The 57,671-nt window shown below is 58.0% G+C and carries 45 protein-coding genes and 2 pseudogenes (2 of these 47 only partly in view); 28 read left to right on the top strand and 19 right to left on the bottom strand.

Annotated features, from left to right (window positions below):
- On the bottom strand, positions 1–3,530 hold the 5' portion of the coding sequence (nifJ, locus tag AQ981_RS02880; protein WP_058910230.1) for a pyruvate:ferredoxin (flavodoxin) oxidoreductase. Its footprint begins 1 nt before the window's first position; the window shows 3,530 of its 3,531 coding nt (coding positions 1–3,530); its start codon is at positions 3,528–3,530; the stop codon is cut by the window's left edge — 2 of its three bases fall inside, at positions 1–2.
- Between the two features lie 442 nt (positions 3,531–3,972).
- Between nifJ and AQ981_RS02875 the strand changes: the two genes are divergently transcribed.
- Complete coding sequence (locus AQ981_RS02875) at positions 3,973–4,239, top strand: putative hemolysin (protein ID WP_058910229.1); 267 nt, start codon at positions 3,973–3,975, stop codon at positions 4,237–4,239.
- On the opposite strand, the gene hslJ is transcribed toward AQ981_RS02875, so the two are convergent.
- The gene (hslJ, locus tag AQ981_RS02870; RefSeq protein WP_058910228.1) at positions 4,233–4,661 is read right to left on the bottom strand and encodes a heat shock protein HslJ; all 429 of its coding nucleotides are present in this window, start codon (positions 4,659–4,661) and stop codon (positions 4,233–4,235) included. The genes AQ981_RS02875 and hslJ overlap by 7 nt on opposite strands.
- An 89-nt stretch (positions 4,662–4,750) precedes the next feature.
- Entirely contained in the window at positions 4,751–5,740 is a 990-nt protein-coding gene (locus AQ981_RS02865; protein WP_058910227.1) for a 2-hydroxyacid dehydrogenase, read from the bottom strand.
- Positions 5,741–5,950: 210 nt separating this feature from the next.
- Here AQ981_RS02865 and AQ981_RS02860 point away from each other — a divergent pair, with 210 nt between their 5' ends.
- Genes AQ981_RS02860 through AQ981_RS02850 form a run of 3 tightly spaced genes read left to right on the top strand, consistent with a single transcriptional unit; the run spans position 5,951 to position 9,117 of the window.
- The gene (locus tag AQ981_RS02860) at positions 5,951–8,593 is read left to right on the top strand and encodes a YdbH family protein (RefSeq protein ID WP_058910226.1); all 2,643 of its coding nucleotides are present in this window, start codon (positions 5,951–5,953) and stop codon (positions 8,591–8,593) included.
- The gene (locus AQ981_RS02855) at positions 8,590–8,781 is read left to right on the top strand and encodes a YnbE family lipoprotein (RefSeq protein WP_058910225.1); all 192 of its coding nucleotides are present in this window, start codon (positions 8,590–8,592) and stop codon (positions 8,779–8,781) included. The genes AQ981_RS02860 and AQ981_RS02855 overlap by 4 nt, the downstream gene beginning before the upstream one ends.
- A gap of 12 nt (positions 8,782–8,793) precedes the next feature.
- Complete coding sequence (locus AQ981_RS02850) at positions 8,794–9,117, top strand: YdbL family probable chaperone protein (RefSeq protein WP_058910224.1); 324 nt, start codon at positions 8,794–8,796, stop codon at positions 9,115–9,117.
- Here AQ981_RS02850 and feaR read toward each other — a convergent pair whose 3' ends face one another.
- Positions 9,118–10,017: a transcriptional regulator FeaR gene (gene feaR / locus AQ981_RS02845; protein WP_058910223.1), complete on the bottom strand. Its 900-nt coding sequence runs from the start codon at positions 10,015–10,017 to the stop codon at positions 9,118–9,120. It abuts the gene before it with no gap.
- Positions 10,018–10,328: 311 nt separating this feature from the next.
- Entirely contained in the window at positions 10,329–10,766 is a 438-nt protein-coding gene (gene uspF / locus AQ981_RS02840) for a universal stress protein UspF (protein ID WP_058910222.1), read from the bottom strand.
- Between the two features lie 274 nt (positions 10,767–11,040).
- On the opposite strand from uspF, the gene AQ981_RS02835 reads away from it, so the two are divergent.
- Positions 11,041–12,540 carry an aldehyde dehydrogenase family protein gene (locus AQ981_RS02835; RefSeq protein WP_058910221.1) on the top strand — a complete coding sequence of 500 codons (1,500 nt, stop codon included), beginning with the start codon at positions 11,041–11,043 and terminating at the stop codon, positions 12,538–12,540.
- A gap of 174 nt (positions 12,541–12,714) precedes the next feature.
- Here the strand turns inward: AQ981_RS02835 and tynA are convergent, their stop codons facing one another.
- Both tynA and paaZ read right to left on the bottom strand, forming a co-directional pair.
- Positions 12,715–14,991: a primary-amine oxidase gene (tynA, locus tag AQ981_RS02830; protein ID WP_058910220.1), complete on the bottom strand. Its 2,277-nt coding sequence runs from the start codon at positions 14,989–14,991 to the stop codon at positions 12,715–12,717.
- 193 nt (positions 14,992–15,184) lie between these two features.
- A complete protein-coding gene (paaZ, locus tag AQ981_RS02825) occupies positions 15,185–17,230 on the bottom strand; it encodes a phenylacetic acid degradation bifunctional protein PaaZ (RefSeq protein WP_058910219.1) in 2,046 nt (681 codons plus the stop codon).
- Between the two features lie 285 nt (positions 17,231–17,515).
- Between paaZ and paaA the strand changes: the two genes are divergently transcribed.
- The 13 genes from paaA (at position 17,516) to paaY (ending at position 28,804) form a co-directional block, all read left to right on the top strand.
- Entirely contained in the window at positions 17,516–18,451 is a 936-nt protein-coding gene (paaA, locus tag AQ981_RS02820; protein ID WP_058910218.1) for a 1,2-phenylacetyl-CoA epoxidase subunit PaaA, read from the top strand.
- A gap of 12 nt (positions 18,452–18,463) precedes the next feature.
- The gene (paaB, locus tag AQ981_RS02815) at positions 18,464–18,751 is read left to right on the top strand and encodes a 1,2-phenylacetyl-CoA epoxidase subunit PaaB (protein ID WP_058910217.1); all 288 of its coding nucleotides are present in this window, start codon (positions 18,464–18,466) and stop codon (positions 18,749–18,751) included.
- A 17-nt stretch (positions 18,752–18,768) separates the two neighbouring features.
- Complete coding sequence (gene paaC, locus AQ981_RS02810; protein WP_058910216.1) at positions 18,769–19,518, top strand: 1,2-phenylacetyl-CoA epoxidase subunit PaaC; 750 nt, start codon at positions 18,769–18,771, stop codon at positions 19,516–19,518.
- Positions 19,519–19,528: 10 nt separating this feature from the next.
- Positions 19,529–20,029, top strand: a complete 501-nt coding sequence (paaD, locus tag AQ981_RS02805) for a 1,2-phenylacetyl-CoA epoxidase subunit PaaD (protein WP_058910333.1) — start codon at positions 19,529–19,531, stop codon at positions 20,027–20,029.
- 7 nt (positions 20,030–20,036) lie between these two features.
- Positions 20,037–21,107, top strand: coding sequence for a 1,2-phenylacetyl-CoA epoxidase subunit PaaE (paaE, locus tag AQ981_RS02800; RefSeq protein WP_058910215.1), 1,071 nt, complete (start codon positions 20,037–20,039; stop codon positions 21,105–21,107).
- Positions 21,107–21,874 (top strand): 2,3-dehydroadipyl-CoA hydratase PaaF, encoded by a 768-nt coding sequence (gene paaF, locus AQ981_RS02795; protein ID WP_058910214.1) that lies wholly within the window; start codon positions 21,107–21,109, stop codon positions 21,872–21,874. The genes paaE and paaF overlap by 1 nt, the downstream gene beginning before the upstream one ends.
- Positions 21,874–22,662: a 2-(1,2-epoxy-1,2-dihydrophenyl)acetyl-CoA isomerase PaaG gene (paaG, locus tag AQ981_RS02790; protein WP_071608784.1), complete on the top strand. Its 789-nt coding sequence runs from the start codon at positions 21,874–21,876 to the stop codon at positions 22,660–22,662. The genes paaF and paaG overlap by 1 nt, the downstream gene beginning before the upstream one ends.
- Before the next feature lies 1 nt (position 22,663).
- Positions 22,664–24,163 carry a 3-hydroxyacyl-CoA dehydrogenase PaaH gene (gene paaH / locus AQ981_RS02785; RefSeq protein WP_058910212.1) on the top strand — a complete coding sequence of 500 codons (1,500 nt, stop codon included), beginning with the start codon at positions 22,664–22,666 and terminating at the stop codon, positions 24,161–24,163.
- On the top strand, positions 24,153–24,578 hold the full coding sequence (gene paaI / locus AQ981_RS02780) for a hydroxyphenylacetyl-CoA thioesterase PaaI (RefSeq protein WP_058910211.1): 426 nt from the start codon (positions 24,153–24,155) through the stop codon (positions 24,576–24,578). Before paaH ends, paaI begins: the two co-directional genes overlap by 11 nt.
- On the top strand, positions 24,575–25,783 hold the full coding sequence (gene pcaF / locus AQ981_RS02775; RefSeq protein WP_058910210.1) for a 3-oxoadipyl-CoA thiolase: 1,209 nt from the start codon (positions 24,575–24,577) through the stop codon (positions 25,781–25,783). The genes paaI and pcaF overlap by 4 nt, the downstream gene beginning before the upstream one ends.
- Positions 25,784–25,804: 21 nt before the next feature.
- A complete protein-coding gene (gene paaK, locus AQ981_RS02770) occupies positions 25,805–27,118 on the top strand; it encodes a phenylacetate--CoA ligase PaaK (protein ID WP_058910209.1) in 1,314 nt (437 codons plus the stop codon).
- Positions 27,119–27,262: 144 nt separating this feature from the next.
- Complete coding sequence (gene paaX / locus AQ981_RS02765; protein WP_058910208.1) at positions 27,263–28,192, top strand: phenylacetic acid degradation operon negative regulatory protein PaaX; 930 nt, start codon at positions 27,263–27,265, stop codon at positions 28,190–28,192.
- A 9-nt stretch (positions 28,193–28,201) separates the two neighbouring features.
- Positions 28,202–28,804: a phenylacetic acid degradation protein PaaY gene (gene paaY / locus AQ981_RS02760; protein ID WP_058910207.1), complete on the top strand. Its 603-nt coding sequence runs from the start codon at positions 28,202–28,204 to the stop codon at positions 28,802–28,804.
- Positions 28,805–28,898: 94 nt separating this feature from the next.
- Here the strand turns inward: paaY and azoR are convergent, their stop codons facing one another.
- Positions 28,899–29,504 (bottom strand): FMN-dependent NADH-azoreductase, encoded by a 606-nt coding sequence (gene azoR, locus AQ981_RS02755; protein WP_058910206.1) that lies wholly within the window; start codon positions 29,502–29,504, stop codon positions 28,899–28,901.
- A gap of 250 nt (positions 29,505–29,754) precedes the next feature.
- On the opposite strand from azoR, the gene hrpA reads away from it, so the two are divergent.
- From hrpA to tal, 6 genes are all read left to right on the top strand, one after another.
- Positions 29,755–33,621 carry an ATP-dependent RNA helicase HrpA gene (gene hrpA / locus AQ981_RS02750; RefSeq protein WP_249226257.1) on the top strand — a complete coding sequence of 1,289 codons (3,867 nt, stop codon included), beginning with the start codon at positions 29,755–29,757 and terminating at the stop codon, positions 33,619–33,621.
- Between the two features lie 1,097 nt (positions 33,622–34,718).
- The gene (locus tag AQ981_RS02740) at positions 34,719–35,792 is read left to right on the top strand and encodes a fimbrial protein (protein WP_154675894.1); all 1,074 of its coding nucleotides are present in this window, start codon (positions 34,719–34,721) and stop codon (positions 35,790–35,792) included.
- Positions 35,789–37,024, top strand: a complete 1,236-nt coding sequence (locus AQ981_RS02735) for a fimbrial protein (protein ID WP_161969148.1) — start codon at positions 35,789–35,791, stop codon at positions 37,022–37,024. The genes AQ981_RS02740 and AQ981_RS02735 overlap by 4 nt, the downstream gene beginning before the upstream one ends.
- A 135-nt stretch (positions 37,025–37,159) precedes the next feature.
- Positions 37,160–37,702: a hypothetical protein gene (locus AQ981_RS02730; protein ID WP_058910202.1), complete on the top strand. Its 543-nt coding sequence runs from the start codon at positions 37,160–37,162 to the stop codon at positions 37,700–37,702.
- 235 nt (positions 37,703–37,937) lie between these two features.
- Positions 37,938–38,762, top strand: a complete 825-nt coding sequence (locus AQ981_RS02725; RefSeq protein WP_058910201.1) for a GntR family transcriptional regulator — start codon at positions 37,938–37,940, stop codon at positions 38,760–38,762.
- A 260-nt stretch (positions 38,763–39,022) separates the two neighbouring features.
- On the top strand, positions 39,023–39,973 hold the full coding sequence (tal, locus tag AQ981_RS02720) for a transaldolase (RefSeq protein ID WP_058910200.1): 951 nt from the start codon (positions 39,023–39,025) through the stop codon (positions 39,971–39,973).
- Positions 39,974–40,049: 76 nt separating this feature from the next.
- Here tal and AQ981_RS02715 read toward each other — a convergent pair whose 3' ends face one another.
- A complete protein-coding gene (locus tag AQ981_RS02715; protein ID WP_058910199.1) occupies positions 40,050–44,741 on the bottom strand; it encodes an ATP-dependent helicase in 4,692 nt (1,563 codons plus the stop codon).
- 415 nt (positions 44,742–45,156) lie between these two features.
- Between AQ981_RS02715 and AQ981_RS02710 the strand changes: the two genes are divergently transcribed.
- On the top strand, positions 45,157–45,528 hold the full coding sequence (locus AQ981_RS02710) for a VOC family protein (protein ID WP_058910198.1): 372 nt from the start codon (positions 45,157–45,159) through the stop codon (positions 45,526–45,528).
- A gap of 58 nt (positions 45,529–45,586) precedes the next feature.
- Here the strand turns inward: AQ981_RS02710 and bla are convergent, their stop codons facing one another.
- Both bla and AQ981_RS02700 read right to left on the bottom strand, forming a co-directional pair.
- Positions 45,587–46,474 carry a class A beta-lactamase gene (bla, locus tag AQ981_RS02705; RefSeq protein ID WP_058910197.1) on the bottom strand — a complete coding sequence of 296 codons (888 nt, stop codon included), beginning with the start codon at positions 46,472–46,474 and terminating at the stop codon, positions 45,587–45,589.
- A 136-nt stretch (positions 46,475–46,610) separates the two neighbouring features.
- On the bottom strand, positions 46,611–47,930 hold the full coding sequence (locus tag AQ981_RS02700) for an MFS transporter (RefSeq protein ID WP_058910196.1): 1,320 nt from the start codon (positions 47,928–47,930) through the stop codon (positions 46,611–46,613).
- 387 nt (positions 47,931–48,317) lie between these two features.
- Between AQ981_RS02700 and AQ981_RS02695 the strand changes: the two genes are divergently transcribed.
- On the top strand, positions 48,318–49,118 hold the full coding sequence (locus AQ981_RS02695) for a YdcF family protein (RefSeq protein WP_058910195.1): 801 nt from the start codon (positions 48,318–48,320) through the stop codon (positions 49,116–49,118).
- 93 nt (positions 49,119–49,211) lie between these two features.
- Here the strand turns inward: AQ981_RS02695 and AQ981_RS02690 are convergent.
- The 4 genes and pseudogenes from AQ981_RS02690 to AQ981_RS27985 all read right to left on the bottom strand — a co-directional run.
- Positions 49,212–49,596 (bottom strand): annotated as a pseudogene (locus AQ981_RS02690) (MFS transporter); the annotation flags it as partial.
- Positions 49,593–49,769 (bottom strand): annotated as a pseudogene (locus AQ981_RS02685) (oxidoreductase); the annotation flags it as partial. The pseudogenes AQ981_RS02685 and AQ981_RS02690, both read right to left, overlap by 4 nt.
- A gap of 14 nt (positions 49,770–49,783) precedes the next feature.
- Positions 49,784–50,428: an MDR/zinc-dependent alcohol dehydrogenase-like family protein gene (locus AQ981_RS02680; protein WP_249226253.1), complete on the bottom strand. Its 645-nt coding sequence runs from the start codon at positions 50,426–50,428 to the stop codon at positions 49,784–49,786.
- Between the two features lie 63 nt (positions 50,429–50,491).
- Positions 50,492–50,752 (bottom strand): alcohol dehydrogenase catalytic domain-containing protein, encoded by a 261-nt coding sequence (locus AQ981_RS27985; protein WP_249226252.1) that lies wholly within the window; start codon positions 50,750–50,752, stop codon positions 50,492–50,494.
- Positions 50,753–50,892: 140 nt separating this feature from the next.
- On the opposite strand from AQ981_RS27985, the gene AQ981_RS02675 reads away from it, so the two are divergent.
- On the top strand, positions 50,893–51,777 hold the full coding sequence (locus AQ981_RS02675; RefSeq protein ID WP_058910192.1) for a LysR family transcriptional regulator: 885 nt from the start codon (positions 50,893–50,895) through the stop codon (positions 51,775–51,777).
- Positions 51,778–51,820: 43 nt separating this feature from the next.
- Here the strand turns inward: AQ981_RS02675 and gap are convergent, their stop codons facing one another.
- Complete coding sequence (gap, locus tag AQ981_RS02670; RefSeq protein ID WP_058910191.1) at positions 51,821–52,822, bottom strand: type I glyceraldehyde-3-phosphate dehydrogenase; 1,002 nt, start codon at positions 52,820–52,822, stop codon at positions 51,821–51,823.
- Positions 52,823–52,995: 173 nt separating this feature from the next.
- Between gap and cybB the strand changes: the two genes are divergently transcribed.
- Positions 52,996–53,532, top strand: coding sequence for a cytochrome b561 (cybB, locus tag AQ981_RS02665; RefSeq protein ID WP_058910190.1), 537 nt, complete (start codon positions 52,996–52,998; stop codon positions 53,530–53,532).
- Between the two features lie 174 nt (positions 53,533–53,706).
- Here cybB and AQ981_RS02660 read toward each other — a convergent pair whose 3' ends face one another.
- From AQ981_RS02660 to AQ981_RS26775, 3 genes are all read right to left on the bottom strand, one after another.
- Positions 53,707–53,970 carry a PAAR domain-containing protein gene (locus AQ981_RS02660; protein WP_058910189.1) on the bottom strand — a complete coding sequence of 88 codons (264 nt, stop codon included), beginning with the start codon at positions 53,968–53,970 and terminating at the stop codon, positions 53,707–53,709.
- A gap of 120 nt (positions 53,971–54,090) precedes the next feature.
- Positions 54,091–55,029: a hypothetical protein gene (locus tag AQ981_RS27980; protein WP_249226251.1), complete on the bottom strand. Its 939-nt coding sequence runs from the start codon at positions 55,027–55,029 to the stop codon at positions 54,091–54,093.
- Between the two features lie 1,167 nt (positions 55,030–56,196).
- Positions 56,197–57,671: the 3' portion of a hypothetical protein gene (locus tag AQ981_RS26775; RefSeq protein ID WP_058910186.1), read on the bottom strand. The gene runs 376 nt beyond the window's last position; the window shows 1,475 of its 1,851 coding nt (coding positions 377–1,851); the start codon falls outside the window, past its right edge; its stop codon occupies positions 56,197–56,199.

Below are 57,671 nucleotides of genomic sequence, written 5' to 3'. Positions count from 1 at the left end.
TATTCACTGGCGGTTTTTTCCGCTTTACCGGCCAGTTGCGCCAGGAAGTCGTAGCGTTTTTGCAGATCGGCAGCGGCGTCCTGCCACAACTGCTGGGCCACTTCCGGCTGTTGCGCGTTCAGACGGCGGAAGCGTTGCTCATTCATCAGCGTATCGGCCAGCGCGTCGGATGGCGGCCGGGAATCCAGCGCCAGCGGCAGTTTGCCCTCATCGGCGCGGCGCGGATCGAAGCGATACAGCGGCCAGAAGCCGGTGGCGGTGAGCTGGCGCATCTGATCGTGGCTGAACGCCAGATCGTAACCGTGCTCTTCGCAGGGGCTGTAGGCGATAATCAGCGATGGTCCCGGATAAGCCTCGGCTTCCTGAATCGCCTTCACCGTCTGGTTAAGCTGGGCGCCGAGAGAGATCTGTGCAACGTAGACATGGCCATACATCATCATACTGACGCCAAGATCTTTACGCGCTTTACGCTTACCGTGTTCGCCGAATTTAGTGACTGCGCCTAATGGCGTCGCCTTGGAGGCCTGGCCGCCGGTGTTGGAATAGCACTGGGTATCCAGCACCAGCACATTGACGTTTTCCGTCAGGCTCAGTACGTGGTCGAGACCGCCGAAACCGATATCATATGCCCAGCCGTCGCCGCCGATCAGCCAGATAGATTTATCCACCAGCGCATCGGCGTCAGCCAGCAACTGGCGGGCGAGCGGATCCTGCGATGTCGCCAGATGCTGGCGCAGGGCGCTGATTTGCTGGCGGCGCTGTTCGACCGGCGCATCAGCGCGCAGTTGTTCCGGCAGACCGGGCGGCAACTGCGAAGCGCAGTGTTCCAGCAGGCGCAGCACCCGCTGGCGTTGCTGGTCGACGCTCAGACGGAAGCCAAGACCAAACTCGGCATTATCTTCAAACAGCGAGTTAGCCCATGCCGGGCCGCGACCGTTCACATCGGTGGTATACGGAGTGGAGGGCAGATTGCCGCCATAAATCGACGAACAGCCGGTGGCATTGGCAATCAGCATCCGATCGCCGTACAACTGGGTCAGCAGTTTAATGTACGGCGTTTCACCGCAGCCGGAGCAGGCGCCGGAATATTCAAACAGCGGAGTAATCAGTTGGGAGGTACGAATATCAATGCGTTCAATACTGCTGCGATCGATCTCCGGCAGGCTGAGGAAGAAGTCGTAATTCTCTTTTTCCTCTTCCACATGTTCGAGGCGCGACATCATGTTAATGGCTTTAATATCCGGGTTCTGGCGGTCTTTGGCCGGACAGACCTCGACGCACAGATTACAGCCGGTGCAGTCTTCTGGCGCCACCTGCAGGACATATTTCTGGCCGCGCATATCCCGGGACTTAACGTCCAGCGATTGTAGCGCTGACGGCGCGTCTGCCATTGCCTCCGGCGCCACGACTTTGGCGCGTATGGCGGCATGGGGGCAGGCGGCGACGCAGTGGTTACACTGGGTACAGAGCGGCGCTTTCCAGACCGGGATCTCTTCGGCGATATTGCGTTTTTCCCAGCGGGTGGTGCCCATCGGCCAGGTGCCGTCCGGCGGCAGCGCCGATACCGGCAGCGCGTCGCCGAGGCCGGCCAGCATCGCGGCGGTGACGGTTTTCACGAAGTCGGGGGCGGCATCGGAAACCACCGGCGGGCGATGGTGGCTGTCGTCGCTGACGGGCTGTAACGGGACGGCGGACAACTGTTCGCGGGCCATCGCCAGCGCCTGCCAGTTGCGCTCCACCAGCTCCTGGCCTTTGCTGCTGTAACTTCTGGCGATGGCCCCCTGTAGCTCCTGCAGGGCGCTGTCGCCGGGCAGGATCTGCGTCAGATGGAAAAACGCCATCTGCATCACGGTGTTGATTCTGGCGCCCAGTCCGCATTCGCGGGCAATCCTGGCGGCATTGATCACATACAGGCGCGCCTGGCGGTTATTGAGCTCCCCCTGAACTTCCTGAGGAAGACGCGACCAGACTTCATCCGGCGCATAGGGGGTATTGAGCAGGAAAATACCGCCGGGTTTCAGGCGTTCCGCCATCGGGTATTTGTCGATGAACTGTAACTGGTGGCAGCCGACAAAATCAGCCTGATCGACCAGGTATGCGCTGTTAATCGGGTGTTCGCTGATGCGCAGGTGGGAAACCGTCAGGCCGCCGGCCTTTTTCGAATCGTAAACAAAATATCCCTGGGCATACCACGGGGTGGCATTGCCGATGATTTTAATGTTGTTTTTGGTGGCGGATACGCTGCCGTCGCTCCCCAGTCCGTAGAACAGCGCTTCCAGCCGGGCGCGGGATGGCAGGGTGTTTGCCGGCATCGCCAGCGACAGGTTGGTGACATCATCATAGATGCCGACCGTGAAGCGCGGCTGCGGTTGCGGCTGCGCCAGTTCCTGGAATACCGCCAGCACGCAGGCCGGACCAAACTCTTTAGAAGACAGTCCGTAGCGACCGCCGATAACCCGCGGCATCACTTCCCGCTCGCCGCGGCTGAACGCCTCCGCCAGCGCGGTCATGACATCAAGATACAGCGGCTCAGCCAGCGCTCCGGGCTCTTTCGTTCGATCAAGCACCGCCACCGTGCGTACCGGGTCCGGCAGCGCTTCCAGCAGATGACGAGCCGAGAAGGGGCGGTAGAGGCGCACTTTCAGGAGGCCGACTTTTTCCCCGCGCTCCAGCAGGTGATCGACCACCTCCTCAGCGGTTCCCTGGGCGGAACCCATCAGCACAATCACCCGTTCCGCCTGCGGATGGCCATAGTATTCAAAAGGACGGTACTGGCGGCCGGTGGCGGCGGCGAAATCGTTCATCGCCTGTTCAACATGCGGGTAAACGGCGTTATACCATGGGTTCGTGGCCTCCCGGGACTGAAAGTAAGTATCCGGGTTGGCGGAGGTACCGCGAATCACCGGATGCTCCGGGTTCAGCGCCCGGGCGCGATGGGCGTCGATCTCCGGCTGCGGCATCAGTTCAAGAAGGGTGTCGTCCGCCAGCGGGGCAATTTTGTTGATCTCGTGGGAGGTACGGAAGCCGTCAAAGAAATGGATAAATGGCACCCGACTTTTCAGGGTGGCGATGTGTGAAATCAGCGCGAAATCCTGAGCTTCCTGGACGCTGCCGGCGCACAGCATCGCGCAGCCGGTCTGGCGGACCGCCATCACATCGGAATGGTCGCCAAATATCGACAGGGCGTGGGTGGCGACAGTGCGCGCCGCCACGTGGAGGACAAACGGCGTTAACTGCCCGGCCAGTTTGTACAGCGTGGGGATCATCAGCAACAGTCCCTGCGATGAAGTAAACGATGTTGACAGCGCACCGGTTTGCAGGGCGCCATGAACGGCGGCGATGGCGCCAGCCTCCGACTGCATTTCCACGACCCGCGGGACATCGCCCCAGATGTTTTTCAGGCCGTCACCAGACCAGGCATCGGCCTGTTCCGCCATCGTGGAACTTGGTGTAATCGGGTAAATGGCAATCACTTCACTGGTGCGAAACGCCACAGAAGCGACCGCGCCATTGCCGTCGATAGTAATCATAAGACACCCTTACATTGCACAAATTTAAAAAAGGCCCATTGGCTTACGCTGAGCCCTGAAATAATCAACCTGACCTGAACTCATTTTAGCAAAGGGGAATTAAGGGGATTTTCGCTTTTGTGTGATGATCGCGGGCGCCGGGAGCAGACAGAATTCCGCCGGGTGGTATTTTTGCCTGATTTTTTGCCGTTTCGGCGGCATACGCCAGAGAGTTATCCCGCTAAATCGATGTATGCATTCTACCCGTTATCTGCCTGTTATATGATGAAGATATTATAATTTATACGTGACACTGTCACAGTGCGTGGTATTCAGGATGAGAATGATCATAAAAATGTGTTTCAGTGCATAAATAATCGCTGCCTTGCCCTCGACGCCTGCCGCCACGCTGGCCTATGATGCATAAGTTTTGCTGTTTTTTGTTTTCAGAGGAGAGGATGCCATGCGCGCAGGTTTTTTTGTTGGATGTGTCGCACTGTTATTAACTGCCTGTAGTAGTGAACCGCCTCAGCAGGCGACGGCCGCTCATGTGGCGCCGGGGCTCAGGGCGGTAATGTCCAGCCAGGGAGAGGCGAATTGCGCGATGGTGGGGGGAACACCGAGCGTGGCCCGGCAACTGGACGGTACGGCAACCGGGATGTGCGCATTGCCCAACGGCAAGCGCTGCAGTGAAAACGCGCTTGCCGCCGGAGCCTGCGGGAGTTACTGAACCAGGTCCTGCAGTTTATATACCAGAGTATGTTGACCGTTTTGCAGAGTCAGGCTTTGCTGTGCAAGACTGATGGTCGCACCGTTAGTCAATAGCTCGCCGATCACCTGATCCAGTTGATTGAGCTGCGGGTCAGCGCACAGCATCCGGGTGCTGGCCATTCCGGCGACGGTCAACTGGTTACCGGCCAGGGCGCCCTGGCCGGTGAAGCGGTTACACATGCTGCCGGAAACGTGCATATTTTCGCCAAAACTGATTTCTGGTTTGTTCCCCTGAGGGGTCGCCAGCGCAGCGCCGTTGACGCTTTCCAGAACAAAGCGGTGGTGCTGCAACTGCTGCGCCGTCACCGCTGAGGGTGAACCGGATTGAGCACATCCGCTCAGGGCGACTGAGGCAAGCATTAACGCGGCCAGTTTTTTCATCACTTCTCCATAAGATATTGATATCGTCAATGTATCATGCCGAGTGTGGCAGCCACCCGGCGGGATGTCTTGAGGTTTATTCCTAAAACTCAGACCAGTGCGTTCGGGCAATCGCTGCCGCTTTCCAGTTGGCGCAGGTTTTGCAGCGTAATTTCCGAAATATTGATCAGCGCCTCGGCGGTCAGGAAAGCCTGATGCCCGGTAAACAGCACGTTATGGCAGGCGGACAGGCGGCGGAAGACATCGTCCTGGATGACATCGTTGGACTTGTCCTCAAAGAACAGGTCGCGCTCATTTTCATACACGTCCATGCCCAGCGCGCCGATTTTCTGGGTTTTCAGCGCCTCGATCGCCGCCTGGGAATCGATTAATCCGCCGCGGCTGGTATTGATGATCATGACGCCGTCTTTCATCTGTGCGAAGGCGTCGCGATTTAACAGGTGGTAATTGTCTTTGGTGAGCGGGCAGTGCAGTGAAATCACATCGGACTCGCCAAACAGCGTCGGCAAATCGACGTATTCCACGCCAATATCCAGCGCTGCGGCGCTCGGGTAAGGATCAAACGCCAGCAGACGCATGCCAAAACCTTTCAGGATGCGCAGCGCCGCGACGCCGATTTTCCCGGTGCCGATGACCCCGGCGGTCTTACCGTGCATGGTAAACCCGGTTAACCCTTCCAGCGAGAAGTTAGCGTCGCGGGTACGCTGATAGGCGCGATGGATGCGACGGTTCAGGCACATCATCATGCCGATGGCATGTTCCGCCACCGCTTCCGGCGAATAAGCCGGCACGCGCACTACCCGCAGCCCCAGCTCTCTGGCGGCATCAAGATCGACGTTATTAAAGCCGGCGCAGCGCAGGGCAATGAATTTCACCCCCTGTTTTTGCAACTCTTCCAGCACCGGGCGACTGGCGTCATCGTTGACGAAAATACACACCCCCTCACAGCCGTGAGCGGTTTTGGCGGTTTTTTCGCTTAACAGAAAGTCAAAAAACTCTAATTCAAAGCCATAATCCTGGTTAACATGCTCAAGATATTTTTTGTCGTAGCTTTTTGTACTGTATATCGCCAGTTTCATAAGACTTTCTCCAGTTATTTTGTTATCAAATTAGCACTCGTAAAAATTTCTGGCAATTTCTAAAAATTTATTTAATCCATCACCCATGATGATTAATTTTAGGTCAACTACGCTTAGAAGCAGGTGGCAACTTCACCCGATGAGGCAAACGTGCCACAATGTGGCCTTTGTCCGGCTTAACTCATTGCTGAATCAGGATATTCCCTGCCCATGAAGGGTAAATATAAAGCCGCTATTGCGCTACTGCTGATTGTGATTTTGTTGCCGCTGGCGCTGGTGGTGACGCTGGGATACTGGCTGCCCGGGCTGGCGGGGCTGTGGCTCCCCCAGGGAACGCGTATCGCGCTGGACAGCAGCCCGCGTCTGTCGCTGCGCCAGGTGGTATTCCCCGACCTTCGCTATCTGGCCGGGGACTGTGAGCTGGCGAAGGTCACCGACGCTACCCTGAGCCGTCCCAGCCGCTGGCAGCTCCGGGTCGCTAAGCTGACACTGAATACAGACTGCTTTGCTCAATTACCTTCCGGCGCCGATGACGGTACGGCGCCGCGCACTCTGGCGCAATGGCAGAGTATGCTGCCGCGTAGCTGGGTGCGCATCGACCGCCTGGAGATCGCGCCGTGGCAGGAGTATGCCGGCGCGCTCAACCTGGCGCTTTCCGAACAACGCCAGCAGATAAACTACCAGGGGGAGAAGCTGACCCTGGAAGCGCAACTGCATGCCCGGGCGCTGACCATCAGGACACTTAATATTAGCCTGCTGGCGGGACAAGAGCCGGTCAGTCTCGCCGGGGACCTCACTTTGCCGCTGGTACCGGATGGATTACCAGTGGCAGGTAAAGTTTACGGGCAACTGCATATTCCGCAGCAGCCGCAACTGGTGGACCTTGAACTGGAATGGCAGCGCAACCGCGGCCAGTTGATTATCGGCAGTCCCGATACTCCGGACCCCTTGCTGGATCTCCCGTGGACGGTCAGCGCCGATCGTCTGGAAATCAGCGATGGTCGCTGGAGCTGGCCGTATGAAGCGCTGCCCCTCAGCGGACGTTTAGGGGTCAGAGTGGATAACTGGCAACAGGGGCTCGAGCTGGCGCAAATTAGCGGACGTCTGAATGTGTTGACTCAGGGCGACGCCGGGAAGGGTAACGCGGTACTCAGCTTCGGCCCGGGTAAGCTGAGCCTGACCGACAGCGAGCTGCCTCTGCAACTGTCCGGGGAAGCCAAAGAGCAGCAGCTTACCTTCTATGCCACGCTGTTCGCCGATCTGCGTGGATCGCTGGCCGACCCGCAACTGATCTTTAAGCCCGGATCTCTGTTGCGTTCGCGGGGTAAAGTCATTGATACCCTCAATATTGATGAAGTGCGCTGGCCGCTGGCTGGCGTGCGGGTGAATCAGAACGGTATCAATGGCCGGTTACAGGCGATTCTGCGCGCTCACGAGAACCAACTGGGGGCTTTTGAACTCCATCTTGACGGTCAGGCGCGGGATTTCCTGCCGGACAGCGGCCTGTGGCAGTGGCGCTACTGGGGGAAAGGACGTTTTGCGCCGATGCAGGCCGACTGGGATGTGGCGGGCAAAGGGCAGTGGCAGGATCAGACAATTGAGCTGAGCGCGCTGTCCACCGGTTTCAATCGGCTGCAGTACGGTTCAATGACCGTCGACAGCCCGCGACTGGCGCTGGAAGCGCCGCTACGCTGGCAGCGGGATGCGGCGCAGCCATTGTTCAGCGGCGCGCTGTCGCTGGATGCCGGGGAAACCCGCTTTACCGGCGGCAGCGTGCTGCCGCCCTCAACGCTGAAGTTCAGCGTTCAGGGACGCGATCCGGGCTTTTTCCAGTTCAAAGGCGCGCTGAATGCCGACCAGATTGGTCCGGTTCGGGTCCATGGCCGCTGGGACAGCGAGCGACTGCGCGGTGAAGCGTGGTGGCCGCGCCAGACACTATCAGTCTTTCAACCGCTGCTACCCGCAGACTGGAAGATGGATCTTAATGACGGCACGTTTTACGCTCAGGTGGCGTTTTCCGCCGCGGCCGGGCAGGGTTTTGAGGCCGGCGGCCACGGGGTGGTGAAAGACGGTAGCGTCTGGATGCCGGACAATTCGGTGAGCGGGGTCGATTTTATTCTGCCATTCCGCTTCAGCGACGGGACCTGGCATCTCGGCACCCGCGGTCCGGTAAGCCTGAAAGTGGCGGAAATTCGCAGTCAGGCGGTGGCGAAGAATCTGACCCTGCAGCTTGAGGGCTGGTATCCGTGGAGCGAATCGCAGCCGCTGCTGCTCAGCGATGTCAGCGTCGATGTACTGGGCGGCAGGATCCGTATGCAGCAGTTGCGGATGCCCCAGCGCGACGCCGCTCTGCTGCGGCTGGAGAATATCTCCTCCAGCGAGCTTATCAGCGCCATTAATCCCAAACAGTTCACCCTTTCGGGGCGGATTAACGGCGCGCTGCCGCTATGGCTCGATAACCCGCAGTGGATTATCAAAGACGGCTGGCTGACCAGTCCGGGGCCGCTGACGCTGCGGCTGGATAAAGACATGGCCGACGCTATCGTGCGGGACAATATTGCGGCGGGGGCGGCGATAAACTGGCTGCGCTATATGGAGATATCCCGCTCCTGGACCACGATTAATCTGGATAATCTCGGCATGCTGACCATGACGGCATCACTGCAGGGCACCAGCCACGTTGCAGGGAAAAGTAATACGGTGAAGCTGAATTACCGGCACCAGGAGAATTTGTTCATGCTGTGGCGCAGTCTGCGCTTTGGTGACAATTTACAGTCGTGGCTTGAACAGCATATGGCATTACCGGGCGGGCGCTGTCTGACCGCCGGCGAAGGATGTGAGGAACAAAAATGAAATCACCAATCGCTGTCCTGATGGCAGCAGGCGCGCTGGGGCTGGCGGGCTGTACGCCGCGTATTGAAGTGGCGGCGCCGAAAGAGCCGATCACCATCAATATGAATGTGAAAATTGAGCATGAGATTAGCGTCAAGGTGGATAAGGACGTGGAGACACTGCTCAAAAACCGCAGCGACCTGTTTTAAGCGGAGGGGCGGATGAACAGACTGTTAACAGCGCTGGTGCTGGGCGCGCTTCTGGTGAGCGGCGGCGCCCGGGCGCTGACTCTCGGCGATGCCCGCCAGCAGGGGCGGGTTGGCGAAACGCTTTCCGGATACCTGGCGCCGCTGCGTCAGGACGCGGAAACCCTGGCGCTGGTGGAGCAAATCAACGCCGCCCGGGCGCAACACTACCGGCAACTGGCGCAACAAAACAATATTTCAGTGGATGACGTGGCGAAGCTGGCCGGGCAAAAGCTGGTGGAACGCGCCGCGCCGGGTGAGTATGTGCGCGGCATTAACGGCCAGTGGCTGAAAAAATAGCTACTGGTGGCGTTTACGGTACTCGCCAGGGGAAACGCCGAAACGCTGGCGAAAGGCGGTTGAGAAGTGGCTGTGATCGGTAAACCCCCAGCGCCAGGCAATGGCGGCTAGTTTCTCCTCCGGGCTGGCGTCGCGCAGCGCGCGGGCGCAAAAATCGAGACGGCGATGCTTAATGTACTGCGCCACCACCAGCCCGTTTTCGGCAAACATACGGTACAGGCTGCGCACTGACATGCCGGACTCGCTGGCGATCCACTCCGGGCGCAACTGCTCCGACTGAATCTGCTCATCGATCAGCGCCATCACCTGTTGAAACAGGCGTTCGCGGCGGCTGACGGGCAGGTCGCGCGCCTGAATCGCCGGGCGCAGCAGGCAGATCACTGCTTCCAGCGCCGCTTCTCTTTCTTGCGCGGTCAGCGTGGTATCGCGCAGGCTCTCCGCCAGTAATTGATGGCTGAGCCTGATTACCGCCAGACTGCCGCTCAATCGCCGGGCGCAGGCGACACTGCGGCAGGGTTGCTCGAAAGCCGCTCGCGGCAGCAGCAGCGAAATCTGCTGCGCCGGCTGCTGCCAGGTGAATGAACAGGGGCGGGCGGCGTCAATCAGGGTGAGATCGCCGGGGCGCAGCAGCGCCTGTTGGCCTTCCTGCTCCATCACCGCCTCTCCGGCCAGTTGAAAAACCGTATAAAACCAGTCGCCAGCGTGCTGGCGCACTTCCCGGGCGCTGCGATACAGATTGGCGGCGCTGACCGTCACGGTACTGAGTTTTAACTGGCCGGCCTGATACTCTTCCAGGTCACCGTGAAACGGGCCTGCCAGCGGGCGTGCGGCAAACGGGCCGCAGGCGCGATTGATATGGCTGAGCCAGCTTGCGAAGTCGTTTTGTTGTATCAGATTCACGACTCTCTCCTGTACAGGACTGTTGTTATAATATTGTTACATGATGGGCGCGCGGGGCAAGCGCGACAGCGCTAAGGATAAGAAATGCATATCAATAGTGCTTCGCTGTCGCGGTATTAACGGCGCATTCCATCGGCAGATGAAAAACAAAAGGTATAAATAAACGGCGCCTTTCGCTATAGCCTGCCGTCGCGCAGAATCGATTTTTGCGGCAGCGATCAACAACGGGCGGGAATTTATTTTCCTGTTCTCTGCAAAAAATATTTCCGGGGCGGGTAGCGCCCACCCCGGAAGCGGTTACTGGCGATAAATTAACGGGCTACCAGCACTGAACATTTAGCGTGGCGCACCACTGCGGCGGCGTTTGACCCCAGTAAATAAGTGGAAATTCCCGGGCGGTGGGAGGCAATAATAATCAAATCGGCGTGAATGACATCCGCCAGCTTAAGTATTTCATCTTTTGGTGAACCACTGACAATATGCTTTTCAGTCTGCTCAGGCGTCAGGTTGAATTTTTTAATAATTTCATCGAGTTGAGCAAGGGCTTCGGTTCTGAATTTTTCTTTATCCGGCTTTTCTCCCGAATAACCGAGGCCCATCGCGGCATAATACGGGAAGGTCGGAATCACCGTCAGAAAATGAACGCGCGCAGAATTCTCCAGGCCAGCCTGTAATTCGACGTGGGAGGTAACCTGTTCGTTTAAGGCGGCATCAGAAATATCGATCGGTACCAGAATCGTGCGATACATAAAAACCTCCTGTCTGTCCGTTTAAGCGCTTATATGTAGTGTAGTGACGATGGGTAACTTATATAAAGTGACGGGATTCAAATTTATGCCATACCTCTGGGTAATAAACCGCGTTGAGTTCAAACTTTATGATTTTTCCCGGATGGCAGGTCGGTGGTTTTTAACGCGCGGACTGTCACGCCTGGCAAAATGATTGTCACGCAGCCGAAAATCGCCGCTGCCGCGCCGGCGTAGACTACCCTTTCTACGGGTTACCCGGTAATAAGGAGCAGTTATGTCACAAACACAGGTCACCGTACTGGACAGCGTGCGGCGCTTCCTCGATCGCCGCCATGGTCTCTACATTGGCGGTGCGTGGCAGGAATCGGACTGCGCGGATCGTCTGGATATTTTTAACCCCGCTGATGGACAGCCGCTGGCCAGTAGCGCCGACGCCAGCGCCAGCGATGTCGATCGCGCCGTGACTTCCGCCTGGCAGGCGTTCAGCGCCGGCGTGTGGGCAAATTGTCTGCCCGCGGAAAGAGAACGCATTTTGCTTCATTTTGCCACGCTGGTGGAACAGCACGGCGAAGAACTGGCGCAACTGGAAACTCTCGAGCAGGGCAAATCGATTGCCATTTCGCGGGCTTTTGAGCTGGGCTGTACCCTGAACTGGATGCGCTATGCCGCAGGCCTGTCGACCAAAATCACCGGCCAGACCCTTGATTTGTCGATACCGCTGCCCGCGGGCGCCCGCTACCAGGCCTGGACCCGCAAAGAGCCCGTCGGGGTGGTGGCCGGTATTGTGCCGTGGAACTTCCCGCTGATGATCGGGATGTGGAAAATCATGCCGGCGCTGGCGGCGGGCTGTTCAATAGTGATAAAGCCTTCGGAAACCACGCCGCTGACCCTGTTGCGCATTGCCGAGCTGGCGAGCGAAGCCGGCATTCCTGATGGGGTGCTGAACGTGGTGACCGGGCGCGGCAGCGTCTGCGGCGCGGCGTTGGTCAGCCATCCACGGGTGGCGAAAATCAGCTTTACCGGATCGACGGCGACCGGTAAACAGATTGCCCGCGGCGCGGCGGACCGGCTAACCCGGCTGACCCTTGAACTGGGGGGGAAAAATCCGGCGCTGGTGCTGAAAGATGCCGATCCGCAGCAGGTAATTGAAGGGTTGATGACCGGCAGCTTTCTTAACCAGGGTCAGGTGTGCGCCGCCAGTTCGCGCATTTATATTGAAGCGCCGCTTTTTGACACCCTGGTCAGCGGTTTTGAACAGGCGGTCAAAGGGTTGAAAGTCGGCGCGGGTATGGATCCGGCGCACCACATTAACCCACTGGTCTCCCGCGGGCATCAGCAAAAGGTGGCTGAATTTCTGCACGATGCGCAGCAGCGCGGCGCGCAGTTGATTGCCGGCGATACCGGGCCGGATAACGGCGGCTACTATATTGCGCCCACGCTGGTGGTGAATCCCGATCCCACGCTGCGTCTGTACCGGGAAGAGGTCTTCGGCCCGGTGGTGAGCCTGATTCGCGTCGACGATGCTGAACAAGGTCTGGCGCTGGCCAATGACAGCGATTACGGGCTGACCGCCAGCGTCTGGACGCAAAGTCTGGCGCAGGCGATGGAATATACCCGGCGCCTGCAGGCGGGGACGGTATGGGTCAACAGCCATACGCTGATTGACGCCAATCTGCCCTTCGGCGGGCTTAAGCAGTCTGGCACCGGTCGTGATTTCGGCCCCGACTGGCTGGACGCCTACTGTGAAACCAAGTCGGTCTGCGTCAGATTTTAAGCTCCCGCGCCGGCTAACGGACGTAATACTGGCAAGCGACAAGGCCCAAAAATCGATTTTTTGGGCCTTATCATTTTTGGGGTGTTTACCGGCTGGCGACGCTAACGTGCCGGCTGTCTACAACCGTACGGCAAACAGCAATCCGTTATGCGCCCCGTTGCGGGGCGCGGGGGGTTATTTCTCCGCCGGACGTCCTGACAGATTCAGGGTCGGGGTTTCATCAAAGAAGTTCCACGGCTTTAGCAGCGCGTGTACCCATTCGGTCGGCATGATCGGCCACTCTTCGGCGCGCGCCACGTGAGTGGTCCCGGTGGTCATCCACACCACGGTATCGCTGTTTTCCAGCGTCTGGTTATCCTTCACATAGCGGCCTAACCCGGTGTCATGGGTGGAGCGGTTCGGGTATTTCCCTTCCGGGTACTGTTCATCCGGACTGTAGCGGGTAACCCACAGCTGTTTATCCATAAAGCTCAGCCGGTGGTAAATCCACTCGTCCGGCGCGAACTGCGCCCCGGTTGCAACCGGGTGGGTTCCGCCGGCATAAGGAATTAACTGGTAGGCTACCGGGTAGCCCATGCGGTTCTCTTTGCCCGGATTGGCAAGTAGCCGAATGGTGCCGGGATCGAATTTCTGCGCCGCCTGCTGTTCGCTGGTGATCGGGTAGCGCTTTAACTGCATGGTGCTGGTGCGCGGTCCGCCGCGGGTATTGGGCTCCACGACCGGGTCCATGGCCAGCAGGCTGTTATTGACGCCGTCGACATCCAGATCGAGGCGGAAGTTATAAATATGCTGGTGGGTGGTGCCGACAATATTATGGTCGATCAGCGTACCGTAGCGGGTATCCTCCCGAGCGCTGGGGTCGTGGATGGTTTTGGCCTGAACCCCTTTCACCGCTTCGATTCCGGTCGCCCCGGCGTCAATGCCGATAGTGCCGTTCTGGTGGAATACCCAGTCAAAGATATAGTCATAGTTGCCGATGGTGCTGATCCAGCGCACCACCAGTTCGCGGCGTTCGGCGCTGACGTTCGGCTGGCCCAGTTCCTGGTGCTTATACTCCGGGCCGGCATAACGTTCGAAAATAGCTATCGCTCGCGGAATGGTGGTCGGCTTGCCGCTGTAATCGGCGATGGTTTCATCCAGCAACACGGCGTTTTCCGGCGCATCTTTCCCTCTGGCGATCGATGAGGTCAGTGTGCCCATGCCGTAATCGCCGGAATCGAGATAGGCTTTAAAGTACCAGCCGATATCGGGATCGCCATAGGGGACAATCATCCCGCCCAGCGATCCTTCGTACATCACCTGGCGTTTTTTAGCGCCGTCGTTCCAGGTAACGGTGGAGAGCATCGGCCCCACCCGGGAGTGCAGGCGCAGATGGAACTCCCAGTTTTGCCAGCGGATGGTATCGCCGCTGATAGTGTAGTTTTTCCCCTCAGGCTCGATAATATTCAGCGGCTTAATGGCCGGGGCGGTGCGATCGCGGCCATCCCAGGGGCGCGGGGGGAGGGGCACCGGGATCACCGGACCTTCTTCGATTTTGATGATTTTCTGCTGCTGAAGATCGACCACCGCCACCAGGTTTTCGATCGGATGCGCCCAGTAGTTGCCGTCGCCGACATCCAGATAGCTGACCACCTTGAGTAGCCGCTGGTTTTGTTTCAGCCCGTCTTTGCCGTCGAAATACCCGACAGTGAGCGGCGTAGTGATCACTTTTTGCGGATCGTTGATACCGTGTTTCTTCAGGGCGGCGGCGAAGTCGCTGCTGCTGGTAATGATTTTCTGTACGCTGACGAAATCGTCAAGCAATACCATGCCGTGGGCGCCGTCGATCGGTGTCCATGAAAGAACCTGGTTGCTGTCCAGATCCACCACGCTTTCGATAACGTGGACATCGTCAAGCATGATGACCTCGGCTTTGCGCGATGCGCTGACCGGTTTTCCTTCCAGCACAAAGGCCCAGACCGCAGCTTTCGGCGGTTCATGGAGGGATATTTCGCTAAAGCGCAGGCCGGGCTTAAACTGCGGCGCGTTTTTAACCGCCTGTACCGCGCGCTGGATCTCGTCGGCGTTCAGGCCGTTCAGGGGATGTGGCGTTTTCTCCACCTGAAACGTCTGATCCAGCCCGGACTGGAATACCTCGTTGATAAACCCTTCGTCAATCCACGCGCGGTTTTCTTTCATCACCACCGGCACTGTCAGCGGCAGGGCTTTACCGTTCACCATCGCGGTTTGGGCGCCGGGTTTCACTTTCACATAAGCGCCGTCTTTGACAATCGTGAACATTTGTGCGTAGTCATCCCACTGAATATCGGCTCCGAATGCCTGCAGGGTTTTTTCCATCGGCACCAGATGCGTTTCACCGCCGTGGGCCAGCGCATCGGGTTGCCAGATAAAAGCCGCCAGAGCCAGCGCCAGCGCGGTTTTACCCGCCGGGCGAACAGGTTGTTTTCCCATTGTAGACCTCTGCTGTTAGGTGGTTGTCGACGGCGTTGGCGCCGTACTTTTTATGCGCTACCACCATAGCAACGCACAGAAGAAGCCGGTTTGTCTGGTTCTGCCAGGTGGTTTGTCAGGTTTGCCATGTTGAGTGGCGGCCATAAAAAAGCGGATATTCCCGTCGGGGAATATCCGCTGCGCCGCTGCCTGCTCAGGCCGGGTAGTCCCCCTCGCGGCGGGCGACCAGCGTCAGAATGGAATATTGCGCCACCGTCTGCTGGTGCTGATTGGTGACGTCCACCGACCATTCCACCACGCCGGTGGGGATATCCTCGGGGGATTTCTGCGCTTTAACGGTTTTGCGCTTACAGGTCAGCCGCGCCCGAATAGTATCGCCAGGTTTCACGGGTTCAATGAAGCGCAGATTTTCCAGACCATAGTTGGCGATGACCGGCCCGGGAGCGGCATCCACGAACAGCCCGGCGGCGGCGGAAAGCACGAAATATCCGTGCATCACCCGCTCGCCAAACAGCGATTCCGCCGCGGCAATCTTATCCATATGGGCATAGAAATAGTCGCCGCTCAGGCCGGCGAAATTGACAATGTCCGCTTCGGTCATGGTGCGGCGGGCGGTCAGCAGGCTGTCGCCGGGCTGCAATTGTTCAAAGTACTTGCGGAACGGATGTAGCGCCTCTTCGTGGACCTGGGCGCCGCGTACCCACTGCTGGCTGATAGCCGCCAGCATCGTCGGGCTACCCTGAATCGCCGTGCGCTGGAGATAGTGCTTCACTGCCCGCAGTCCGCCCAGCTCCTCGCCGCCGCCGGCGCGGCCCGGTCCGCCGTGTACCAGTTGCGGCAGCGGCGAGCCGTGGCCGGTGGATTCAACGGCGGACTGTTCATTGAGGATCTGGATGCGCCCGTGAGCGCGCGCCGCGCCGAGGATAAAGGCGCGGGCGGTTTCCCGGCAGGCGGTGACCAGGGTGCCGGCAAGGCTCCCCTGGCCGGCGCGGGCCAGCGCCATGGCATGCTCGCTGTCCCGGTAGGGCATCAGCGTGGCGACCGGACCAAAGGCTTCCAGCTCATGCACTGCCGCCACTTCATCCGGCTGCGGGCAGAACAGTAAGGTGGGCGGAAAGAAAGCGCCGGCCTGGGTGCTGTCGGCCTGTCCGCCGAGCAGCGCCTGGCAGCCGGCCGCCAGCAGGGCATTGACTTTTTGCTGTACGTCCTCGCGCTGGGCGACGCTGACCAGCGCGCCCATTTTCACGCCTTCCCGGGACGGGTCGCCGTAGCGTACCGCGCTCAGCCGGGCGATCAGCGCCTGCTTCACGGCGCTCACCATCGCCTCCGGCACCATAATGCGCCGGATAGCGGTGCATTTCTGCCCGGCTTTGGCGGTCATTTCGCGCACCACTTCGCGGATGAAGAGCGCAAATTCCGGTCGATCTTCTGTGACATCCTGCCCGAGCACGCAGCAGTTCAGGGAGTCGGCTTCCATGGTAAAGGGGATCGATCGCGCCACGATAGTGGGGTGGCAGCGCAACTTCTGGCCGGTAGCGGCGGAACCGGTAAAGGTGACCACGTCCTGCTCATCCAGATGGCTTAACAGATCGCCGGCGCCGCCGCAGATCAGGCTAATCGCGCCTTCCGGCGCCAGCCCGCTGTCGACAATCGATTGCACCATCGCCTGGGTAAGCTGGGCGCTGGCGGTACCGGGCTTGATGATGGCCGGCATGCCAGCCAGCCAGGTGGGCGCCAGTTTTTCCAGCATTCCCCAGCAGGGAAAATTAAACGCGTTGATATGTACCGCGACGCCGGATTTTGAGGTCAGGACGTGGCGGGCGGCAAATCCCCCCTGTTTCGATAGCGTAATCAGTTCATCTTCCGGCCACAGCGTGTCGTCCGGCAGTTCGCGATTGCCCATCCCGGCATAGGCAAACAGGGTGCCGATTCCGCCCTCAATATCCACCCAACTGTCGGCGCGGGTGGCGCCGGTCTGGGCCGAAATAGCATAAAAACGCTCTTTATCCGCCAGCAAATGCTTCGCTACGGCTTTCAGCATCGCGGCGCGCTGGATAAAGGTCATGGCGCGCAGCGCGCTACCACCCTGAGTGATGGCATAGCGCCGGGCGTCCGCCATGTTCAGCCCTTCACTGGTGACTTCCCAGAGCGCTTCACCACTTACAGCGTGATGGATCAGCCTTTCGCCGCCGCGGCCATACTGCCATGTACCGCTGAGATAACTCGCTAACTGCTGCATTTTCCACCTCGTCTATAGCTACATTAATTTTCATGAATTGTTATTTTATGAATCACTAAAATCAAGATTAATTTTAATATTTTATTAACAATGATGGATGCTTGGTTTGTTTGCTTATAAATAATTGACTGTTTTGTAAGTGATTTGTGATATTTGCTGTGAATGTGGTCACATAAACAACGCTGATAATTTGTCTTTTTTGTTAACTTATCTGTAACTTTTAAATCATGTTGTGATTCGTTTTTTATCTAAAATAATATTTTAAGGAATCATAAAGGTGATGCCGTGAGTGATGAACAACAACGCCATTTTGAAAACCGGGTTGCCCGGGAGGTAGCCATTGAACCGCAGGACTGGATGCCCGACGCCTACCGCAACACGCTGATTCGCCAGATTGGCCAGCATGCTCATTCGGAAGTGGTGGGGATGTTGCCGGAGGGGAACTGGTTAACCCGGGCGCCGACCCTGCGCCGTAAGGCGATTTTGCTGGCCAAAGTACAGGATGAGGCCGGCCACGGACTGTACCTGTACAGCGCGGCGGAAACCCTGGGCTGCACCCGGGAAGACATCTACCAAAAGATGCTTGAGGGAAAGATGAAGTATTCCTCGATCTTCAATTACCCGACGCTGACCTGGGCCGATATTCCGGTGATTGGCTGGCTGGTGGACGGCGCGGCCATCGTTAACCAGGTGGCGCTGTGTCGCACCTCGTACGGCCCTTACGCCAGGGCGATGGTGAAAATTTGTAAGGAAGAGAGTTTCCATCAGCGCCAGGGCTATGAAGCCTGTATCGCGCTGGCTAACGGGAGCGCAGAGCAGCGCCAGATGCTGCAGGACGCCATCAACCGCTTCTGGTGGCCGGCGCTAATGATGTTCGGCCCCAACGATGACAACTCGCCCAATAGCGCGCGCAGTATGGCGTGGAAAATCAAGCGCCATTCCAACGATGAACTGCGCCAGCGCTTTGTCGACAACACCGTTCCTCAGGTCGAGGCGCTGGGGATGACGGTACCGGATAGCGATCTGGTCCGGGATGAAGAGACCGGTCATTACCGCTTCGGCGCTATCGACTGGCAGGAATTTAACGACGTGGTGGCCGGGCGCGGGATCTGCAATGAAGAGCGGCTGGCGGCTAAGCGTAAAGCCTGGGAAGCCGGGGCGTGGGTGCGTGAAGCGGCGCTCGCGTATGCCGAAAAACAACGGGCCCGGAATGCGGCCTGATAAGGAGTGAATATGAGCAAAGTGTACTGGCCGCTGTACGAAGTTTTCGTGCGCAATAAACAAGGGTTAGCGCACCGTCACGTTGGCAGTCTGCACGCCGCCGACGATAGCATGGCGCTGGAAAATGCCCGCGACGCCTATACCCGGCGTAACGAAGGGTGCTCCATTTGGGTGGTGAAGGCCAGCGAGATTGTCGCCTCCCAGCCGGAAGACCGCGGCGCGTTTTTCGACCCCGCCGAGAGCAAGATCTATCGCCACCCGACTTTTTACACCATCCCCGATGGCATTGAGCACATGTGAGGTACGCCGTGACCGAGATGAATCCCGTCGCCCGCTGGAGTTTACGGATCGGCGATAACAGTCTGGTGCTGTCACAGCGCCTGTGCGCCTGGTGCGGCCATGCGCCGGAGCTGGAAATCGATCTGGCGCTGGCCAATATTGGCCTCGATCTGCTCGGCCAGGCGCGCCACTTACTGAGCCATGCGGCGCAACTGGCCGGCGGCGAGCTGGACGAAGATCGGCTGGCGTTTGGCCGCGATGAGCGCCAGTTCAGCAACCTGTTGCTGGTGGAACAGCCCAACGGCGAATTCAGCGATACCCTGGTGCGCCAGTATCTGTTCGACGCCTGGCACCTGGCGATGTATCGCCGCCTGGTCCACAGCCGCGATCCGCAACTGGCGGCTATTGCCGCGAAGGCGCTGAAAGAGGTGCGCTACCACCTGCGTTTCAGCCGTGGCTGGCTGGTGCGGCTGGGCAACGGCACCGCGCTGTCGCAGCAAAAAATGCAGCAGGCGGTTAACCAACTGTGGCGCTTTACCGCCGAGCTGTTCAGCGCCGACGCGCTGGATATTGAACTGGCGGAGCAGGGCATCGCGGTGGATCCGCGCACCCTGCGCGGCGAATGGCTGGCGGAAGTACGCGACGGGATGGCGCAAGCCTCTCTGACGCAGCCGGAACAGACGCCATACCGCACCGGCGGCAAACAGGGGCTGCACAGCGAACATCTTGGGCCGCTACTGGCGGAGATGCAGTTTGTTCAGCGCGCTTATCCCGGCCAGCAGTGGTAACGAGGTGGTTATGACGACATGCCGTGTAGCGCCGCAATCCCACGAGGTCGTGGCGGTGTGGAAATTGCTCGCCACCATCAGCGATCCGGAAATCCCGGTACTGACGATTACCGACCTCGGCATGGTGCGCTATGTTCGCCAGCAGTCCCGGGGCTGGGAGATTGGTTTTACGCCGACCTATTCCGGCTGCCCGGCGACTGAATACCTGTTGACGGCGATACGCGACACGCTGTCTGAGCAGGGCTATGTGCCGGTGACTATCGCCCTGTGCCTCGACCCTGCGTGGACCACCGACTGGATGACGCCGGACGCCCGGCGGCGCCTGCGCGAATACGGCATCAGCCCGCCGCAGGGTCATAGCTGCCATGCGGCAGCGGCGCCGGAGGTCAGTTGCCCGCGCTGCGGCAGTCGCCACACCACGCTGATTAGCGAATTTGGCTCCACGGCCTGTAAGGCGCTATACCGCTGCGACAGCTGCCGTGAACCCTTTGACTATTTCAAATGTATCTGAGGTTGCCATGACAACGTTTCATACCCTGAAAGTGGCAAAAATCGAGCGGGAAACGGCGGACGCCGTGGCGATTACCTTCGCCGTTCCCCACGAGCTGGAGGCGGAATATGCCTTTATCCCCGGCCAGCATCTGACTCTGAAGGCCAGCCCTGGCGGCGAAGAGCTGCGCCGCTGCTATTCCATCTGCCGGGAGGCGACGCCCGGAGAGATTTCGGTGGCGGTGAAAGCCATTGAAGGCGGGCGCTTTTCACAATATGCGGTGGCCGATTTACACAGCGGCATGGCGCTGGAGGTGATGGTGCCCCAGGGGCAGTTCGGCTATCGCCCGAATCCCGAAGCGCGCGGCAACTATCTGGCGCTGGCGGCCGGTTCCGGTATTACCCCGATGCTGGCGATTCTCGCTTCCACCCTGGCCACCGAGTCGGAGAGCCGTTTTACGCTGATTTACGGCAACCGCACCAGCCAGAGCGCGATGTTTCGCCAGGCGCTGGCGGATCTGAAAGACCGCTATCCCGGGCGGCTGCAGCTGCTGTGGTTGTTCAGCCAGGAGACACAGGAGAGTGAGTTGCTTAACGGCCGCCTGGATGCGGCGCGGCTGCGGGCGCTCGGCGAGCGGCTGCTCGATTTCCCGGGGTTTGACCGTACTTTTATCTGCGGTCCACAGGCGATGATGCAGGCGGCGCGTGAGACGCTGATCGAACTCGGCGTGGCCGGCGAGGCTATCTTCAGCGAACACTTTAATACCCCCGCTCAGTCAGCCGCGCGGAGCGCCCGGCGCCATCAGGCGGCAGGCACCGTGGTGACGCTGCTTCAGGACGGGCGCGAGCGCCAGATAACCATGGCGGCTTCCGACGAAAGCATCCTCGACGCCGCGCTACGCCAGGGCAGCGATCTGCCCTATGCCTGCAAAGGCGGGGTTTGCGCTACCTGCAAATGCCGGGTGATACGCGGCGAGGTGGAAATGGGCACCAATTACAGTCTTGAAGCGGATCAAATCGCTGCCGGTTATGTGCTGAGCTGCCAGGCATTGCCGAAAGGGAATGATGTGGTGCTCGATTTTGACGCCAGGGGGGCCTGATGGCGGAACTGATCGCGGAACACACCGGGCGGGTGCTTACTCTGACATTACAGCGTCCACAGGCGCGTAATGCCCTGAACAATGCGCTGCTGGAACAACTGGCCGCGGCGCTGGAAGCGGCGCAGGGTTGTGAAGAAGTTGGCGCGGTGGTGATCACCGGCAGTGAAACCTGCTTCGCCGCCGGCGCCGATTTAAAAGAGATGGTCAGTCTGGATTTGGTCGCCACGCTCGACGACCCGCGTCCTGGCCTGTGGCAGCGTATTGAAGCGTTCAATAAGCCGTTACTGGCGGCGGTGAACGGCTATGCGCTCGGCGCCGGCTGCGAACTGGCGCTGCTGTGTGACATCGTGCTGGCCGGGGAGAACGCCCGCTTCGGGCTGCCGGAAATCACTCTCGGTATTATGCCCGGCGCCGGCGGCACCCAGCGCCTGCTGCGCACCGTTGGTAAATCACTGGCGTTTCGTATGGTGCTGAGCGGCGAAGCTATCGACGCTCGCCGCGCCATGCAGGCCGGACTGGTCGCGGAAATCTGCCCGCCAGCGCTGACGCTGGAGTATACCCGGCAACTGGCGGACCGTATCGCCCGGCAGGCGCCGCTGGCGCTCAGGGCGGCGAAACAGTCCCTGCGCCACGGGATGGATGTCGGGTTGAGTCAGGGAATGAAGATGGAACGTCAACTTTTTACGCTGCTGGCGGCGACAGACGATCGCCGGGAAGGGATTGACGCCTTTCTCGGTAAGCGCCCGGCACACTTCACAGGACGCTAATCATGGCTTTGATTGAAAGCGCCGTCAGCGCCGGGGTGATGACCCTGACCCTTAACCGGCCGGAACGACTGAACAGTTTTAACGATGAGATGCACCGCGAGCTGGCAGAGTACCTGCGTCAGGCCGCCCGCGACGACAGCGTGCGCTGCCTGCTGCTTACCGGGGCGGGGCGCGGATTTTGCGCCGGGCAGGATTTAAACGATCGTAACGTCGACCCGAGCGGGCCGGCGCCGGATCTCGGCTATTCGGTGGAGACTTTTTATAACCCGCTGGTGCGCCGTCTGGCGGCATTACCCAAGCCGGTAATTGCGGCGGTTAACGGTGTGGCCGCCGGCGCCGGGGCGACCCTGGCGCTGGGCTGCGACCTGGTGATCGCCGCCCGCTCCGCCAGTTTTGTGATGGCGTTCAGCAAGCTGGGCCTGGTGCCCGATTGCGGCGGAACCTGGATGCTGCCGCGCCTTGCCGGGCGCGCCAGGGCGCTGGGGCTGGCGCTGCTCGGCGACAAGCTAAGCGCCGAACAGGCTGAGCGCTGGGGAATGATCTGGCAGGTGGTGGAGGATGCCGAACTGGCCGATAGCGCCCAGGCGCTGGCGCGCCATCTCGCCGCCCAACCCACTTACGGGCTGGGACTGATTAAGCAGGCGCTGCTGGCCGCCGAACAGAACACGCTCGACCAGCAACTTGATGTCGAGCGCGACTATCAGCGCCTTGCCGGCCGTAGCGCCGATTACCGGGAAGGGGTAACGGCTTTCCTGGCGAAACGCGCGCCGCAGTTTACGGGGAAATAACATGCTGCTCGATCAACATGCCGTTGTGGCGGTCATTGGCAGCGGCACCATGGGCGCCGGTATCGCCCAGACCGCCGCCGTGGCTGGCCACCCGGTGAAACTGTACGACATCAATCCGCAGGCGTCCGCCCGGGCTATCGCCGGTATTGAACAGACGCTGGGCCGCCTGGTGGAAAAAGGCCGCCTCACTGACGCGCAGTGCCGCTCAACGCTCACCCGTATCACGCCGGTGGCGCAACTGGCCGGGCTGGCCGATGCGGCGCTGGTGATTGAAGCCGCGGTGGAACGGCTGGAAGTGAAACAACAACTGTTTTGCGAACTGGCGGCGATCTGTTCGCCGCAGACGCTGCTTACCAGCAATACTTCCTCGATCTCAATTACGGCGCTGGCCGGCGGGGTCGCTGAACCGCAGCGGGTAGCCGGGCTGCACTTCTTTAACCCGGCGCCGGTGATGAAACTGGTGGAAGTGGTGCGCGGGCTGGCGACCAGCGCGGAAACCGTTGCAGCCCTGTGTCAACTGGTGAGCCGCTGGGGGAAAACCGCGGTTTGCTGTCACTCCACGCCGGGATTCATTGTTAACCGCGTCGCGCGTCCTTTTTATGGTGAAGCGTGGCGGGCGCTGGAAGAGCAGGTAGCGCCGGCGGCGGTGATTGACGCCGCGCTGCGCGACAGCGGCGGGTTCCCGATGGGACCGCTGGAGCTGACCGACCTGATTGGCCAGGACGTTAATTTTGCCGTCACCTGTTCGGTGTTTAACGCCTTCTGGCAGGAGCGGCGTTTTCTGCCGTCGCTTATTCAACAGGAGCTGGTGTCCGGCGGCCGCTGGGGAAAGAAAAGCGGCCAGGGAGTGTATCGCTGGCCGCGCGATACCCAGCCGTTGCCGTTTTACCCAACGCTGAACGCTCAGTCCGCCGCCCGGCGGGTGAGCTGTTGCGGGCCGCGGCTCCCGCAGTTCGCCGGTCATTTGGCGCTTGCGAGTGACAACGTCACTAAATACGCCGCTATTGAGCTTGACGAGGTGTTGGTGATGGAGTCCTGCGGCGAAAGCGCCCAGCAGGTGGCGCAGCGTCTCAACCGTCCGGTGGTGCTGGTGGATCTGGCGTTTGACGCCGGGCGCGCGCCGCTGGCGGTGGTCGCCGCGGCGCAGCGCAATCTGCCGCATCAGACCGAAAAAGCCATTCACTTCCTCCAGCAGCAGGATAAGCAGGTGCTGGTGATCGATGACTACCCGGGGATGCTGGTATGGCGCACGGTAGCGATGCTGGTGAATGAAGCGCTGGACGCCTGCCAGAAAGGGGTGGCCAGCGAGGCGGATATCGATACCGCCATGCGTCTGGGGGTGAACTACCCACGCGGACCGCTGGCCTGGGGAGTCGCCCTGGGCTGGTCGAATATTTTAACGCTGCTGGAAAATCTCCGGCGCCACTATGGCGAGGAACGCTACCGTCCCTGTTCACTGCTGCGCCGTCGGGCGCTGATGGAGAGCTGCTATGAGTCATAACGCCTGGCATTATGCGCGCCAGATGTACGCCAGAGATAACTGCGCCCGGGCGCTGGGTATCGAAATTCAGGAGATGGATGACGGCTTTGCCGTGGTGACTATGACGGTCACTGAACAGATGCTCAATGGTCATCACACCTGCCACGGCGGGCAACTGTTCGCTCTTGCGGATACCGCTTTTGCCTACGCCTGTAACAGCCAGGGGCTGGCGGCGGTGGCCTCCGGCTGCAGCATTGACTTCGCCCGTCCGGCGCTGGCCGGCGATCGTCTGGTGGCGACGGCCAGAATGCGCACCCAGGGGAAGCTGACCGGGGTCTACGACATTGAAATTATTAACCAGCAGGAAAAAGTGGTGGCGCTGTTTCGCGGCCGCGCCCACCGTACCGGCGCCAGCATAACGGGAGAATCACTGTGACAGAGGCATTTATTTGCGATGGCGTACGTACGCCGATAGGCCGCTATGGCGGCGCGCTGTCCGCGGTACGCGCCGACGATCTGGCGGCGATTGCGCTGCGCGCGCTGATGAACCGCTATCCGTCTCTGGATGGCGCCGCCATCGACGATCTGCTGCTGGGCTGCGCCAATCAGGCCGGGGAAGATAACCGCAATGTAGCGCGCATGGCCGCGCTGCTGGCGGGGCTACCGGTCACCGTGCCGGGCACCACCGTGAACCGGCTGTGCGGCTCCGGGCTGGATGCGCTGGGTATGGCGGGCAGGGCGATCAAGGCCGGTGAGGCGCAACTGATGATTGCCGGCGGCGTGGAGTCAATGTCCCGGGCGCCGTTTGTGATGGGCAAAGCGGAGACGCCGTTCCAGCGTCAGGCCCAGTGTTTTGATACCACGATCGGCTGGCGTTTTGTGAACCCGGTCATGGAGCGACACTATGGTACAGACAGCATGCCGGAAACGGCAGAGAATGTAGCTGAATTGTTAAATATCAGCCGCGCCGATCAGGACGCCTTCGCCTGGCGCAGCCAGCAGCGAACCGCCCGGGCGATGCACGACGGTATTCTGGCTCAGGAGATCGTGCCGGTCACTGTTCACGGGAAAAAAGGGCGCGTTGAGCAAGTTTGCGCAGACGAACATCCGCGTCCGGACACCACCCCGGAACAGCTGGCGGCTCTGAAAGCGCCGTTTCGCCCTCAGGGCGTGGTGACCGCCGGTAATGCCTCCGGGGTTAACGATGGTGCGGCGGCGCTGTTGGTGGCCAGCGAAGCGGCGGCGGCGCGTTACGGATTGACCCCGAAAACGCGCATTGTCGCCATGGCCACCGCCGGCGTGGAGCCGCGGCTGATGGGGCTGGGGCCGGTGCCGGCGACCCGTAAGGTGCTGGAGCTGGCCGGGCTGAATATTAACGATATGGACGTTATTGAACTGAATGAGGCTTTTGCCGCCCAGGCGCTGGGCGTGCTGAGGCAACTGGGGCTTCCTGATGACGCCCCGCACGTCAACCCCAATGGTGGCGCCATCGCTTTAGGCCACCCGTTGGGGATGAGCGGCGCCCGTCTGGCGCTGGCCGCCAGCCACGAGTTGCAGCGGCGTAAGGGGCGCTATGCCCTCTGTACCATGTGCATCGGCGTGGGACAGGGGATTGCGGTAATTCTGGAGCGTGTGAGTTAATAAACCTGCGAGTATCCTACAATGATAACGACAACCCAGCTGGAACCGATTGAAACCGCCTCTCTGGACGAACTGCAGGCGCTGCAGACTGCCCGGATGAAGTGGACGCTGAAGCATGCCTACGACAATGTACCGATGTATCGCCGCAAATTTGATGCCGCTGGCGTACACCCTGACGATTTCCGTGAGCTACAGGACATCCGCTTATTTCCCTGCACCACTAAGCAGGATCTGCGCGATAACTACCCGTTTGATACCTTTGCGGTGCCGATGGAGCAGGTGGTGCGTATCCACGCTTCATCGGGCACGACCGGGAAACCGACGGTCGTTGGCTACACCCGCAACGATATTGATACCTGGGCCAGCATTGTGGCCCGCTCCCTGCGCGCGGCGGGCGGTTCGCCGAAAGATAAAATCCACGTGGCCTACGGCTATGGGCTGTTTACCGGCGGACTGGGGGCGCATTATGGCGCCGAGCGGCTGGGGGCCACCGTGATCCCGATGTCCGGCGGCCAGACCGAGAAACAGGCGCAACTGATCCGCGATTTTCACCCGGATATGATCATGGTGACGCCTTCCTACTGCCTGAATCTGATTGAAGAGCTGGAGCGCCAGATGGGCGGCGACGCCAGCGGCTGTTCCCTGCGGGTGGGGGTGTTTGGCGCCGAGCCCTGGACAGCGGCGATGCGTAATGAAATTGAGCGACGGCTGGGCATCACCGCGCTGGATATCTATGGGCTTTCGGAGGTGATGGGGCCCGGGGTGGCGATGGAGTGTATTGAAACCGCTGATGGCCCGACTATCTGGGAGGACCATTTCTATCCGGAGATTGTCGACCCGCAAAGCGGCGCGGCGCGCGCTGACGGCGACCATGGCGAGCTGTTGATCACCACGCTCACCAAAGAGGCGCTGCCGGTGATTCGTTACCGCACCCGGGATCTGACCCGGCTGCTGCCCGCCAGCGCGCGCAGTATGCGGCGTATGGACCGGATTACCGGGCGTTCTGACGATATGCTGATTATCCGTGGGGTGAATGTGTTCCCCTCGCAACTGGAAGAGGAGATCTGTAAATTTCAGCACCTCGCGCCGCACTATCAGCTGGAAGTGCGTCGTAAAGGGCACCTCGACACCCTGTCCATTAAAGTGGAACTGAAGGAGAGCGGCCTGGCGCTCAGTCACGATGAACGCTGCGATATTTGCCACGGTCTGCGCCATCGCATCAAATCGATGGTGGGTATCAGTACCGATGTGTCGATCGTGAACTGCGGCAGCATTCCGCGTTCGGAAGGAAAGGCGCAGCGCGTCTTCGATCTGCGCAATGTTGTGAATCAATAAACCCCGCCAGCGCACCGTGTGGCAACGCCGGTGCGCCATCCGGCCGCGCACAGGGGATTGTTTATCCTGGCGATCATCACGATACGCGGCTTCTGCTATGCTATGATTCGTCAATCACCCGCATAGCCATGGATATGTATCGCGATGAGTAAACTTGAGCAGTTCATTCAACAGGCAGTCAGCGATGTGCCGATCAGCGGAACCTCGCTGATTGTCTCGTTGTATGGTGATGCGCTGGCCCACCGGGGCGGCGAAATCTGGCTGGGAAGCCTGGCGGTGTTGCTGGAAGGACTGGGATTTGGCGAGCGCTTTGTGCGCACCTCGCTGTTTCGCCTCAATAAAGAGGGCTGGCTGGAGGTGGAGCGCGTCGGGCGCCGCAGTTACTACCGTCTGACCGATTTCGGGCAGCGCCAGACCCGGCGCGCCGAGGGCAAGATTTATCGCGCCGGGCAGCCCTCCTGGGATGGTGCCTGGCTATTGCTGCTGTCGGAAGGGCTGGAAAAAAACACGCTACAACAGGTTAAGAAGCAGCTGGAATGGCTGGGATTTGGCGCCCTGACCTCCAGTCTGCTGGCGTCGCCGTCCCAGCAACTGGCGGATGTGCAGAGCCTGCTGCACGAAGCCGGGGTTGCCGAGCAGGTCATCTGTTTTGAGGCCCGTTCGCCGCTGCCGCTTTCCCAGGCGGCGCTGAAATCGCGGGTGGAAACCTGCTGGCAACTGACCGATAAAAACGCCCGCTATGCTGAGTTTATCCAGTCCTTTCGCCCGCTGTTGCCGCTGTTGAAAGACGCCGATGCCCAGGCGCTGACGCCGCGCAGCTGTTTTCTGATCCAGTTATTACTGATTCATTTTTACCGCCGGGTGGTGCTGAAAGATCCCATGCTGCCGGATGTGTTGTTGCCGCCGCACTGGCTGGGGCAGCAGGCGCGCCAGTTGTGCATTAACATTTATCAACGTGTAGCGCCCGGCGCGTTAGCCTTTGTCAGCGAGGTCGCCGAGACCTCTGTCGGGGAGTTACCGCAGCCGGGCGCTGCCTGGTATCAACGTTTTGGCGGCGTTCTGACGTCGCCCTGAGGAGCCTGTATGCCTGTTTACCAGATTGATGGTTTAACGCCCGTGGTGCCGCTGGACAGTTTTGTCCACCCCACCGCGGTGCTGATCGGCGATGTGATTATCGGCCACCGGGTGTATGTCGGCCCCAATGCCTGCCTGCGCGGCGACTTTGGGCGGATCGTGGTGCGGGACGGAGCAAACATTCAGGATAACTGTGTGATGCACGGATTTCCGAATCAGGAGACCGTGGTGGAGGAAGAGGGGCATATCGGTCACGGGGCCATTCTGCACGGCTGCCATATTGGCCGAAACGCGCTGGTAGGGATGAACGCCGTGGTATTGGATGAAGCGCGTATCGGCGAAAACAGTATTGTCGGCGCGGCGGCGTTTGTGAAATCCCGGGCGGTCTTCGACGCCAATAAACTGATCGTCGGCAGCCCGGCGCGCGCTATACGCGAGCTACAGCCGCAGGAGATCGAGTGGAAAAAACAGGGCACGCGCGAATACCAGCATCTGGTGGAGCGCTGCCAGCAAACTCTGCATCAGGTCGAACCGCTGCGCGCGGTGGAGGAGAATCGCCAGCCACTGGTTTTTGAAAACGGGGTGGTCATCAAGGCGGCGCAGAAAAAATAAACCGCAGAAAAAAGAAAACGCCGGACAGGATATCCGGCGTTAATTGTTTACCGAAAGCCCTGCGCTTCAACGCCAGGGCTTCAGAATATGGCTATCAGGCAGCAACAATGCTGTCGATGGCGGCTTTGGCGTCGCTCTGGGCTTTGGCGGCGACTTCCGGGCCATAAGCGACGCCTTCAGCGAATACCACGTTGACATCGGTAATGCCGATAAAGCCGAGGAACAGTTTCAGGTACGGCGTTACCAGATCGGTTGGGGTATCTTTATGGATACCGCCGCGGCTGCTCAGGACAATCGCGCGTTTGCCGGTCACCAGACCTTCCGGTCCGTTCTCGGTGTAGCGGAACGTCACGCCGGCGCGGGCGACCAGGTCAAAATAGTTTTTCAACTGCGTCGGGATGTTGAAGTTATACATCGGCGCCGCCAGCACGATAACGTCGTGGGACTTCAGCTCGGCGATCAGTTCATCAGACAGCGCCAGCGCTTCCTGCTGGCGCGGGGTCAGCGGTGCGTCGCCCGGACGCATGGCGCCCACCAGCTCACCGTCAAGTACCGGGATCGGATTGGCCGCCAGGTCGCGTACCGTTATCTGATCGGCGCTGTGTTTCTCGCGCCATTGTTCAACGAAATAGTCGGATAACTGGTTGGACTGCGAATACCCTGCCAGAATACTGGACTTGAGAACTAATACTTTACTCATCTGTGATTCCTTCGATTGTGATGTGTCCGGACCGTTGTCCGCCAGGTATGTAACCACTGTATTCACAAATTGCCGGCAGTGATAGTGCAATATATCGAATTCCGTGTTCGAATTTTTTGAACAAGGCGCGTGACATCCGGATGTGGTACTCTACGGCGCATTAATCGACAGACATTTATCAGCCCGTGCCTTATCCGCGGGCGCAGTAATGAAAATCATGGAAAATCAGAAAATGACGCTATCCGGCCTGATGGCGCGTCTTGATGCGCTGACGCTGCGCGATAAACAGCGCTTCACCCGCCGTCTGCATGGGGTTAAAAAGGTCAAGAACAGCGATGCGCAGCAGGCGATTCTCACAGCGCTGGAACCGGAGATTGTTGCCGCTGAGCAGGGTATCGCGCGGCGTATCGCGGCGCGCCCGGCGATTCGTTACCCGGAAAACCTGCCGGTCAGCCAGAAGAAACAGACCATCCTTGAGGCGGTGCGCGACCACCAGGTGGTGATTGTTGCCGGCGAGACCGGTTCCGGGAAAACCACGCAGTTGCCGAAAATCTGTATGGAACTCGGGCGGGGCGTGAGGGGGCTTATCGGCCATACCCAGCCGCGCCGGCTGGCGGCTCGCACCGTGGCGAACCGTATCGCCGAGGAGTTACAGACCGAACCGGGCGGCTGCGTCGGCTATAAAGTGCGTTTCAGCGACCACGTGAGCGACAACACGATGGTCAAACTGATGACCGACGGTATCCTGCTGGCGGAAATCCAGCAGGACCGGCTGCTGATGCAGTACGACACCATTATTATCGACGAAGCGCACGAACGCAGTCTGAATATTGACTTTCTGCTCGGTTACCTGAAAGAGCTGCTGCCGCGTCGCCCGGATCTGAAAATCATCATTACGTCGGCGACCATCGACCCGCAGCGTTTTTCGCGCCATTTTGCTAATGCGCCGATTATCGAAGTCTCCGGACGGACGTATCCGGTTGAGGTGCGCTACCGGCCCATTGTTGATGAGGCCGACGATGCTGAACGCGACCAGCTACAGGCGATATTTGACGCTGTGGACGAGCTGAGCCGCGAGGCGCCGGGAGACATTTTGATTTTTATGAGCGGCGAGCGGGAAATCCGCGATACCGCCGACGCGCTCGGTAAGTTGAATCTGCGCCACACTGAGATCCTGCCGCTATACGCTCGCCTGTCAAACAGCGAGCAGAACCGGGTATTCCAGTCCCATAGCGGGCGGCGCATCGTGCTGGCCACCAACGTGGCGGAAACATCGCTGACCGTGCCGGGGATTAAATACGTTATCGATCCTGGTACCGCGCGCATCAGCCGCTACAGCTATCGCACCAAAGTGCAACGCCTGCCGATCGAACCGGTTTCCCAGGCATCGGCGAATCAGCGTAAAGGGCGCTGCGGACGCGTCTCCGAAGGGATCTGTATCCGTCTGTACTCTGAAGATGATTTCCTGTCGCGCCCGGCGTTTACCGACCCGGAAATTCTGCGCACCAACCTGGCGTCGGTTATTTTGCAGATGACCGCTCTTGGGCTGGGCGATATCAGCGCGTTTCCGTTTGTCGAAGCGCCGGACAAGCGCAATATCCAGGACGGGGTGCGCCTGCTTGAAGAGCTGGGGGCTATCACTACCGATGCTCAGCAAGCGGTTTATAAACTGACGCCGCTGGGGCGCCAGTTAAGCCAGTTGCCCGTCGACCCGCGTCTGGCGCGGATGGTGCTGGAGGCGCGCCAGCATAACTGCGTGCGCGAAGCGATGATCATTACCGCCGCGCTGTCGATTCAGGATCCGCGCGAGCGGCCGCTGGAAAAACAGCAGGCGTCTGATGAAAAACACCGGCGCTTTCACGATAAAGAGTCGGATTTTCTGGCGTTCGTTAATCTGTGGAACTACCTCGGCGAGCAGCAAAAAGCGCTGTCCTCCAGTCAGTTCCGTCGTCTGTGCCGCACTGAATTTCTCAACTATCTGCGGGTGCGCGAATGGCAGGATATCTATACCCAACTGCGCCAGGTGGTGAAAGAGTTGGGGATCCCGGTTAACAGCGAACCCGCCGATTACCGCGCCATCCATACCGCGCTGTTAACCGGTCTGTTATCGCATATTGGCCTGAAGGATGCCGATAAGCAGGAGTTCACCGGCGCCCGCAACGCGCGTTTCGCTATTTTTCCCGGCTCCGGTTTATTTAAAAAGCCGCCGAAGTGGACGATGGTGGCGGAACTGGTGGAAACCAGCCGGCTGTGGGGGCGCATCGCCGCCCGTATCGATCCGGAATGGATTGAGCCGGTCGCTCAGCATCTGCTGAAACGCTCATACAGCGAACCGCACTGGGAGCGCAGTCAGGGGGCGGTGATGGCCAGTGAGAAAGTCACGGTTTATGGTCTGCCGATCGTCGCGGCGCGCAAAGTGAATTACGGCCAGATTGACCCACAACTGTGCCGGGAGCTGTTTATCCGCCACGCCCTGGTGGAGGGGGACTGGCAGACCCGTCACGCCTTCTTCCGCGATAACCAGAAACTGCGCGCCGAGGTGGAAGATCTCGAACACCGTTCGCGGCGGCGCGACATTATGGTTGACGACGATACGCTGTTCGAATTCTACGATCAGCGGATCGGTCACGAGGCGGTGTCGGCACGCCACTTTGACAGCTGGTGGAAAAAGGCCAGTCGCGAGACGCCGGATCTGCTGAATTTTGAAAAAAGCATGCTGATCAAAGCTGGCGCGGAGCAGGTCAGTAAGCTTGATTACCCGAATTTCTGGCATCAGGGCAACCTGAAACTGCGCCTCAGCTACCAGTTTGAGCCGGGGGCTGACGCCGACGGCGTGACGGTGCACATTCCGCTGCCGCTGCTCAACCAGGTGGAAGAGAGTGGCTTTGAGTGGCAGGTGCCGGGGATGCGCCGTGAACTGGTGGTGGCGCTGATTAAGTCGCTGCCGAAACCGGTGCGCCGTAACTTTGTGCCGGCGCCGAACTATGCGGAGGCTTTTCTTGGCCGCGCCGCGCCTCTTGAGCTGCCGCTGCTGGACAGCCTGGAGCGCGAACTGCGGCGCATGACCGGCGTCACCATCGACCGGGACGCCTGGCAGTGGGATCAGGTGCCCGATCATCTGAAAATGACTTTTCGGGTGGTGGACGAAAGCGGTAAGAAATTACGCGAAGGCCGCGACCTGGCGGCGTTGAAGAGCGGGCTGAAAGAGAAGGTGCAGGAGACTCTCTCCGCGGTAGCGGATGATGGTATTGAGCAGAGCGGGCTGCATATCTGGAGTTTTGGCACTCTGCCGGACCACTATGAGCAGAAGCGCGGAGGTTACCAGGTGAAGGCGTGGCCGGCGCTGGTGGACGAAAAAGACAGTGTGGCTATCAAACTGTTTGATAATCCGCAGGAGCAGCAGAACGCCATGTGGCGCGGTCTGCGACGCCTGCTGTTGCTCAACATTCCATCGCCGATTAAATATCTGCATGAAAAGCTGCCCAACAAAGCCAAGCTGGGGCTGTACTTCAACCCTTACGGTAAAGTGCTGGAACTGATTGATGACTGTATCTCCTGCGGGGTGGATAAGCTGATCGCCGAAGCCGGCGGTCCGGTATGGACCGAAGAGGGATTTACCCGCCTGCATGAGCAGGTGCGCGCCAGCCTCAATGAGGCGGTGGTGGAGATAGCGCAGCAGGTTGAACAGATCCTCACTGCGGTGTTCAGCATCAACAAGCGCCTGAAAGGGCGGGTTGATATGACCATGGCGCTGGGGCTGTCGGATATTAAAGCCCAGATGGCCGGGCTGGTGTATCGCGGTTTTGTCACCGGCAATGGTTACTCGCGGCTGGGGGATACGTTGCGCTATCTGCAGGCCATTGAGAAACGGCTGGAGAAGATGGCTATCGATCCACACCGCGATCGCGCGCAGATGCTCAAAGTCGAGCAGGTACAGCAGGCGTGGCAGCAATGGCTGAATAAACTGCCGCCAGCCCGCCGCGACGATGATGACGTCATCGCGGTGCGCTGGATGATCGAAGAGTTGCGGGTCAGTTATTTCGCCCAGCAACTGGGGACGCCGTACCCGGTGTCGGACAAGCGTATCCTGCAGGCTATGGATCAGATTAGCGCTTAATGTAGCGCGCGCCCGGAAAGCCGATCGCAATGAGGGGTTTCCGGGCGATGCCGCTGTGATATCACCCCCGTAAGCGTTCTCCCCCTTAGACCCGTATTGCAACTTCATCAGCACCGTCGTGATTCTACCATCCCGGAACCTGCCGAACCGGACGGGATTTTGCGTCAGGATTAAATATCAATGCTATCTTACCAGGGTGCAACGATAATATCTGAACGCTATTTGATTAAATTCGGCCCGCCACCGCCTTGTTGTGTATCGTATTTATAAACTACTTCCAGGATTATTTTCTTAAGAGTTTTTGGCAGTGTGGCAGAGTATTTTTCAAAAAATATGTTTTTGTGTATGGCATTTGTCACGATTTCTTTTTTCGGATATTTTTTCAGTATTCCAAATTGTCTGAAAATTTTCTTTTCGGATATAAAACGGCCTGATAAAAACGTTGGTTATGGTATTTTATGTAACGGATATTAATGGGTTGTTGTATGAGTTTATCGGCTTTTAACGCTAATAAATACTTGTTTTATGCTGTTAATATAATGAATTTATTGATTTTTACCATCGATATCAGCGAGCTATCAAGAGTGTTTGATAGTTGTCGTCTATTGATCTTTGTCGTTATGTCGAACAAAACGATTATCCTTCATTATATGGTAATGTTTAGAATCTTCGTTATATAAATAAAATGTTTGTTTTTAGACCCTGTGAATTTTTCAGTATTCGGTGTCCACAGGGAGCATGTTCAGTTGTCAGCTATTATTTATTTCTGATTAATGATTTTTTGCTCTCAGTAAAATCTTGTGGTGAGTATAAATGCCGTGCGCTTCTCTATTAATGACAGTGAGATTTATAGGATATTTTCTCGATTAGCTGGTCATGAGGTAGCGCTGCCCGATGATATGCCTTCAGAGGTACTTCCTGTCTGAACATGTCGATAGATTAACGCGAGTAGAGTGCTTATGAAATTACTCACATTAGCCCTGATGGCACTGATGTCACTATGGTCAGCGCGGTCGTTGGCCGCGACAAGATGCCCGGAAAATTACAGCGGACGGACGACCTATGTAGATTATGCGGTGCCGGTTCTGGCATCTAATATGACCATCAGTGTAATGCGGGATCTTCCTGTGGGTGGTGTGTTGTTCCGGCAAATCATTAAGGATCCGGATACGATGGGCCTCGGGTTCAGGAATTGCACCAATACATCAGGCGGGCTGGAATATGCGACGACGTCAACGGTCCAATGGGCGGCTGAGGGGGGAATGCCCGCCGTGGTCAGTAGCTGGTCCGGGCATAATGTCTATGATACAGGGGTTACCGGCATTGGCATGGTGTTGATGCATGGCGGTTATGGCCCGGTTTACGGGGGCTCCAATAGTCAGATATTCCCCGGAATACTGGGAGCAGTGACTATCGTTACAGGTGGAAATATGTCAGGCACAGCATCTAACACGATGGGAACGACGGCGCTTGAGCTTTTATTGGTCAAAACCGGAGATATTCCTGCTGGAACCTGGACCGTCCCCATTTTACTACCGCCACTGGTGATTGACGCAGAGCTGACCGGCGATGTTGACACTGCTAATAGCGTCACCAGGGATTATGGCTCCCGGATTACTGTGTCAGGCGCCGTGAATGTGGTTTCCGGTACCTGCCAGACTCCGGATGTCAATGTGGCGATGGGTCAGCATAAAGTCTCAGGCAGTTCGGTCAATACTGACTGGGTAGATTTCACGATTTCGCTGCTGAATTGCCCACCGATGCATGGCCGTTACGTAAGAACCAGTCTGCTGGCTGAGGAAGCGACGAACCAGTGGCTTGATACAGGCAACAGTGTTTCCGGTTCACCGGATCAGTCGAACCCCATTGGCCTGTCTCTTAATCCGGTCAACGATTATGAAACGCTGCTCTCCGGCGGCCAGTGCGCGCAGCTGACACCGGGCGCGAATACCGCCAGCGGTACCTGCGTGGAAATCCAGAATGCGCAGGGGAATAATGTGCTTACCGACTCTTCGATGGCTATCGTGACGGAAAGCGGACTGACGCCGCAGGCCAGCGCCGCAAGTTACCAGATCCCCCTGAAGGCCCGCTATGGGGTTATTTCCGGCAGTTCAGGGATGTCAGCGGGTAAAGCGGATACGGCTGTGGAATTTACCATTAACTATCAGTGAATCATTCTGTCGGTATATTACGGTATATTAAAGAGAATAGTGTACTAATGAAATTATTAGCGTTAAATCTGATGGCGGTGTTATCTCTATGGTCGCTGGGTGCGCAGGCCACAAGATTGTGTGAAGAAAACTGGAGTGGCCGGTCCACCTATGTGGATTATGCCGTGCCGGTGCTGGCTTCTGATATGTCCATCAGCGCGATGCGCGATTTGCCGGTAGGTGGCGTACTGTTTCGGCAAATTATTAAAAACCCTGATGCAGCTCTGATTGGTTTCAATAATTGCTACAAAGCCACACCCGAGGGCAATTATGCAGAAGTCACCCGGAGATTTGCTGCTGAAGGTGGGTTACCGGCAGTGATCAGTACCTGGTCAGGGCATAATGTTTATGACACAGGGATTACAGGTATTGGGATGGTATTGACCTTTAGTCTTTATAGTTCGGGCTCGGTCAGTAACCTCATATTCCCATATGCAGAGGTTGATGAATTCATTGGTGCCGGTAGTGGACAAGGACTGAACAGCTATACCGTTGAACTCCTGCTGATCAAAACCGGTGATATTCCGGCAGGTACCTGGACCGTTCCCATTTCTCTTCCGCCGCTGGTCGTTGATGCTGTCCTGAGTGGCGATGTTGATGCTGTCAATGGGGTAACTAAAGATTATGGCGCCCGGATTACTGTGTCAGGCGCCGTGAATGTGGTTTCTGGTACCTGCCAGACTCCGGATGTCAATGTGGCGATGGGCCAGCATAAAGTCTCAGGCAGTTCGGTCAATACTGACTGGGTAGATTTCACGATTTCGCTGCTGAATTGCCCACCGATGCATGGCCGTTACGTAAGAACCAGTCTGGTAGCTGCACAAGCGACGAACCAGTGGCTTGATACTGGCAACAGTGTTTCCGGCTCACCGGATAAATCGAACGCCATTGGCCTGTCCCTTAATCCGGTCAACGGTTATGAAACGCTGCTCTCCGGCGGCCAGTGCGCGCAGCTAACTCCGGGCGCGAATACCGCCAGCGGTACCTGCGTGGAGATCCAGAATGCGCAGGGGAATAATGTGCTTACCGACTCTTCGATGGCTATCGTGACGGAAAGCGGACTGACGCCGCAGGCCAGCGCCGCAAGTTACCAGATCCCCCTGAAGGCCCGCTATGGGGTTATTTCCGGCAGTTCAGGGATGTCGGCAGGCAAGGCGGATACGGCTGTGGAATTTACCATTAACTATCAGTGAGTCATTTCTGCGCTTAAACCACAGGCAATGGCTGCTAAAAACAACGGCTTACGCCGGTTGTTTGTTTTTACCTTGCGGTTAATACCGCAACCATCAGCCCGCAAAAGGGATGTATTACCAACAAGGAGTTATCAAATGAAAGCCCGTTTCATGGTCAGCTTACTGCTTATCAGTTCCACCCTGTTACTTTCCGCCTGTGATGGCGGGAGCAGCACTGACGTCGCGCAGAATAGCACCACAGTGCTTGATGGTAAGGCGACTATCGTGCTGCCGAAAGGTTTTGTGAAAATGCCGAAAGAGATGCTGGAGGTGAAATATCCCATGACAGCTCAGCGTCCACAGGAAGCCTGGTATGCAGAAAGCGAGGGCGGTAAGGTCTCCATTGCTTTTAGCGCCCCCAACAGCGCGATGAGTGAATCTCAGATACCACAATTTGCTGCGATGATGAAAAACCAGATGAGTGCGTTTGCGCCATCGGTAGCGGATGTCACGGTGAATGGTAAGAAAATGAGTCGCCTGGAGATCACCACGCCTGCCGCAGATGGCAAAATCTACAACCTGCTGCAGTTCTCCTCCCGGGATGGCAAATTGTTGATTTCCACCTTCAACACCACCGAAGACCTGAAGGATAAATATGCCCAGGCCGGGAAAGACGCGCTGTCGACGCTGAAATACTGAAACTGATAACGTGCAGGGCTGGTATGTCCTGCACATTTTTGACTCCCTGGATTCGTGCCGCCGTATAACCAGCAGCCTCCTGATATGGCTTGCAGCCCTGACGCAGTATCAATCAACCCACCCCTCACAATATTAAGACCATGGCCGTATCTGCACGGTATAGCCGATATCAGCATATGGCAGGCCTGCTTATTGTATGATACATTTGCCACAGACCATAGAGAGGGGCTGGCTAATGGATACCGGGCTGTTTATCAAAGACAATTTCCGCTTCAGCGCTGATGCCGCAACCTCGATGTATTCTCAACTGGCGGCGTTTATTCGCCACCAGATCAAACTTGGGGTATTCAGTCCCCATGACCGAATGATCACCGAAAATGAGTTATGCGAACTGCTGAATATCAGCCGCACCACTGTGCGGCAGGCGATGAATGAATTACTTGAAGAAGGATTAATTGTCCGCCAGCGCGGCAAAGGATCCTTTATTGCCGATAAGAAGATTAATCGCAAACTGAACTCGCTGTACCATTTTTCCGACAGTATGCGCGAGCTGGGGGTCAATCCACACTCCGTGGTTCTGCAGTGCGACGTCATTGATGCCGATGATGATATCGCCGCGAAACTGAACCTGCCGCAATCGCAGCGTAAGGTATTTATCCTGCGGCGCATCCGCTTTGGCGACGACACCCCGCTGCTGATTGAAACAACCTGTATTCCCTACAATTTGTGCCCGGGCATTGAGCACACCAGTTTTGAGACCCACTCGCTGTACGAAACGTTGAAAAGTCAGTTTGGTCTCGATATTGTGCACGCCACCGAAAATCTTGAAGCGATCATCATCAGCGATGCCGACGCCCGGCATTTGCAGTGCGCCGACAGGATAACGGTGGGTTACCGGATCGATCGCATTTCCTATCTGGATAACGGTTTCGTTTTTGAATACACCACCTCTGTGACCCGCGCCGATAAGTGCAGTTTCCGCATTGATCTGTTCAGCGCCGGTTCGCATGCCAGCCGGCTGCGGGTCGGTTTTTCGCGTGAACTTAACGCCCGCGACTGACAAGTCTCTTTAGCCCGATTTTCTCTGATAATGTCCGTTTACTGATATTTATCACACGGTGGTTTTCCGGACGCGCGCTATTCTTGACAGCCTTTTGTTAATGCATAGTATGTATCATACAAATAAGACAAAGGAATTGTTACGTCATGATACCCGCCAGTAACACATCTTAAATCCCCCTGCGGAACCAGTCTGTAGACAGCGTAATTGCCACTAAAACCAGTAATAGATTCTCACCGCAGGATGACACGGAGTAGGTTATGAGTCAGTTAGAGGAATTAAAGAAATACACCACAGTAGTTGCCGATAGCGGCGATCTACAATCTATCCAGATTTATTCTCCGCAGGACGCCACCACCAACCCATCATTAATTCTCCAGGCTTCCGGGCTGCCGCAGTATAAGCATCTGGTGGATGAGGCGGTGAATTATGCCAGGGAGCAGGGCGGGGATAAACATACTCAGTTGATCAATGCCAGCGATGCCCTGGCGGTCAATATTGGCGCGGAAATTCTGAAACATATTCCGGGACGTATTTCTACTGAGGTGGATGCGCGTCTGTCGTTTGACCGCGGTCTCTGTGTCTGCAAGGCCCGGAAACTGGTCAATCGCTACAGCAAAAAGGGCATTGATAAATCGCGCATCCTGATCAAGCTTGCCGCCACCTGGGAGGGGATTCAGGCGGCGGAGGAGCTGGAGAGAGAGGGGATCAATTGTAACCTGACGCTGCTGTTTTCTTTTGCTCAGGCCCGCGCCTGCGCGGATGCCGGGGTGTACCTGATTTCGCCGTTTGTCGGTCGGATTACCGACTGGTACCAGAAAAACGCTCCAGCGGCGGAATATCATCCCGACAGCGATCCCGGCGTGGCGTCGGTACGGAAAATTTATGAGTTCTATAAGACCTGTGGTTACGAAACGATCGTGATGGGCGCCAGCTTCCGACGCCGGGAGCAAATTCTGGCGCTGGCGGGATGCGATCGCCTGACGATTGCCCCCCGTCTGCTGGATGAGCTGGAGAAAAGCGATCAACCGGTGGAGCGCCGCCTGGCGCCCGGCGATACCAGAGAGTACCGGCCAGAGCGCTTAACCCAGGCCGAATTCCGCTGGATGCATAATGAAGATGCGATGGCGAACGAGAAACTGGCGGAAGGGATCCGTCTGTTCGCCCGCGATCAGGAAAAATTAGAGGCGATGCTCAGCGAATTGCTGTAATGCCGCTCTGCCGGCAGGAAGATGGCGGCATGTTGTCGCACTCATCCGCCGCCTGCCGGCATTCAGTCCTGAATCGTTAACCCCAGTCCAGCCCGCGCGGCGAGCTGGAAAAACCCGCTTCGCGCAGCAGAGTAAACCAGTCAGTCTGGCGTACCGGAGTATCATTGATCTCTTGTAAGGTAAAACGCAGCCCGGGTTCACGGCGTAGCGTATCGGCCAGCGCCCGAAAGGTCTCCGCCGTTGGCGTCGGTTGTTGTTCCGCCCAGATCAGCATTTTTTTCCCGCCCTGGGCCAGGTAAAGCATAAGCTTCCCGCCGCATAGAACGACAAAGGCGCCGTGACGCCGGGTGGGCGCCAGCGATGCGCTATGCGCTGGCCACGGCAAATGCGCTCCCCAGGGATTGGCCGGATCGCTGACCGACAGCCCGACCGGGGTGAAGGCTGGTTTGTTGACCTCAGGTGCCGCGAGGGCGCGCAGCCGATCGATGGTGAAGCGATCGGCAAACTGAGCGCCTCCCATCCCTTCGACAAAGCGCCCGCGTAAGATGCGTCCGGCATCCTCCATGCGCCGGCAGACGGCCTGGATTGCCGGAAAGCCTCCCGGCAGGTTTTCCGCCATCACCGCCCGCCGGCTGATAAGGCCATAGCGGTCAAGCATATTGTCGGCCTGCGCCAGCAGACGCTCGGTATCATTCAGCGGCTCAGCGTGCAATAGCGACCAGCGTCCGGCCAGCGGCGGGGTGTTCCAGGAGACGGGTAACGATGCCGGAGCGGAACGGTAAGAGAGTGCCGGGCGCCCGCGGCGCAGACGGGAAGGCCGTCGCGACGACTGGCGCTGCGCCGGGCCGGAACGCGCCAGGGCGCGCAGCGGCGCCCAGATATCGCTGGTGATATATCCCTGCCACACCAGTCCCCACAGTGCGTCATGCAGCGCTTGCGGGGTCAGTACATCCTCATCGCCAGGGTGACGGCGTCCTGCCATCAACTGTACACTGATCTGTTGGGCAAACCAGGCGCCGCCGCCGGCAAGCAGCGCAATAATCGCCTGTTGTATTTCGCTCAGGGCGCTGATATCGCTGCCCGGAGCGGCAAGCGTTTCCGCCGAATATTCCTGCAGATGCAGGGCCACCAGACCATCATCCTCGCCGAGTTTTTTTTCTCCTGACCAGACCACCGCTCCGGTCGCCAGCAGTTCGTCCAGCATATCCGGCGTGTAATTACGCACCCGGGCCGGAAAGATCTGGTTTTCCCACAGCGATGCCGGTAACGCCAGGCCCGCCAGTTGCTCAATAACGCGCATAACCCCGTCCACGCCCTCAAAAACGCCGACCGGAGCAGCGGTATGGCGTGCCGGGCTACCATCCGAACCGGGAAGCAGTCCCTGACGTTCGAGGAGCAGGCGGGCATAAGTGTTGGCAGGGACCGGGCGGGTGGCCTCTCTTGCCGCCTGTAGCGAGCGCAGCCGCAGGCGCCGGAAGACCTCTTCGCCCACCCAGGTCGAAGACGCGGGCTGGCCGGCGTTCTGTACGCCGGTTTGCCCGGGGCGCAGGCGCATCACCAGACTCTGTTCCCGTAACTGGCTGAGGAACTCTTCAGCCACGGCGACGCCGAGGCCGAATTCACCGGCAATTCGATCGGCGGTAAACAGCGTATGGGTCGCGATATAGCGCAGGAACAGATCTTTGAGCGGCGTCGCGACCCGATGCAGGTATACATCGGGCAGGTCTGCCGGTAGCCGCACGCCCAGCGCATCGCGCAGTCGCGCCGCATCATCCATACAGGCCAGCCGTTTGCCCCCGGCGACGGTAAGCGGAAAAATACGTCTGGCGCCGCTCAGGGCTTCAATCCAGGCGTTAACTTCGCTGCGGCTCGCCGCATGCCGTTCGGCAATATCCTCCGCGCTCATCGGGCCCAGTTCGCGCAGCAGATCGAATACTCCTTCCTGACCTTTCGCCTTTCTGCCAGGGACGCGCCGCTGCAGCTCATCCTCCATCAGACGCACGATCGTCGTATCGAGCACTTCATCGGGATCCGCCTGGCCGAGCAGGTTGCCCAGTAGTTCGCTGTCCAGCGCCAGTACCGAGGCCCGGCGTTCGGCCAGCGGCGCATCAGACTCGTAGAGAAATTCGGCCACATAGCCGAAAAGCAGGCTGGCGGCGAAAGGGGACGGCGTGGCGGTAGTGACTTCAGAAATCTGGATCTCGCCGCTGTTGAGACGGCGCATGAGTTTGTCGAGGGCGCCGAGATCGTAGACATCCTGCAGGCACTCCCTTGCGGTTTCGAGAATCACCGGAAAATCCGCATAGCCGCGGGCGATCTCCAGCAACTGACCGGCCCGCAACCGCTGCTGCCAGAGCGGGGATCGGTGTCCCGGCGTGCGTCCCGGCATTAACAGCGCCCGGGCGGCGCACTCCCGGAAGCGCGCCGCGAAAAGGGCGGAATTGCCGACGGTTTCCCGGACAATGTGGCTGAGCTTTTCCGGCTCAAAAAGAAAAATCGCCGCATCCGGTAGCTTACCCTCGGTATCCGGAAGCCGGGCGACAATTCCATCATCGCTGGCCACCACCGATGCGTCGGCTCCCCATTGGGCCTGAAAACGCCCGGCGATCGCCAGCGCCCAGGGTTCGTGCACCCGGCGGCCATAGGGTGAATGGAGAATGATCCGCCAGTCGCCCACTTCGTCGCGACAGCGTTCCAGCACCAGATGGCGGCTGCCGGGCAGTATGCCGGTGGCGTTCTTTTGTTCCTCGACCAGCCCGCGGATATTAAGCAGGGCATTATCACTGGTTGCGTCGTCTGAGAAGCCGGGCAACTGTGGATGGGCGAAGAAACTGCCGTCCGCCAGGCGATGCATAAAGTCGCCGATCAACTCCCCCAGCTCAGCCGGTCGTCCGCTGCCTTCTCCGCGCCAGAACGGTAACCTGGCGGAACGTCCCGGCGCCGGGGTGACAATCACCTGGTCGCGGGTGATTTGCTGAATACGCCACGACGATGCGCCGAGAGTGATGATGTCGTTGACCCGGGACTCATACACCATCTCCTCATCAAGTTCCCCGACGCGCCGGGAGCCGGCCTGTTCTTCTCCTTCCGGCAGCAGTACGCTGAACATTCCCCGGTCCGGGATGGTGCCGCCGCTGGTCACCGCCAGACGCTGGGCGCCGGGGCGGGCCGTGAGCTGACCGGTTTCCCGGTTCCATATCAGCCGCGGTCGGAAGGCGGCAAAATCGCCGCCCGGGTAGCGCCCGGCCAGCATATCCAGGGTGGCGTCAAACACGCTGCGCGCCAGTTCGCGCCACGGCGCCGCCCGCCGCACGGTGGTATACCATTGATCAATATTCAGCGCGTCCATCGCCACCGCGGCAACGGTTTGCTGGGCCAGAACATCCAGCGGATTGCGCGGCGGCGTCACGGTTTCAAGTTTCCCGGAAAGCATGCATTCGATGATCACGCTGGAATCAATCAGTTCCCGCCGGGTGCGCGGATAAAACAGCCCCTTTGATACACCGCCCACCTGGTGCCCGGCGCGCCCAATTCGCTGCAGCCCGCTGGCCACAGAAAGGGGCGCCGCCACCTGAATCACCAGATCGACCGCCCCCATATCAATGCCCAGTTCAAGGCTGGAAGTGGCCACCACGCAGCGCAGTTCCCCCGATTTCAGCGCCTGTTCAGTGATAGCCCGTTGCTCTTTGGAAACCGAGCCATGGTGCGAACGGGCGATAAACAGCGGGGTATCCTGGGCGCGGTTACCGGTTCCCCCGGAGGAAGAGACATAATGCGCGGTGTCGGCCTGCGCCGCAGGAACATGTTGCAGGCGGGAGATATACAGCTCATTGAGCCGGGCGGTGAGTTTTTCGGCAAGCCCGCGGGAGTTAGTGAAGACAATGGTTGAACGGTGGCTGAGGACCTGGTCGAGGATACCAGATTCAATGTGCGGCCAGATTGACCCTTCGCGGCCGGTGGCACTGGATTCGCCGTCGGTGACTGATGATACGGCGTCCAGGTTGGCGACCGGCACGACGATACGGATATCAGGATGGCGAATCGCCGGCGGATTGACCACGGTAACCGGGCGATCGCCGCCGAGAAATAGCGCGACGTCGTCTACCGAGCGGACGGTGGCGGACAGGCCAATGCGCTGCGCCGGTTTATGGAGCAGTATATCCAGCCGCTCAAGGCTGAGGGCGAGATGCGCGCCCCGTTTATTGCCGGCCACGGCATGTACCTCGTCAATGATGACCGTCTCCACGCCGCGTAATGTCTCCCGGGCGCGGGAGGTGAGCATCAGATACAGCGATTCGGGGGTGGTGATTAAGATATCCGGCGGATGGCGGGTGAGCATCGCCCGCTCCCGGACTGGCGTATCGCCGGTACGCATCCCGACCCGAATAGCGACTTCGGGATCGCCGCGCTGTTGTCGCTGCTGGCTTATCCCCTGGAGCGGAACCTGCAGGTTGCGCTGAACATCGCTGCCGAGGGCTTTCAGCGGCGAAATATACACAATGCGCGTGGTGCGGGGCTGGCTGGCCGGGGTGCCTGGCGGCGTGGTTTCCGCTTCGCGAAACAACTGGTCGAGCGCGTACAGAAAGGCGGCCAGGGTTTTACCCGAGCCGGTGGGAGCGATGACCAGCGCATGTTCGCCGGCGCCGGTCACTGACCATGTCTGAGACTGAACCGGCGTCGGCTGGCGAAATGCGCCGCGAAACCAGTCGCGGGTGGCCGGTGAAAAAATGTCCGGCATGGCCGGGGGCGGTACGTTTTTCTGTGACATTTTCTCTGTTCTGTTCGCTGCGGCGCCCGGTCTGTTACGCAGGATGTCAGCCCGGAAGCGGCGCGGTTTCTACGGCCCGACAGCACCGATATCTGCCATCAGCAGGTTTCCATCGTGTAACCGGGCCATTCTTGATTGCCGTCACCGGGTAAAATCACGATGTAGTATAGAGTTATAGATGAAACGCGCGTCGCTGAATATCCGTCCCGGGCATTTGCCCGCTGCCGTAGGTTCCCGGCACGCGTCGCGTTTTTACAACATATCGCGCGACCCGGGCGCAATATTGATACTGGTCAAAAATACAGTATTTAGCGGAGGGCGCTGACTGTGTTCCCGGTCCGGCTGGGGAGGGAGCCAGTCGCAGGCCAGTGCTGTTCGCCATATTGTCGGCAACCGTAAATAAGGAATCTATGGAATGAAATATAACGCTGCGGTTTGGTTTGAGATCTATGTTGATGACATTGAACGCGCCACACGTTTTTATGAAGCCATTCTCGGTGTGGAACTTGTCCGGCTGCCGGAAAGCCAGGGGATTTATATGATGTTTCCTTACCAGCAGGGCAAAGAGGGCGCGGGCGGTGCACTGGTGAAGTGTGACTATGGCGTGCCTGGAGCGACGGGGACGCGGGTGCATCTCTCCTGCGCGGACTGCGCCGTGCCGGTCAGTCGAACCGAGGAAAACGGCGGTCGGGTCATCTCCCCGAAGATATCGATTGGTGAGAACGGCTTTGCCGCTGTGATTGAGGATACCGAAGGGAATATTGTCGGACTGCATAGCATGGGTTAATGGCGCCCCGGGACAGGGAAGCGTGTCTGCCTTGCCCCGGGAGTAACCGGCTGGCCGGTTATTTTTTCTGCAGTTCCGCCACGGCGATACGGGTGGCGGCGGCGATGATGTCATTGTTTATCGGCGAATTTTGCTGCTCCCGGGTGTAATAGATGCTCACCACCAGAGGGCCGCCCTGCTCAGGCCAGATAACGGCGATATCATTAGTGGTGCCGTAGTCGCCAGCCCCGGTTTTATCCGCTACTGTCCAGGTGGAGGGTACCCCGGCCTGGATGCGTCTGGCGCCGGTGGTATTGCCCTTCATCCATGTTACCAGTTGGCTCCGCTGGGTTTCACCCAACGCGTTGCCCAGCGCCAGTTTTTGCAGGCTATGGCTCATTGCTGCCGGTGTGGTGGTGTCGCGTTCATCGCCCGGTATTGCACTGTTTAATTCAGTTTCCCGGCGGTCGAGACGGAAAGTGTTATCGCCGATGCTGCGGGCGAATTCATTGACTTTGTCAATGCCGCCCAGGGCGTCGACCATCAAATTAACTGCGGTGTTGTCACTGTACTGCAGAGCCGCGGCGCTCAGTTCCGCCAGTGTCATGCCCTCGCTGAGATGCTTTTCGGTGACCGGTGACCAGTTGACAATATCGCTATGCGAGTAATGGATGCGCTGGTTGAGGAAGTCGGGGGCGCTCTCGCTGCGTTTTAGCAGCGCCGATGCCGCGATAGTCTTGAAGGTACTGCAGAAAGGAAAACGTTCGTCAGCCCGCCAGGCCACCGTTTTACCGCTGGCGGTATCAATGGCGTAGACGCCAAGGCGCCCGCCCGCCGCGCTTTCCAGCGCCTGCAGTTGTTGCTGCGCGCCATCAGTAGCGGCGTGGCTGGCAACCGCCATCATCATTAACGGAACAGATAATAGTACGCCCAGCGCCTGACGCCGGGAGAAAGAAGCCGTTTTCATAACAGAATTCCACAGGGTAGGGGAATTCAGTATATCCGTTATTTTCTGGTATGTTACGTCAGTTTAATCCGATCCCGGCGGTAAAAAAAATCGGGCAGCCGCAACAGGCTGCCCGATGTTAAGTCGTCGACAAGGATTACAGCGCGTCAGGCTGGCCGGCTATGGCATGTTTGCGCGCGCTGCGGCTGGCGAGGAAGATTGCCAGCAGCGAGATGGCGACGGTCACCCCCAGGTACCAGGCGACCGGTGTCCAGTCTCCGCCAGAGCTGGCCAGCAAACCGGTGGCGATCAGCGGCGCAGTCCCCCCTGCCAGCGCGGCGCCGAGCTGGTAGCCCAGGGTGATGCCGGTATAGCGGACGCTGGCGTGGAAGATTTCAGAACACAGTGTGCCGAGAACCGCGGTGATCGGCGCCCAGAGAATACCAAAGGCGATCACCGTGGCGGCGACAATTCCCCAGGTAGTGCCGGTATCCAGCAGCATAAACCACGGTACGATAAACATCCCCAGCAGCACGACGCTGACCGCGTACATACGCTGGCGGCCTATTTTGTCGGACAGCAGCCCCATCAACGGGATCATCAGGGTCGCCACCAGCGCGCCAAGCGTCACCGCCTCCAGCGCCTGGGATTTGGCATACTGTAGGTTGTTGGTGGCGTAGCTCACCACAAATGTCGAGAAGATATAGAATGGCGCGGTTTCAACCACTTTCAGCCCGGCGGCGATCAGCACTTCGCGCCAGTGGTGCGTCAGGGTGGTTTTCAGCGGCGTTTTACTGATCTGACCGCTGCGCTTCACCTGCTGGAAGTCCGGCGTCTCATCAATATCTTTACGAATCCACAACCCCAGCAGCACCAGTACAGCGCTCAGCAGGAAAGGGATACGCCAGCCCCAGGTAAGGAACTGCTCTTCGCTGAACAGCGTCATTAACGACACAATAAATGTCGCCATCAGCATACCGATAGTGACGCCGGCCTGGGGAATACTGCCGAATAACCCTTTACGCTTCGCCGGCGCATATTCATAGGCCAGCAGCAGCGCGCCGCCCCATTCGCCGCCGATGCCGATACCCTGGATAACGCGCATCAGGATCAGCAGACAGGGGGCCCAGATACCGATCGAATCATAGCCCGGCAGCAGGCCGATCATCACGGTTGCACCTCCCATCAGTGAAAGGGTGAGTACCAGGGTTTTTTTACGACCGATGCGATCGCCGATATGGGCGAAAATCACCCCGCCAATCGGGCGAATAAAGAAGGTCAGAGAGAACGAAAGATAGGAGAGGATCAAACCAATCAGCGGGTCGACCATCGGAAAGAAGACTTTGTTAAACACCAGTGCGGCGGCGGTACCATAGAGAAAATAGTCAAACCATTCAATGGAGCTGCCGGTCAGACTGGCTATCAGTACTTTTTTATTTTTACGGAGAATCGCGGTGCTACTTTCTTGTGTCGTCATCACAGATCATTCCTCGCCACGTTAAAGCTATACCAGGTGCTACCCGCCGGCAGGAAGGTGCAACCTTGCACAACAGAAAGGTTGATAAATTGTTAATCAAACTATGGTGAGATGTTGCATTTGGCAAGCGACACGAAGGGAAAATTGCCCGGTACTGGTTGATTTAGCCAGGTGGATATGCCGAAAATGCACAACATAATGGAACAATATGCGAACAGAAAAACAACATTCAGAATGCTGTGCAGGTGCAACCCGACGATTTTTGGCGCATTCTTGTTATTTCATTCAGATGACAAATTCATCGGTTTGCGGCAATGTAAATGCAACGCATTATCTTTTAAAAATGGTGTCTACAGGAAATCGAATCCATGCGGGAGTATAAAACTAATGACAACCCCTGAGTCCACCCTGACAGCGCAAGAGCTGGCTGCCGCCAACACACTGGGAGATTGGCTGGCACAGGACGACACCGATGGCGCGCCGGCCGCCTGCGGAGCCGATTTGCTGATTGTAGCCGGTAACGCCGTTATCCCGGTGATCGATGCCGCCTGTCGGCTGGCGTCGGAAAGCCAGTTCCCGGTGTTGATTACCGGCGGCATCGGCCATTCGACGGAATATCTTTATCAGGCCGTCGCGGCTCATCCCCGTTACCAGTCGATCCCCTGTGAGGGGCGCCCGGAAGCGGAAATTATTGCCGATATCGCGATTCATTACTGGCAACTGCCGGCCGGCCGTATTCTGTGTGAAACCACCTCCACCAACTGTGGCGAAAATGCCTGCTTTACCCGCGAACTGTTGCTGGAGCAGGGGATCTGCCCGCGCCATCCGCTGGTGATTCAGGATCCGACCATGCAGCGCCGTATGATGGCGACCTTTGCCCGGGCGTGGCGTGACGGGCCGGGAAACCCGGAGTGGCTGAGTTATCCGGGGCTGGTACCAAGTCTGGAACAGCGCGACGGCGTACTGCATTTCGTGACCGGCGATGAGGGCATGTGGTCAGTGGACAGGTATCTGTCGCTGCTACTTGGCGAGATCCCGCGACTGCGCGATGACGCCAGCGGTTACGGGCCGGACGGAAAAGATTATATCGCCCATGTCGATATTCCGGATGCTATCGAAGCGGCGTGGTGCTGTCTGGCGAGCGCGCCGGGTCTGGCGGCGACGATTAGTCATCGGGCGACGGTATAAGGGCCGGGCGTGAACAGGAAAAGCGCCGCCCCGGGGAAGGCGTGCGGTTCCCGGAACGGCGTGGCGTCATCGCGACGCCAGTACCCAATTCAGTTATGCGGCTGCACTCTTCAGCGAGATACGCTGTAGCGGCCCTGGCACAAACAGATATGACGTCAGGCCGATGAATAGACAGGATGGCATAGTCAAAGGAGCCGGTTTTCGACAGAATCACACCAATCACCAGCGGCGTGACGATGCTTGCCAGATTGCCGCACATATTGAACACCCCGCCGGCGATGCCGGGGATCTCTTTCGGTGAAGTGTCGCTCAGTACGCACCAGCCGAGATTACCGAACCCTTTGGCAAAGAAGGCCCGACTCATGGCGCCGATCACCAGCGCTTCCGACGCGGTATAGTTGGCGATCTCAATGGTGCAGGAAAGCAGCATACCGCAAATAATCGGCAGTTTACGGGCGATAGTCAGGCTATAGCCGCGGTGGCGTCGACAATCACCAGACCGCCGAGACCCCGGGCCAGCCCGGCATAGTGATGGCGGTGCCAGTCATTGGCCATGCCGTCGGTGGCGGAAGACTGGCACATTGGCGGAATAGCGATGCGGTTGCGCAGTGTGGCGTCTTTGAGTGAAAAAGGCGTAAACAGGGCTGACATCGCATTCCTCTGCGCTAGTTGAATAGCGCGATCATTTTCCCGGAAAAATTGCGTGCTTTCAGGCGGGTGAGCGAGTGGTTGAGCTGTTCAAAGGGGGTCTCAACCAGCGATTCTCCCGACAGGGAGCCATCGGCGAGCCACGTTAACAGCGTTTCTCCGTGGTGGGTCAGGTGCTGCCAGTCGCGATCGTCGCCCCAGCTATGCAGCGCGCCGAGCGCCACTTCATGCAGTGAAAACGCCTGGGCAAACGGCGGGTTGGGCCAATGCTGCGCACGTCCCTGAATGGCGACAAAATGACCATTGGCGCGCAGTTGCCGGCACAACCAGTCACAGCGTTCATCGCTGACGGCATCGACGATGGCGTAATAGCGATCCGCCACCGGCCAGGGCGCCTGGCGATCTTCGGGTTCCGCCAGGGCGCGGGTCGCGCCGAGCGTCTCAAGCCGCCCGGCGTGGCGTGGATGGCTCAGGGTATGCACCACAAAACCACGCTGTGCCGCGAGCTGGACCAGGTAATGGCCGACCGAACCGCCGGCGCCGCTGATCAGAATGGTTTCTCCCGGGCGGGTGGGGATTTTTTCCAGCGCCTGCCAGGCGGTCAGGCCCGGACACGGGAAAGCCGCAGCTTGGTCAGCGCCCAGCGCGTCCGGTATGCGCATCAGTACGCTGGCGCGCAGCGGCGTATATTCCGCAAAACTGCCGTGGCGCTGCAGGCTCTGATGCTAGGCAACGCGCTGGCCCAGCCAGTCGGCGCTGACGCCGCTGCCGATGACCACGACGGTGCCTGCGCCGTCGACGCCCGGCACTTGCCCACTCTTGATGTTCAGCAGTTTCCAGTCCACCGGGTTGAGGCCGATCGCCTGATTACGGATCAATACCTCTCCGGCCTGCGGTTGGGACAGCGGCCGCTGTTCCAGTTTCATGCCTTCAGGGAGCTGACCGCTGTGCCAGATCCAGGCGCGATATGTCTCAGGTAGTGACATTATTCCTCCACAATGACGTCCGACGTGATGATTGGGCGGTGAAAATTTCGTGATCAGAGTAGGCTGGTCAGAGCATAATGAAAATCGCCAATAGATTATGTCTGGCATAATATTTCGTTATGATTTAACTGGAGCGTCCGATGTATAACCCGCACTGGCTGCGTTCGTTCGCCGCGCTGGTGGAGACCAGCAGTTTTACCCGCGCCGCGGAGCGGCTGGAAATTACCCAGGCGGCGGTTAGCCAGCATATCCGTTACCTGGAGAATCAGCTTGGCGTGCTGTTAACCCGCCGCGGGCGACAATTGGATCTCACCCCGGCGGGTAAAGCGCTGTTGAGTTATTGCCAGGAGCTGGAACAGGCGGATAAACGTCTGGCCCTGAAGCTTTCCGGAGAGCATACCGAAAGCGGCGAAGTGAGCATTATCACCCCCGGCAGCACCGGACTGATGATTTTTCCTTATCTGCTGGAAAGAATGGCTCGGGTGCCCGGTCTGGTGATTCGTCACCGTTTCGCCCCCGACAGTGAAGTGATTGAAGCGGTCGCCCAGAATCAGTATGAGGTCGGTATTGCCACTCGTCGGCCGGACGATCCGCGGCTTGGCGCCAGCCAGTTTGTCCGCGAGCCGCTGGAGCTGGTGGTACCTGCCGGCCAGTCCGGCTGTGAGTGGGCGCAGCTGGAAACGCTGGGGTTTATCGATCACCCGGACGGTCGGGATATGGCGACCCGTCTGCTGAGCCGGCGTTTTCCGGATAACCCGGGCATTCGTCATCTGCCGGTTTCCGGGTATACCAATCAGGTGGGGCTGATTCTGGATTTCGTTGCCGCCGGGCATGGATTTACCGTGTTGCCGCGTTATGCCCGCCAGGCTTTTGCGCGTCAGCAGGAGATCGATGTGGTGGATTGCGGCCAGAGCGTGGTGGATACCCTGTGGCTGATTCAGCGCGCAGAGTGGCCGTTGAGCGCGCGGGCGCAGCATACAGTGGACTATTTACGGGCTATTGTGCGCAATGAGGCGGCGGTGTAGGAGCGCAAAGCGGGAGAGGGGTCTCTCCCGGCGAATTTATCATTCAAAGTTTGCGGTATTTTTCCAGCACCCGTACCAGTTGGGTGACAAAGCCATATTCGTTATCGTACCAGGCGACGGTTTTCACCAGTTGCAGGTCGCCCACCTCAGTAATTTCGGTCTGGGTGGCGTCAAACACCGAGCCGAACTGAGAGCCAATCACGTCCGACGAGACAATGTCTTCATCGGTATAGCCAAAAGATTCGTTGTTTGCGGTGGCTTTTTGCAACGCGGCATTGACTTCATCGGCAGTGACTTTCTTATTGAGAATGGACACCAGCTCGGTAACCGAACCGGTTTTTACCGGCACGCGCTGGGCATGGCCCTTCAGTTTGCCATTCAGCGCCGGGATCACCAGGCCAATGGCTTTTGCCGCTCCGGTCGTGTGGGGGATGATGTTTTCCGCCGCTGCGCGGGAGGCGCGCAGATCTTTGCCGCGCGGGCCGTCAACCAGCGCCTGGGTACCGGTATAAGCGTGGATGGTGGTCATGGTGCCGACCTGAATACCAAAACTGTCGTGCAGCGCTTTGGCCATCGGCGCCAGGCAGTTAGTGGTGCAGGAGGCGACTGAAATCACCGTATCTTTTGTGTCCAGAGTATCGTCATTGACCCGATAGACAATGGTTTTCATATCGCCCGCCGGGGCGGAGATCAGCACTTTTTTCGCGCCGGCATCCAGATGGGCCTGGGATTTCTCTGCTGACGTATAGAAACCGGTACATTCCACGACAATCTCCACGCCCGTCTGTCCCCAGGGGATATTTCGGGCGTCTTTCTCGGCGTAGACGGCAATTTTTTTACCATCGACGATCAGCGCGTCGTCGGTGTAATCCACGCTCCATTTAAAGGGACCGTAGTTGGAGTCGTGCTTCAGCAGGTAAGCCAGCACTCTGGGGGAGGTTAAATCGTTAATCGCGATAACCTCGCTATCGCTGGACACTTCCAGCAGGCGGCGCAAGACCAGACGGCCAATGCGTCCAAAGCCATTAATACCTATCTTTTTCATCAGATTATCCCTCGGTTACAGTCAGTTTTGAGTTTATTGAGTCTTTCTAAGTCTTAGTAGAAGAGTGGCGGGGTGGCAAACAGTCTTATCGGGCTATTTATTGATTTTCTTAATGTGTGATTAATATGTTATGCGTTAATGTATTGTTTGATTTCACCTACCTGGGGTCTGTTATGGGTAATAAATTCGCGCCATTACAAATCACGCTCCACTGGCTGGTTTTTATCCTGATCGTGGCGGCTTACTGTGCGATGGAGCTGCGCGGACTGGCGCCCACGGGCTGGCGACCCTGGTTTAATATTACCCATATCACCTGTGGATTGAGTGTGCTGGTGTTGATGATTGCCCGGCTGGCGCTGCGCCTCAAATACCGGACCCCTGAGATTGTGCCGCGTTTGTCGCCGATGATGACCGGGCTGGCTCATCTTGGCCATACCGCGCTGTATCTACTGTTTATTGCGCTGCCGCTGCTGGGTTTTTTTATCCAGTACTACCGTGGGCGTGAATGGGGCGTATTCGGTGTCGCGATGCCGTTTGCCAGTGTCGCGGATGAGGATTTACGCGAGACGTTGACCTCCTGGCACGAGTTACTGGCGAATGCCGGTTATTTTGTTATTGGCCTGCACGCTCTGGCGGCGCTGTTGCACCACTACTACTGGCGTGATAATACACTGCTGCGCATGATGCCGGGTAAGCGCGGGCGCGAGTGAGAGTGATTTGCACATTTCAGGAGGCGGCTGGCAGAGTAGTTGCGGCATGGGAGGATTCAGGACAGGATGCTCTTGCTACTTTCTGGGGTTTGGGCTGTTTTAATAGGCTGGTGGAAAAATAGCCATGGACGGAGGATCACCACATCATTCAGGCTTGATATGGTGAGTCAGGCGTCATTCACCCAGCGACAGACCAATCTGGCTTGCGATCAGGCTGGCACCGCAGCTGGTTTTATCTCCATCGCGGGCGACATTTTTGCCATCAACGCTGAATCCGCTACCGTGACCAACAATTACCGTGGCACCGTGTTTTGGGCATACAACGCTATCCCCCTCGCAGGCCACCATCAGCCCCTGGCTTTTTAACCCTGAGCAGGCAGTGATCACTACGCCGCCATGGTCGGTTTTATCACCCAGTACAATTAATGGTTTTGCCATAAGGTTTTTTCCTGTTGATTTAAATAGGGTAATTTGAAAACAACAACCTCGGGAATGAGATAAACAGCAGGCACTTTTTTACTTTGTATTCTCTGCTGCCGGTTATTGTCCGCCATATGCTTAATCTACCTGAATACTGTCCCATTGCGCCATCAGTTGCGGTTCCCGCTCGCGGGCGGTATTCAGGAATGTTTCCAGCAGTGTATCCGGCTCAGTCACCTGGCCCGGTGTGGCGGTGATATGTGCATACGGCGTGTTCATCAGCGGATGGTCCACTACCGGGTTCATCAGCCCCAGCATTTCACGCAGGCGCAGTACGGCGAGGATTTCAGTCGGGTGTACGGCCGTAAATTCAGAAGCGAACTCAAAATTGCCGGTATTGACTTCCCGTTCGGTAAGGGCGATGCGTTCGATATGGATATCGCAGGCGCTGTACAGTACAGCCTGAACCCGGGCCGGGTCCGGGTCATTCCAGTGGCTGACTAACGGCCCCCAGGCCGGGTCTCGTGGCAGTCCCAGTTTGTCCAGGTCCAGCGGGAGTTTCAGCCAGTCATGGATAATCGACAGGCCCATGGCGGCATAGCGCAATGTTTCCGGGCCGGGATCATTATGTCCGTTTTTTATACCATAACCCTGTTCCAGTGCGTTCAGGATAACCTGATGAAACTTTCTGGCCAGTCCTGGCATTCCCAGAGCGATGGCTCCCAGAATATTTAGTGTAACGGTATCCAGACTAGCGATAATGGTTTGCTTTCGATCCTTTAACCTCAGAATATTAATACCATTGGCATGAAGCATTCGCGAGAAGCCATTGGCCATATGAATAATAGAAATTGTATTGGGAGGTTCTTCAACTGTTAGTAAACTATTAGCCACTTCAGCCATACCAAAAGCATGCAAGTGCTTTAACGCTTCAAAGAACTTAGCCTGCTGGTTTTCATATTGCTGGATATAGTTGTGTTGAGGATCGAAAGTTGGCCACTCAGACATTCCTTTCGCCCAGTTGCGTACATCGGGTAATGTTTTATCAAGCCGGCTTTTTTGTTTTTTGGTTGGCATGTCCTTCCCGTTTCCTGTGCTAACTATCTGTATTTTCATTACCATGAATTCCACTGAATTCCCCTACCCAGGCGTCAACTGTCGGCAGGGGATACCGTTAATTCACCTGAATACTGTCCCATTCCGCCATCAGTTGCGGTTCCCGCTCGCGGGCAGTATTCAGGAATGTTTCCAGCAGCGTATCCGGCTCAGTCACCTGGCCCGGTGTGGCGGTGATATGCGCATACGGTGTGTTCATCAGCGGATGGTTCAGTACCGGGTTCATCAGCCCCAGCATTTNGTATCCGGCTCAGTCACCTGGCCCGGTGTGGCGGTGATATGCGCATACGGTGTGTTCATCAGCGGATGGTCCACTACCGGGTTCATCAGCCCCAGCATCTCACGCAGGCGCAGTACGGCGAGGATTTCAGTCGGATGTACGGCCGTAAATTCAGAAGCGAATTCAAAATTGCCGGTATTGACTTCCCGTTCGGTAAGGGCGATGCGTTCAATATGGATATCGCAGGCGCTGTACAGCACGGCCTGAACCCGGGCCGGGTCCGGGTCATTCCAGTGGCTGACTAATGGCCCCCAGGCCGGGTCTCGTGGCAGTCCCAGTTTGTCCAGGTCCAGCGGGATTTTCAGCCAGTCATGGATAATCGACAGGCCCATGGCTGTAAAACGTAAAGAATATGAGCTAGAGTTTTTATGCCCATTTTTAACCCCATAATCTTCTTCCAGAGCGATTCTAACTACTTCATGAAACTTTTTAGCTAAAGTAGGCATACCTAAGGCAATAGTACCCAGTATATTACGTGTTACTGAGTCAAGATTAGAGACAATAGTTCTTTTGCTTTTTTTCAATCCCAGTATATCGATACCATTGGAGTGAGACATTCTGGAAAAGCCATGGGCTATATGAATAATAGATGATGTATTTGGAGATTCGTTCGCGTTTAGTAGGCCATAACCAATCTCCACCATTCCCAGGTTGTATAAATGATCGACTGCCATACAAAACGATTCAGTTCCATTAAGGTAAAGCTGTACATAATCATATTTGGGATTGGAGTTTGTTAACACGGCACCTTGTGCCCAGCTATGCACTTCCGGTAATGTTTTATCAAGTCGGCTTTTCTGTCTTTTTGTCGTCATAACAATACCTTTGTATTAAATATATATTTTTTACTACCAGGAGTTCCATTGAACTCCGGTGCCACTACCTACAGAAGAGTTTATATTACCATCACTGCGTAGAAATACCTGAGCGTGAGCAAAGTGAACTCGATCGTTCATTACGGCAGCTCTGATTGCATGCATTTTATCGTCACAGCTGGGATCGAAGTTTCTTAAATTCTCAATTTTCCATCCTCTTCCTCGCTCTCTGATTAGACCCATTATTCTTTCCAGATCCTCTGCACCGCCACCCTGTTGTGTCGCACTACTCAGTCCCGGTGTCTTCTGCCCACCCAGCGTCGTTTTTGCCTCAATAACCAGCAGCGTATCCGGCTCAAACACCATTGTGGTTGTCGGGGAGGTGCCGTGTGAACCTTCAATACCGTTACGGGCCGCCTGAGTGGCGGGATTACGCACGGTTAAGCCCGGCGGTGGCGGTACCCGGACCAGGATATCCAGACCCTGCCCGCTGGCATTGTTCAGTCCGGTTTTACCCTGGCTGTAGCCGAGAATATTCTCGGCCCGCACGCCGTACTGACGCATCAGAGTCTGGATCAGTACCTCTTCACCAATATCGCCCACCATTTTGTTGATTCGTCCGATGACCCTGACTGAGCCGCCGTTTTCCATAATCAGCAACACCAGGTTTTCCTGCAGGGTACGGGCGCGCAGATTAATAAAAGCTCTGCCGTCGATAAATTCTATCCGGTGATACCAACTGGCGGTATCCAGTGATGGCGTGACCCGGGTATTGATACGGCTGACGGGACTGGTGATGGCCTCTGCGCCGCGGGGCGTTCTGGTGAGGTTAACCTGGAGCGCTATCGCTTCACCCTGACTGGCGTAACGGGTCGCTCCTTTTTCAATCTCCCTGGCGATTTCATAGGTTGCCATGGCCCTGCTGGTGCCGGGAAAGCGTAGTAAAGCCCATTTTCCGGTGACCCCGGCCAGCGGGGCCAGCATCAACAGATTGATGACCATAAACGCCTGCGCGCCACGGGCTTTGCCATCCACCGGATCTGCCAGTTCACCCAGCCGTTTAAACAGCGCTTCACCCAGATCGAGTCCTTCGCCATTGATCACCTTGTTGCTGCCGTCAACCAGCATATTCGCAGTAAGTGCTGTCTCGATGGCATAAAAAGCGTACTTCACCGCCCTGACTGCAGCGATCGAGCCGCGGGCGGCAGCGGAAAACTGACCGACGACCGGAATGACGGTGGCAATGGCCAGCGCCGCTTCCACGCCTCCCCAGAAGCGGGTCCAGCGCCTGCTGGAAGCCTGTGCCGCTTCGTAACGCCGTTTCAGTGCCAGTACGGCGGCGGCGACATCAAAATGACCCGAGACCGACCAGTCTGGTGGGTGGTTCATGGTCATGCGCGCACGGGTAAAGGTGGCATAGAATATTTTGCCATCGGCAAACAGAAAGTTGTCCGCCAGCTGGTATTCAATGACTTCAGCACTGTGCTGCCCACGGGGGCTGACGGTGA

It is taken from the genome of Entomohabitans teleogrylli, assembly GCF_001484765.1.
Lineage (GTDB): Bacteria > Pseudomonadota > Gammaproteobacteria > Enterobacterales > Enterobacteriaceae > Entomohabitans > Entomohabitans teleogrylli.
This window is presented reverse-complemented; position numbering and strand designations above follow the sequence as displayed.

Coding starts and splice junctions, on each gene's coding strand:
- AQ981_RS02660 (WP_058910189.1), bottom strand. CDS start 53,970: ATGGCAAAACCATTAATTGTACTGGGTGATAAAACCGACCATGGCGGC.
- paaX (WP_058910208.1), top strand. CDS start 27,263: ATGAGTAAACTTGAGCAGTTCATTCAACAGGCAGTCAGCGATGTGCCG.
- AQ981_RS02835 (WP_058910221.1), top strand. CDS start 11,041: ATGTCACAAACACAGGTCACCGTACTGGACAGCGTGCGGCGCTTCCTC.
- AQ981_RS02700 (WP_058910196.1), bottom strand. CDS start 47,930: ATGACGACACAAGAAAGTAGCACCGCGATTCTCCGTAAAAATAAAAAA.
- AQ981_RS02725 (WP_058910201.1), top strand. CDS start 37,938: ATGGATACCGGGCTGTTTATCAAAGACAATTTCCGCTTCAGCGCTGAT.
- gap (WP_058910191.1), bottom strand. CDS start 52,822: ATGAAAAAGATAGGTATTAATGGCTTTGGACGCATTGGCCGTCTGGTC.
- AQ981_RS02740 (WP_154675894.1), top strand. CDS start 34,719: ATGACCATCAGTGTAATGCGGGATCTTCCTGTGGGTGGTGTGTTGTTC.
- paaY (WP_058910207.1), top strand. CDS start 28,202: ATGCCTGTTTACCAGATTGATGGTTTAACGCCCGTGGTGCCGCTGGAC.
- paaI (WP_058910211.1), top strand. CDS start 24,153: ATGAGTCATAACGCCTGGCATTATGCGCGCCAGATGTACGCCAGAGAT.
- AQ981_RS27985 (WP_249226252.1), bottom strand. CDS start 50,752: ATGTCACTACCTGAGACATATCGCGCCTGGATCTGGCACAGCGGTCAG.
- bla (WP_058910197.1), bottom strand. CDS start 46,474: ATGAAAACGGCTTCTTTCTCCCGGCGTCAGGCGCTGGGCGTACTATTA.
- cybB (WP_058910190.1), top strand. CDS start 52,996: ATGGGTAATAAATTCGCGCCATTACAAATCACGCTCCACTGGCTGGTT.
- AQ981_RS02675 (WP_058910192.1), top strand. CDS start 50,893: ATGTATAACCCGCACTGGCTGCGTTCGTTCGCCGCGCTGGTGGAGACC.
- AQ981_RS02695 (WP_058910195.1), top strand. CDS start 48,318: ATGACAACCCCTGAGTCCACCCTGACAGCGCAAGAGCTGGCTGCCGCC.
- AQ981_RS02850 (WP_058910224.1), top strand. CDS start 8,794: ATGAACAGACTGTTAACAGCGCTGGTGCTGGGCGCGCTTCTGGTGAGC.
- paaC (WP_058910216.1), top strand. CDS start 18,769: ATGAATCCCGTCGCCCGCTGGAGTTTACGGATCGGCGATAACAGTCTG.
- paaD (WP_058910333.1), top strand. CDS start 19,529: ATGACGACATGCCGTGTAGCGCCGCAATCCCACGAGGTCGTGGCGGTG.
- tal (WP_058910200.1), top strand. CDS start 39,023: ATGAGTCAGTTAGAGGAATTAAAGAAATACACCACAGTAGTTGCCGAT.
- paaH (WP_058910212.1), top strand. CDS start 22,664: ATGCTGCTCGATCAACATGCCGTTGTGGCGGTCATTGGCAGCGGCACC.
- AQ981_RS02865 (WP_058910227.1), bottom strand. CDS start 5,740: ATGAAACTGGCGATATACAGTACAAAAAGCTACGACAAAAAATATCTT.
- azoR (WP_058910206.1), bottom strand. CDS start 29,504: ATGAGTAAAGTATTAGTTCTCAAGTCCAGTATTCTGGCAGGGTATTCG.
- AQ981_RS02730 (WP_058910202.1), top strand. CDS start 37,160: ATGAAAGCCCGTTTCATGGTCAGCTTACTGCTTATCAGTTCCACCCTG.
- hrpA (WP_249226257.1), top strand. CDS start 29,755: ATGGCGCGTCTTGATGCGCTGACGCTGCGCGATAAACAGCGCTTCACC.
- paaZ (WP_058910219.1), bottom strand. CDS start 17,230: ATGCAGCAGTTAGCGAGTTATCTCAGCGGTACATGGCAGTATGGCCGC.
- AQ981_RS02875 (WP_058910229.1), top strand. CDS start 3,973: ATGCGCGCAGGTTTTTTTGTTGGATGTGTCGCACTGTTATTAACTGCC.
- hslJ (WP_058910228.1), bottom strand. CDS start 4,661: ATGAAAAAACTGGCCGCGTTAATGCTTGCCTCAGTCGCCCTGAGCGGA.
- AQ981_RS02710 (WP_058910198.1), top strand. CDS start 45,157: ATGAAATATAACGCTGCGGTTTGGTTTGAGATCTATGTTGATGACATT.
- AQ981_RS02715 (WP_058910199.1), bottom strand. CDS start 44,741: ATGTCACAGAAAAACGTACCGCCCCCGGCCATGCCGGACATTTTTTCA.
- AQ981_RS27980 (WP_249226251.1), bottom strand. CDS start 55,029: ATGCCAACCAAAAAACAAAAAAGCCGGCTTGATAAAACATTACCCGAT.
- uspF (WP_058910222.1), bottom strand. CDS start 10,766: ATGTATCGCACGATTCTGGTACCGATCGATATTTCTGATGCCGCCTTA.
- AQ981_RS02680 (WP_249226253.1), bottom strand. CDS start 50,428: ATGCGCATACCGGACGCGCTGGGCGCTGACCAAGCTGCGGCTTTCCCG.
- paaF (WP_058910214.1), top strand. CDS start 21,107: ATGGCGGAACTGATCGCGGAACACACCGGGCGGGTGCTTACTCTGACA.
- AQ981_RS02855 (WP_058910225.1), top strand. CDS start 8,590: ATGAAATCACCAATCGCTGTCCTGATGGCAGCAGGCGCGCTGGGGCTG.
- paaE (WP_058910215.1), top strand. CDS start 20,037: ATGACAACGTTTCATACCCTGAAAGTGGCAAAAATCGAGCGGGAAACG.
- AQ981_RS02860 (WP_058910226.1), top strand. CDS start 5,951: ATGAAGGGTAAATATAAAGCCGCTATTGCGCTACTGCTGATTGTGATT.
- paaK (WP_058910209.1), top strand. CDS start 25,805: ATGATAACGACAACCCAGCTGGAACCGATTGAAACCGCCTCTCTGGAC.
- tynA (WP_058910220.1), bottom strand. CDS start 14,991: ATGGGAAAACAACCTGTTCGCCCGGCGGGTAAAACCGCGCTGGCGCTG.
- paaB (WP_058910217.1), top strand. CDS start 18,464: ATGAGCAAAGTGTACTGGCCGCTGTACGAAGTTTTCGTGCGCAATAAA.